Raw genomic sequence first — 57671 nt, forward strand, 5'->3', positions numbered from 1 at the left:
GCTCCTGATTTCATCACCAAACGATAGTTTCCGGGTCGTGGCCAACGCCTCGCTCCCCTTTGAATGACGAAATCATAGGCAGGCATACCCTTCGCCCAATGCTCCCGTTGGGCGAAGGGATCTCGAAATTCCATGCCGCGGTGGCCGCGCCTGCCTGGCGCTGCCACAGACGAGCGAGACCCAAGCGAGAGGGCGATGTATCGCATTCTGCAAACCCTGTTGATCACCCTTTGCCTGCTGGTTTCAGCCCATGTCACGGGCTCGCGCGCCGCGGACGATCTCGGCGCGCTCGTCAGTGCGCTCGGAACGGCCAAGCTGGCCGAGCTCGATGATCGCATTGCCGCGCTTGCCAAGAGCGGCGATCCACGTGTCATCCCGGTTCTCGAGGCACTTGGGGAGGGCAATCTCTATGCGCGAAAGACCGACGGCCGGGTCTTCCTCACGACGGAGAAGGGCGCGAGCCTTGTTCTAGTCAATCCGCTTGATGGCTCTGATGTCGGCGAAGTGCCGAAGGGCGAGCTGCAGAAAATCAAGGTCAACAACGCCGTCCGGCGCGCCGTTCGAGGCGCGCTCGGTGGACTGACGCTTTTCAGCGCCGATACGGGCGCAAGGTTGAAGGCGGCGCAATCCATGCGGCAGACGCCGAATGCCGACGCGCTCGAGGCGATCGAGACGGCACTCGCCGCGGAAAAGGACGCAACGGTGCGCAAGGCGCTCGACGAGGCGCGCGCGGTGACGCTTCTGGTTTCCGACCGTTCCGACGACGACAAGCGTGCGGCGATCAAGACGCTGGCAGAAGGCGGTGGCCGCGAGGCGCTTGGCGCGCTGACCTCAGCGCGCTCATCGGCGGATGCCAGCCTGAAACCGGATATCGAGGCCGCGCTGCAGCGCATCGAACAGGCGCAAGCATTCTGGAACGCCGGCCAGAACGTCTGGTACGGGTTGTCGCTCGGTTCGGTGCTGCTGCTCGCGGCAATCGGTCTTGCCATTACCTTCGGCGTGATGGGCATCATCAACATGGCGCATGGCGAGATGGTCATGCTCGGCGCCTATACGACATTCCTGGTCCAGGACGTCATTCGCACCTCCTATCCCGCTCTCTTCGACTGGTCGCTGGCGATCGCCCTGCCGCTCGCCTTTCTCGTCACCGGGATCATCGGCCTTGCCATCGAGCGCAGCGTCATCCGCTTTCTCTATGGTCGGCCGCTCGAAACGCTGCTGGCCACCTGGGGCATCTCGCTGATCCTGCAGCAAGCGGTTCGCTCGATCTTCGGGCCGACCAACCGCGAAGTCGGCAATCCCTCCTGGATGGCCGGCGCCTTTGATCTCGGCGGCTTGACGATCACCTGGAACCGGCTCTGGATCATCGTCTTTGCGCTCGCCGTCTTTGCAGCCCTTCTGTTCCTGCTGAAGCGAACGTCGATGGGGCTGAGGATGCGGGCCGTGACGCAGAACCGCCGCATGGCGTCGTCCATGGGCATCCGCACGCCCCTGGTCGACGCTCTGACCTTTGCTCTCGGGTCCGGCATCGCCGGCATGGCCGGCGTGGCGCTGTCGCAGATCGACAATGTCTCGCCCAATCTCGGCCAGGGCTACATCATCGACAGCTTCATGGTCGTCGTCTTCGGCGGTGTCGGTAATCTCTGGGGAACGCTCGTCGGCGCCTTCTCGCTCGGCATCCTCAACAAGTTCCTCGAGCCCTATGCGGGCGCCGTTCTCGGTAAGATCCTCGTTCTGGTGCTCATCATCCTCTTCATCCAGAAGAAGCCGCGCGGCCTCTTCGCACTCAAGGGAAGGGCGGTGGAGGCATGATCACCTCGTTTCTGCTCAAGTCGCTCGATCGCAGCATCGTCACGGTTGTGGCGCTACTGCTGGCTCTTGCCATCGCCATTCCCGCCCTCAACCTGCTGACGGCGCCGGATCACCCGCTGCACGTGCCGACCTATCTGGTCTCGCTGTTCGGCAAATATCTGACCTACGCGCTTCTGGCGCTGGCGCTCGATCTCGTATGGGGTTTCTGCGGCATCCTCTCGCTCGGTCACGCCGCGTTCTTCGCGCTCGGCGGCTATGCCATGGGCATGTACCTGATGCGCCAGATCGGCGCGCGCGGCTCCTATGGCAATCCTTTGCTGCCGGATTTTATGGTGTTTCTCAACTGGAAGGAGCTGCCCTGGTTCTGGCAGGGCTTCGACATGTTCTGGTTCGCGGCACTGATGGTGGTGGTGGTGCCCGGACTGCTTGCCTTCGTCTTCGGCTGGTTCGCCTTCCGCTCGCGGGTCAACGGCGTCTATCTGTCGATCATCACCCAGGCGATGACCTATGCGCTGCTGCTTGCCTTCTTCCGCAACGACATGGGTTTCGGCGGCAACAACGGCCTCACCGACTTCAAGGATATCCTCGGCTTCAACATCCAGGCTGACGGTACACGCGCCGCACTTTTTGCCGCATCCGCCCTGATGCTTGCCCTATGCCTGGTGCTGACGGCGGCGATCGTCCGCTCGAAATACGGCAAGGTGCTGGTCGCCGTGCGCGACGCCGAAAGCCGTACGCGGTTTCTCGGTTATCGGGTGGAGCATATCAAGCTCTTCGCCTTCACGGTCTCGGCGATGATGGCCGGCATTGCCGGCGCGCTTTACGTGCCGCAGGTCGGCATCATCAATCCCGGCGAGTTCGAGCCCGGCAACTCCATCGAGGTGGTCATCTGGACCGCAGTCGGCGGGCGCGGGACGCTGATCGGGCCGATCGTCGGCGCGATCCTCGTCAATGGCGGCAAGAGCATCTTCACGGCGGCCTTTCCGGAGTTCTGGCTGTTTGCGCTCGGCGGGCTGTTCGTTCTCGTCACCCTGTTCCTGCCGAAGGGCGTGGTCGGGACCGCGAGCGCCTATCTTGCCCGCCGCAAAGCCCACCGCCGGGCGGCAGATGCCCAACGCGCTCGGGACACCCTTGTCGCTGAACCAATGGCTGCGGAGTGATGGGCATGAATCAGACGATCAGCCAGACCAAGCCGAAAAGCCTTCTCTACCTCGACGGCGTCTCTGTCTCCTTCGACGGGTTCAAGGCGCTCAATTCGCTGTCCTTCGTGATCGAGCCGGGCGAGCTTCGCGCCATCATCGGCCCGAACGGCGCCGGCAAGACGACGATGATGGACATCATCACCGGCAAGACGCGTCCGGACGAGGGACAGGTGTTCTTCAAGGGCGACATCGACCTCACCCAACGGGATGAAGCTGAGATCGCCAATCTCGGCATTGGCCGCAAGTTCCAGAAGCCGACGGTGTTCGAAAGCCATACCATCTGGGACAATCTGGAACTGGCGCTCAACAGAAGCCGTGGGGTCTTACCGACGCTGTTCTACAGGCTGACGGCGGACGACAAGGCGCGGATCGAAGAGATCCTGTCGATAGTGCGGCTCAACGCGCGCCGCGATGATCTTGCCGCCAACCTGTCGCATGGCCAGAAACAGTGGCTGGAGATCGGCATGCTGCTGGCGCAGGAGCCGGAGCTGCTGCTGGTCGACGAGCCGGTTGCCGGAATGACCGATGCGGAGACGGCCGAAACGGCGATCCTGATCAAGGAGATCGCAAGGACGCGCTCGGTCGTCGTCGTCGAGCACGACATGGGCTTCATCCGCGAGCTTGGGGTCAAGGTCACGTGCCTTGCCGAAGGCTCGGTGCTGGCTGAAGGCTCGATCGATTTCGTCAGCAGCGATCCGAAGGTGATCGAAAACTATCTCGGCCGCTGATAGCGGCCACTCACCAACGGCCCAAGGGAAAGGACGCCTCCATGCTGAGCGTCGAAAACATCAATCTCCACTATGGTGCCGCACAGGCGCTGCGCAACGTTTCGATCGAAGCACAAATGGGCAAGATCACCTGCGTGCTTGGCCGCAATGGCGTTGGCAAGTCGAGCCTGCTCAGGGCGATCACCGGGCAGCATCCGGTCAGCGCCGGTTCGATCGCCTTCAATGGGGTGACGCTCGGAGGCATGGCGCCCTATCGCCGCGCCAAGGAGGGCATCGGCTACGTGCCGCAGGGGCGCGAGATCTTTCCGCTGCTGACCGTCAAGGAGAACCTCGAAACCGGCTACGCGCCGGTCAAGCGCGCCGATCGTTCGGTACCGGAGGATGTCTTCAACCTCTTCCCCGTGCTTCGCTCGATGCTGGGGCGGCGCGGCGGGGATCTCTCCGGCGGGCAGCAGCAGCAACTGGCGATCGGCCGGGCGCTCGTCACCCGTCCGCGCATTCTCGTGCTCGACGAGCCGACCGAGGGGATCCAGCCGTCGATCATCAAGGATATCGGCCGGGCGATCCGCTATCTGCGCGATTCCACCGGCATGGCGATCCTGCTGGTCGAGCAATATCTCGATTTCTGCCGCGAACTCGCCGACCATGTTTACATCATGGACCGCGGCGCCGTAGTGCATGAGGGGCCGCCGGAGACGCTCGACACCGTCGAGGCGCGGCGTCATCTCACGGTCTGAAGCGGAGACGCTTTTTACGCATTTCCTGACGGAAAACCGCTTCACACTTTTCCTGGAAATGCTCTAGCCGCCATATTCGATGATGGCGAGGCCGGCATTGTAGTCGGTGGCGTAGATGATCCCGGCGGCATCGACGAAGACGTCGGCCGACTGGATGACGCGGGGGCGGCCCGCGCGCCGGTCGGTCATTTCGGTCGGTGCGGCTGGAACCAGCGCGCCGGTTTCGCGCGGACGGTAAGGGTCGCTGATATCGAAGGCGCGGATGCCGGCATTCTGCCAGGTGGCGAAGATCAGCGTTTCCGAAACGAAGGAGCCCGGCCGGTTTTCGTGCAGGTTGTGCGGCCCAAAATGCCCGCCCTTGGCGACGTAGTCGGCTTCCGAGGGGATAGGGAAGGTCGAGATGCTGACCGGGTTGGTGGGCTCGCGGATATCGAAGATCCAGGTATGCTTGCGGCCGTCTTCCTCGTGGTCGAGCACAGCCTCGTCGGCGACCACGAGCAGATCGCGACCGGGCAGCGGCAAGGGCGAGTGCGTTCCGCCGCCAAACGGCGGCGACCAGTTGCGGTGGGCGATCAGCTTCGGGTTGGCATGATCCTTGATGTCGAGGAGCGTCAGGCCGCCGTCACGCCAGCACGCATAGGCGGTGTCGCCAGAGACCAGCGCATGGTGCAGCGCGTAGCGCTTGCCTTCAGGTGCAGTCGGCGCTTCTCCCGCGGCCTTGTTCATGCCCGGCAGCCACCAGCGACCGACGATTTCGGGCCGGGTCGGATCCGCCATGTCGATGGTGACGAAGATATAGTCGGTAAAGCCGTCGAACAGCGCCGAGGCATAGGCGTAGCGGCCGCCGACATACCAGAGGCGGTGGAAGCCGACGCCGTCTATATTCAACTCGCCGATCTTGCGCGGACGGTCGGGAACGGAAATGTCGAAGACCGACATGCCGGCGCTCCAGGCGCGTTTGCGGCCGCTGCCGGCGACGGTGTCGCCGACCGATTTGGTGTAGTAGGTTTTCTCGTCGGCGAAGGTCTCGACGTCGGCGAACAGGTCGAGCGCATTGATGACCAGAAGCAGGTCGTCATGGGTCTGCAGATGAATGTTCCAGGTGTTGGCCGGTGCCGGCGCATAGGTGACCGCGCCCGGCTTCTTCGGATCGCGCACGTCGACGATGGAAAACCCTTGGGACCAGGGATGAGCGACATAGGCGAAACCGCGATGCACCATCAGTTGCAGACCATCGCCGCGCCCGCCGATCGGCGAATGGCCGATCAGTTTCATGTTGTTTGTGAAATCGGGCGTGGGAAGGTCGATGCCGCTCATGGTCTTTCCTGTCTTTGTCATTGAAAAAGCGCCGCGCCGATCAGCGCGGCGCTCTTCCTTCAAATGGAATTAATTGGTGGCCGTGGGGATCCACTCGGCAGTCGCCGCATCGCTCTTGCGGAAGGCCGGAAATTTCTCCTGCAAGTCCTCGATCGTCTTGATCTCGCCCTTGGCGAGATCGTCACGCGTGACGAGCGTCGGCTGCAGCAGCACCGACTGGCCGGGGAACTGACCGGCGATTGCGAGCGAGACCGCGCGCACCGAGACTTCGCCGACGACCGCGGCGTTGGTCGCGGCTGTCGCCTGCCAGGCACTATCCGGCTCGTTCATCAGTTGGATATCCGATGTCGAGATATCGACGCCGTAGATCTTCACCTTGTTCGCAACGCCCAGTTCGTCGATCGCCAGCTTCACACCCTTGGCGAACTCATCCCAGGGGGTGAAGATGACGGAAATGTCCGGATTGGCGGTCAGGACGGCCTTGGTCTGGTCGGCAACGGAGGCCGGCACCGTGTCGTTGACGACGCCCCAGGTAGCCTTCTCCGTCAGGTTGTGCTTGGCGGCGAAATCCTTCCAGACGGCGTAACGACGGTCGAGCGGTGCGAAGCCGGCGACATAGACGGCGCCGCCGACGAAGCCATCGCCCTTGTCCTTGACCGCCTGCTCCAGCACCAGGCGGGCCATGTCCTTGTCGCTCTGCTCGATCTGAGGGATTTTGGGATTGTCGAGGTTGACGTCATAGGCGACGACCTTGATGCCGGCGTCGAGCGCCTTCTGCGCCACATCCTTCAGGACTTCCGGACGGCCATTGTTGATGATGATGCCATCGACGCCGAGATTGATCGCCTGCTCGATGAGGCTGCGCTGGGTGTCGTTGTCGTTGCGCGCCTGCGAGACGGTGAGGTTGACATGAAGCGCATCCGCCTGGCGCTTGACGCCCGCCTCGAAGGCCTGCAGCCAGTCGCCGCCGCCGAGGAAGCTGACCACGGCGATGTCGACGTCGCCCTTGTCGAACGGGGCAGGAGCGCCATCGATGCCGGCGGAAAAAGCAGGAGTCGCCGTCAGCGAAGCGGCGATGAGGCCGCCGAGAAGGCTGCGCGTCAAATGTTTCATGGTCAGTATCCTCACTGTGTTTGAAGGGTTGGCTAGCGCGTCTGGCTGCGGCCAAGGCCGTAGGTGAGCGCAAGCGCGCCGACGAGCACGGCGCCCTTGACGAAGTCCTGGGTGTAATAGGGGGCGTTCAGCATCGTCAGGCCGTTGAGAAGCAGGCCGACGAAGACTGCGCCGACGATAGTGCCGAAGACGTTGGGACGGCGCAGGCCGAGAACGGCAAAGCCGATGAGCGCGGCGGCGACGGAATCCATCAGCAGCGAGGCGCCGGACGAGACGTCACCGCGACCGACGCGGGCAGCGACGATGATGCCGCCGAGCGAGGCGAGCGTGCCGGAAAGCACATAGGCCAGCGTCTTCAGGCGGGGAACCGAAGCGCCGGCAAGCCGGGTTGCCAGTTCGTTGCCGCCGGTGGCAAACAGCAGGCGTCCCAGCCGGGTACGCTCCGTCAGTACGAACAGGACGATGGCGACAAGCACCATGATGACGACAGGCGCGGGGACGATGCCGAAGAAGCTCGACCGCCCGATCAGGAGGAACGACGGATCGTAAGCGCCCTTCGCCGTCGAGCCGTCGGGCAGGATCAGGCCGGCCGAGATCGAGCGCCCGGCCGTCGGAATCAGTTGCAGGCCAGTCAGAAGAAACATCATCGCCAGTGTGGCGAGGAGATCGGGCACGCGCAGGCGCACGATCAGAAAGGCGTTGACGAGGCCGACGAGCGCACCGAACAGGAGGACGAGCGGCACGGTCTCGTAGACGCCGAGGCCCCAGACGATCATCGAATAGCTCGCCGCCATGACGCTCGAGGCGGCGACCGCCCCGATCGACAGATCGAAGCCGCCGACGGCGAGCGTGATCGTGACGCCGGCGCCCAGGATGGCGACGACGGAAACGGCCTGCAGAATGCTCATCAGGTTGCTGACGTTGATATAGGCGGGCTGGGCGATCGCAAAGCCTGCGACCATGACGATGAGCAGGATGAAGACGGCGCTGGCGCGGATGGCGGCGCTGACGCGTTCGCTGACCGGGCTTTGGTTCTCGCTGTTGGTAGTCGTCATCCGGTCAAGCCTCGATTGCTTCCGCCGTTTGCTCCGCGTGCGGGGCCGGCGTCAATGTGTGGTGGTCGATGATCAGAATCCGGTCGGCGACTTCTAGCGCCTCTTCCGGGTCCGACGTGACGATCAGGGTGGCGCGCTCGGTGTTGGCGCGGATCGCGGTGATGATGTCGTGCCGGGCGCCGACATCGACACCCTGGAACGGTTCGTCGAGCAAAAGCACGCGGCTCGGCTCGGCATTCCATCGACCGAGGACCACCTTTTGCTGGTTGCCGCCGGAAAGCGAGTTCATCGGCGCATCTGGCCCGCTTGCCTTGATGCCAAGCGTAACGATGGCGCGCTGCGCCTCCTGCTTCTCGCGGGTGCCGAGGAGGAAACCGAGCGGATACCACTTTGCCAGATGTGGCAGGCTGATCGTTGCCGCAAGATTGCTGCCCGGCCAATCGGATGGCATCAGCGAAGAGCGGTGGCGGTCTTCGCCGGCCATGAAGATACCGGCGTTGATCGCATCGGCGGGTGTTGCCGGTCGGTAGGCCTCACCGTCGAGCCGCATCGTGCCAGCGGCAAGTGTTCGCGTACCGAAGATCGCCTGAAGCAAGCGGCTCTTGCCCGCACCCAGCACGCCTGTGACCGCCACAACCTCGCCCGGATGAAGATTGAGGTCGAACGGGGTACCGCCGGAAACGAGCTGGATACCGGCCATCTCCAGCACCGGTGCGCCGCGCAAGGCGCGGGCGTCCGGTCGGGCGGCGCGCAAGGGGCGGCCGATCATCGTTTCGACAGCACGATCGAAGTCGATCGGTCGTGCGAATTCTCCCACGACAGCGCCGCCGCGCATGACGACAGCGCGGTCAGCAAGCGCATTGAGGTCGGCGATCCGGTGGGAAATGAACAGGATCGCCAGGCCCTCATCACGAAGGCGGCGCAGGATTGCATAGAGCCGCTCGGATTCCCGTCCGGAAATGCTCGCGGTCGGCTCGTCGAGGATCAGCAGAGACGCCTGGCGCGACAGGGCGCGGGCAATGGCGACGAGCTGACGATCGGCGGCCGTCAGTTCGGCAAAATCCCGGTCGAGCGGCAGCGCGAACCCGGCGTTCTCAAGCATGGCCGCCGCCTTGCGACGAACAGCGGAGCGGCTGAGGAAGAAGGGGGCCGAGCCATCGGCATAGGCATGCAGCAGCAGCGCGTCGGCGACGGATAGCCCCGGCGCGCCGACGCGCTCTGTCGACTGATGGACGGTGACCACGCCGGCATCCGTTGCCTCGGCCGGTGAACGGGGGGCGTAGGCGCGACCCGCGAGCGTCATCGTTCCGTGGTCGGGTGCCAGCGTTCCCGCAAGCGCATTGACGAGGGTTGATTTTCCGGCGCCGTTTGCGCCCATGAGAGCGACGATTTCGCCGGAGCTAATCGCAAGGGAGGCTCCGGCAAGCGCCTTCGTTGGCCCGAAAGCATGGGCAAGTCCGTCGATGCGGAGGAGGGGCATTGCTAAACCAATTCGTCACTGCGCGGCAATCAAGGTCGAAAAATATGCATTTCCGGTAGAGAAAGACAGCGCAACAAACGAAAGCCGGTGCCAAACATCCGCTAATATGTCGCAAAAGTATCCCTAGATTTCCCAATAATCGGAATATTCATCCGAGGGCGTTCCTCAGCCATTTCGTCTTCGGTGGCCCGCCGCGCAACTTCTGCCGCCAGACCGGCCGTTGTGAGCAAGGCGTTCCTCTGGCGGCTTAGGGATTGGAATGTCTTTATTGTACATAGAAATTGTAGATTATACCATGGCGTCGACGGCTGATGGTCAGCTGCAAGGGTTGAGATCAACAGGAGATCGACAATGCGGTACGGTTTGAAACGCGCGACGACCGCGCTCGTGGCTTTTGGGTTTGCAGGTGGTGCTTCGGCCGCAGGGCTGGAGGGCGCGCCGGCGCCGTTCGACAAGGGCGGGGTGAAAGTGGCGCTCATTTCCTATATTTCATCAGGTGATTTCTTCCAGGCCTATCAGGCCGGAGCAGAGGCGCAGGCCAAGGCGCTCGGCATCGATCTGCGCGTCTTTCCCGGTAAGCAAAATGCTGCGGAACAGCGCGAGCAGGTCCAGCAGGCGATCAATCTCGGCGTCCAAGGCATCGTCGTCGACCACGGCCTGCCGGAATCGCTAGGCGATGTCGTGCAGCAGGCGGTCGATGCGGGTGTGAAGGTAGTGGCCTTCGACGTCAATCTGAACAATCCTGCCGTGCCGCAGGTGGAGCAGAGCGACCATGAACTGGCGCGGCTGGCGCTGGAGCAGGCCGTCAAGGATAACGGCACGAGCTTCAAGGCCGGTTACGTCTATGTCGCCGGCTTCGCGCCGCTCGACCGCCGCAACGAAGTCTGGGACAAGTTCAAGACGGACAATCCTGATGTGGTCGAGAAAGCCCGCTTCGGCAATGTCAGCGACACCACGGCAACCAGTACGGCCGACCAGGCGAAGGCCGCCTTTGCCGCCAACCCGGACATATCGGTCGTCTTCGCGCCCTATGACGAGTTCGCCCGCGGTGTGAAGCTCGCAGCCGCGGATCTCGGCATCGCCGAAAAGTTGAAGATCTACTCCGCCGATGTTTCGACCGCCGATATCCAGGAGATCGTCGAGGAGGGTAGTCCCTGGGTGGCGACCGTTGCCACCAACCCGGCGGTTGTCGGCGCGGTCTCTGTCCGTGCCGTCGCGCTCAAGATCGCGGGTCAGGATGTGCCGAAACAGATCCTGGTCAAGCCGGCCTTGCTAACCCAGGAGGCGTTGCGTCAGGCCGGCGTGAAGACGATCGAGGAGCTGGCGGTGAAAGTCCCGGCTTTCAGCGCCAGTGACGCCGTCACCGCCGATTGGATCCCTGCGAAGCTTTTTTGACGGCTTTGCATCTGCGGGTTTTGAAGAAGCAGCTGGCCTTGGAGCAAATCTTTGCTGCGTTGCCTTGAATTCGACAATAAAATTCACAAAATCTATGCAGAAACTTACGTAATTTCTTGAGAGTGACCCGGTTTGGGTGTATGGCATCTTAAGTGAAACAGTGCGGCCGTCACAACCTGTTGGCTCCGGTGATACCAACGTCGGTGCGGAACGGACTCGTGGCGGCCTTTGTGTTCAGGAAAGCGAAGTGCAATGTTGACCAAGAAGGGTAAATACGGGCTGAAGGCTCTTGTCGACCTGGCTCAACTGGAGCCCGGCGAGACCGCCTTCATCACCGAAATCGCCACCCGCAACAATATTCCGAAGAAGTTCCTCGACGCGATCCTGCTTGAGCTTCGCAACGCCGGAATCCTGCGCTCGAAAAAGGGCCCTGGCGGCGGCTATTCGCTTTCGAGGCCAGCATCCGATATCCGCATCGGCCAGGTCATCCGCACGCTGGACGGGCCGCTGGCCCCGATCCGCTGCGCCAGCCGCACCGCGTTCGAAGCCTGCGATGACTGTTCCGATCCGGTCAACTGTCACGTGCGCAAATCGATGAGTGACGTCCGCGATGCGGTGGCGTCTATCCTCGACAACATGACACTCGAACAGTTTGCCGCCAACGACAACGGCACCGAGATCGTCGCGCTCAGAGACGCCGAAGTCGGCTGATCCTTGCCGAGGTCAGCTGCCGTCGTAAAGGTTTTCAGGGGTAGGACTTTCCCGTTCGCCGGCCTGAGTTGAAAATCATTTGCTGTTATTGTCTATAGAATGAATGCACTATTCCGCCTTAATCAATGGAGTGAGGCGAATGAGCAACGTGCATTTCCTCCGGGAACCCGAACCGGCCAATACCGAACAGGAAGAAAAGCGCCAGCATCTGTTTGCGCAGGCGACCGAGCTTTCGAGCCAGTTTGCGCAACGCGGCGCCGAGCTTGATCGCTTGGGCTTGCCGCCACGCGACGAAATCGAAGCGCTGCGCCAGGCGGGTCTGCTGACGGCGCTGCACGCCCAGGAAATCGGCGGAGCGGGCTTGAGCTGGCTTGATGGGTTGCGTCTCGTCCGGATCATCTCGCGTGGCGAAAGCTCTATCGGCCAGCTGCTCGGCTATCACTATGTCAACAGCCAGTATGTCTACTGGGCGACTGCCGATGGGAGGCAGGCCTGGGTGCTCGGTGCCGAGACCGTCGAACGCCAGCTCTACTGGGGTGCTGCCGTCAACCCGCGGGATCCGGGGCTCGTGCTCGAACGGCGCGGCGGCCACTATGTGCTCAACGGCCGCAAGACGTTCTCGACCGGCGCGCATGTTTCCGATCGCATCAACGTCAACGCGACGCTTGAGGGCAAGATCGCCAATTTCGTCGTTCCGACGGATCGTCCGGGTTATGTCGCCCATGACGATTGGGACAATATCGGCCAGCGCCTGTCCGATAGCGGCAGCGTCGAGTTTCGCGATTTTCCTGTCTACGAGCGCGATTTCATTCTGCCGCTTGCCGAACCGTTCGATCCGCCTCAGGTGCAGGCGACGTTCAACACGCCGCTGATCCAGCTGGTGTTTGTCAATTTCTATCTCGGAACGGCGGAAGGCGCACTCGCCGCCGCAATCGACTATGTCAGAACCACCACGCGACCCTGGATCACATCAGGCGTGGCTCGTGCCAGCGACGACCCCTACATTCTCGAACGCGTCGGCGAGTTGCAGGCTGCCTTGAAAGCATCCGTCGCTTTGGCCGACGTTGCGGCGGGCGTTGTCGAGGCCGCGTTGTCGAAAGGGCGGTCGGTGACGGAGCGCGAGCGCGGGGAAGCAGCACTTGAAGCCTATGCTGCCAAGATCAACGCCACCCACGTGGCGCTCGATGTGACGACGAAGGTGTTTGAACTAATGGGAGCGCGTGCCACGGCAGCGCATCATGGCTTCGATCGCTACTGGCGCAACGTCCGGACCCACACGCTGCACGACCCGGTCTTCTACAAGGCCCGCGAGGTCGGCGACTTTGCTTTGAATGGCCGAATCCCGCCTGTGAGCCTATACAGCTGACCTCGAGAGGTCAGGGCCCGGTGGACGAACCATCGGGCACTGGCACCGATGGAACGCGCTCGGATCCTTCCGGGCGCTTGGGCTGCTGACAGGGGCCGGCCGGCTGACGAGCGAGGCGCTGGCTTTGATCGGCGTCTGTTCTGTTCTTTCCGCCATGCTCGGGCTTGACCGAGCATCCCCGCGTTTCTCGCGATGGACGCATCGCGCCTGGATTCTCGGGTGAAGCCCGTGGATCGCGACGCGGCATACGACTGCCACGTATGCATAGTCATACTCTTGCGCGGCCCGAGGATCCGAGCGCCCCCAGCCATCGAGCAATTAATGCCGAGTGTGCTCCTATGCGGAAGCCGCGATCGCCTGCGCGTTTCCGGCGAGTTCCCGATAGCCTGCGCCGGGATGGGGTGCTGCGAGCCGTGGGCCGGCGCCGAACAGCTTTTCGCGGAGCGTGCCTTCGCGATAGCTGGTCTTGTAGACGCCGCGCTTCTGCAACTCCGGGACCAGCAGATCGACCGCATCCTCGAAGGTTTCGGGTGTGACGGCATAGGCAAGGTTGAAGCCATCGACATCCGTGTCTTCGACCCACTCCTGCAGCAGATCTGCGACCGTTTGCGGTGAGCCGACGAAGACGGGGCCGAAGCCGCCGATACCGACCCAGTCGGCCATTTCGCGTACGGTCCAGACCTTATCGGGATCGATCGTCGTAAAGGTCTCGACCGCAGATTGGACCGCATTGGTATAGCGGTGGCGCAACGGTTCGTCCGGCGCGAACTGGCCGAAATCGATGCCGGTCCATCCGGAGATCAGCGCCAGCGCGCCTTCATAGGAAACATGGCTGCGATACTCATCGAACTTCCTCTTCGCGTCCGCATCGGTTTCGCCGAGGATCACGGTTTGGAGATTGAATGTGAGGAGGTCGCGCGGATTGCGCCCCGCACGCTCGGCCGCCTCGCGCACATTCGCGACGTATCGCTTCAGAACGGTTTTCGAGGGGGCTGCGACGAAGACGCACTCGGCATGGGTGCCGGCAAAATCCTTGCCGCGGCTGGAGGCGCCTGCCTGGTAGAGGACAGGTGTGCGTTGCGGCGACGGTTCGCTGAGATGGATGCCCGGCACGGTGAAATGCCGCCCTTGGTGGTTGATCGCATGCACCTTGTCCGGATCGGTGAAGATGCCCCCTATCCGGTCGCGCACGACCGCGTCGTCTTCCCAACTGCCTTCCCAGAGCTTGTAGCAGACCTCGAGATATTCTTCCGCGATGTCGTAGCGATCATCGTGCCGTGTCTGCTGCGCCTGGCCGATATTGAGCGCACCGCTGTTAAGATAGGAGGTGACGATGTTCCAGCCGACGCGGCCCTTCGTCAGATGGTCGAGCGTCGAGATTCGCCGCGCGAAAGTGTAGGGGTGCTCGAACGAAAGCGAGGCCGTCAGCCCGAAACCCAGATGTTGCGTCGCGTGCGCCATGGTCGGCACCAGCTGCAGCGGGTCGTTGACGGGAACCTGGGCGGAATGCCGGAGCGCCGCCTCTACATTGCCGTTCAGCACGTCATAGACGCCGAGCACATCGGCAATGAACAACCCGTCGAACTTGCCGCGTTCAAGCGTCGTTGCCAGATGCACCCAGTAGTCGAGATCCTTGTAACGCGACGACTGGTCGCGCGGATGCGTCCAAAGCCCTGGCGATTGATGGCCGACACAGTTCATGTCGAAGGCATTCAGCCGGATTTCGCGGCTCATATCCGTCTCCTCGTAGAAAGCTGCATACGTCCCCGGCAGATCGGTGCCGATTTTCCAGGGTAAGGCGGCGTCAGGGCAGGGTCAGAGCGCGCCGTTCTTCGGTGGCGCGACGCCGTTCAGGTGGTAGTTGCCGACGACGTGATACTTCCAGCGCACCGGATCATGCAGCGTGTGGGTGCGGGCGTTGCGCCAGTGGCGGTCGAGGTTGAGGCCGATGCGGGTGGACGACGTGCCGGCGAGTTCGAAGAGCGTGTTGGTGGCTTCGAGCGCGATTTCTGTTGTCAGTACCTTGGCGGCGGCGACCGCCAGCGTCGCCTCGATGACGCTTTCCTCGGTGCCGTTGATCTGGGCGATGTCGACCTTCTTGCCGGCACGCTCGACGATGGCGGTCGCCGCCTCAAGGCGGATCGCGAGTTGTCCGATGCGGGCGATTGTCAGTGGATCGTCCGCTGCCCGTTCGACGCCGCTATCCATCCAGGGCCGTGCCCGGTTGCGCACGAAGTCGAGCGTCTCGGCGAAGGCGGCGCGCGCGATGCCGAGATCGATGCCGGCGTGGATGATCTGGCCGACCGAGCCGATCGTCGTCGGACGTTCGAAGCCGCGATGATGGCGCACCACCGCGTCGGCCGTGACGTATACATTCTGCAGCACCGTCGTGCCGCTGCCGGTGGTGCGCTGCCCGAAGCCGTCCCAGTCGTCGATGACCTGCAGGCCATCGGCACCGCGCGGCAGGAAAGACATGGTGAGTTTTTCGTCCGGATCGAGCGCGAACACGACAATCCATTCGGCAAAGAGCACGCCGGTCGAATAAAACTTGCGGCCGTTGAGGCGGTAGCCAAGACCATCAGGCGTCAGGCGCGTTGCGTAGTCGCCGACGGTTTTTGTGTCCTTTTCGGAAAGCGCATTGCCGAAGCGGTCGCCAGCGAGCGCGCGTGCGAAGAAGAATTTCTTCTGTTCCTCCGTGCCGTCGGTGCGCAGCGCTTCGAGAATATAGAAATGGTTCTGGGGGATCTGGCCGATCGAACTGTCGGCTTCGGACAGGATGGCGGTGATTTCCGCCAGCACCGCGTTGGAAACGTCGATGCCGTCATAGTCGGAGGGCACGGTGATTGCGAGGAGACCGGATTGGGCAAGGGTGTCGAGCTCATCGAATGGCAGGATCCGGTCGGTATCCCGCTCGTTTGATCGATTGGCAAAATCGCCCGCGAGTTCGCGCGCAATTTCCAGCGCCTCCTCCTCGCTTCCGATCCGGTGTGCCGGGAGCTTCGTCTTCTCGGAAAGCTGCGAGATCGTTCCCATATGATCGCTCCATTTCGATAGTGGCGCATATCTGTGAATTATCTGGCGTCTTCAGGTAAGATCGTATATTCTATGGAATATATGGATATTAGTTTTTCGTTCCTGATGTTCTGACGAATGGTCGGCCCTTTCAAGCCGATACAGCGATATGGAGCACGAATTGGCTGTCGACCGGGCGTGGCGGGTGCAGTTCCAAAACCGCCGTCCTCAAAAAATTTCAAAAAAAGTTGCCGGTCGCTTGGAACCATTGTCGCGCTTCTGCATTTCGCCATGGCCTGCAGTCTACCGATTGTGTGGTCGTCAAAGTACCGGCCACACGGCACGATGACAAATACATGCTGACAGTATTGGCCATTCGCGTTTCCCGGCCTTAACCACTGAAGGAGACACAAATGACGAATTTGCTGCCCGCTCTTCATGAAGGGCATGCCTCCATCATCCTGCAAAATCTCTTTCGAGATGCCCTTGAGGCCTATGATGATTGGGGCGAGGGGATGCCTGAACCCGTGGTTTCGTTTGAAGGCAAATTGCTGCCGATCAGGGTCGTCTTCGACTGGATGAAACCTTGCACGGATATCATGCCTGCAAACATGATCGGCATCGTCACCGATCGATTAAGCAAACCCTGGATTGGCGACGGTCCGCTCGATAAAATGACGTTTTCGACGGCGGCGCGCGTCATGTCCGTTCTGACCAAACGTCAGTTGCGTCGTTATGGCAGCGGCTCGATCGAGGTCTTTGCCGAGCGCTTCAAACCATCGCTACGCGTCGACGTCTGATCGACGACGAGACAGCCTGAACAAGCCGGAGAGCGCACGCGTGCTCTTCGGCACCCACCATCTCCATATCCTAACGGTCCATCCTGGCCTTGCGCATCAGTTGTTCTGCCCACGCGGAGTAATCGCACGCCTGACGCTGCCGTCGAATACGGCTTCCTAGATTGTCCGCCTTTTCGTAAACACGGAGAAGATGGCAATGGGATGGATGCGGAGCCGGCATGAATTTTCGACAATTGGAAGTGCTGCGCACCCTGCTTGCCACCGGCTCGACGATCGCGGCGGCGAAAACCATGGGGCTCAGCCAGTCCGGTGTCAGCCGTCTGCTGCAGCAACTGGAAGAGGACCTGTCGCTGACGCTGTTTGCGCGCGACAAGGGCCGGCTGATCCCGACGCCCGAGGCGCTGAAGCTGTCCGAGGATGCCGAGCATATTCTGCTCGGGATCGATCGCTTCACCAATCTCGCCCAGGATCTTCGCAGCGGCGCCGTCGGCCCGGAAGTCGTGCGCATCGGCCTGCCGAACAGCATGTCCGAAAGCTTCGCCCCGGCGATGCTGGCGGATTATGCCAAGGATTTCCCCGGTGTGCGGGTCGAAACCTTCTTCGATACGACCGTGGCGATTGCCCGCCTTGTCGAACAGCGCATCATCGATTTCGGCTTCCTGCGCTACGAGGGGCAACTGAGCGCCAGCCTCGAAATGCAGCCGGTGGCGGGCGGCGTCAGCGTCTGCGTCATGGCGAAGAGCCATCCGCTGACGGCGCTCGACCACGTCACCCCGAAGGAACTCAGGGGCATACCGCTGATCCTGATCGGTCGCCGGCGGCCGACCCGGGTCATGCTGGACGAGATCTTTCGAAAGGCGGGCGTGCCGCAAAAGGTCAAGATCGAGACGCACAGCAACAGCTCGGCCTGCGCCTATGCCGCCCATGATCTTGGCGTTGCAATCATCAGCAGTTTTTTCGCCAACCTGCATCGGCATCTCCCGATTGAAATCAGGAGCTTTACGCCGCACCTGACGCAGGATTTCGGCGTCGCAACCGCCGCCGGCGTGCCGCTGTCGATTGCGGCTCAGGCGATGATCGATTGCCTGAAGCGACAGGTCGCCACTTCACAAGAGCCGTGAGGGTCTGAATCCGGACATCGGCGTCGGGTCGCGTTTGTCGAACCGTTTTCCGCCAGCGCTCCGTTTCGCTGCCGGCGCGGACGCGCTGCAATTGGCAAATGTCGGGCGCGGCACTACATTGCCAGTCCGTATGATGAGAGAGTGAAAGAGATCATGTTCCAGGCGGCGGTAATCGACACAGGCGACAAGACCGAATTCTATCGGGAGTTGGCGCAGCAACTCGAAGCGCTGCTGCATGGCGAGCCCAATATGATCGCGAACGCCGCAAACACCTCGGCGCTGATGTACCAGACGATGCCCGACCTGAATTGGGCCGGCTTCTACTTTCTCGATTCTGATGACGAATTGGTGCTCGGGCCATTTCAGGGCAAGCCCGCCTGCGTGCGCATTCCTGTCGGCCGTGGCGTCTGCGGCACGGCCGTAAGGGAAGGGCAGTCGATCCTGGTCGAAGACGTGCACGCCTTTCCCGGTCATATCGCCTGCGATGCGGCGTCCCGCTCCGAACTCGTGGTTCCCGTCCGACGCCAAGGCCGGGTGATCGGTGTCATCGACCTCGATAGTCCTAAACCGGCACGTTTCGACCGGGACGATCAGGCCGGCATCGAAAAACTGGCCGCGATCTTTGCCGCGGCGATTGGCTGAAAGTCGCCGCCGTGGATGATCTGATGAGCAGTGATCAGCCTTCGGTCTTGGCTGCGTGATGATGGACATCCAGAACGCCTTTGCCCCCGCCAGCGAGGCCGAGACGCATGCGCGCGTCGCCCGCAAGATCGACATCGTCGTCATCGGTGCCGGACAGGCGGGTCTGTCTTCGGCTTATCATCTGAGCCGGTTCGGGCTATCGCCTCAGATGCAATATGTCGTTGTCGACCGATCGCCACAGCCGGGCGGCGCCTGGCAGTTTCGCTGGCCGTCGCTGACGCTGAGCACCGTCAATGGCATTCACGATCTTCCCGGCATGAAATTCGCCGACGCCGTCGATACCAGCATGGGCGAAGTCCACGCTTCCGTCGCCGTCCCGCAATATTACGGCGCCTATGAGAAGGCATTCGACCTTCCCGTGCACCGACCGGTTGCCGTCAAGGTCGTTTGCGAGCGGGGCGAGCGTTTCAGGGTCGAGACCGACGCCGGCGTCTATGCCGCCCGCGGCATCATCAACGCCACCGGCACCTGGGAGTCTCCCTACATTCCACCCTATCCGGGATCGGATCTCTTCAGGGGGCGTCAGCTGCACACCAAGGACTACCAGACCGCCGGGCAGTTTGCCGGGCAGCACGTGCTGGTCGTCGGCGGCGGCATCTCCGCGATCCAGCTGCTCGATGAAATATCCAAGGTGACATCGACCACGTGGGTCACGCGCGAGGAGCCGGCCTTCCGTGAAGAGCCGTTTACCCCCGAGGTCGGACGCGCTGCCGTTGCCATCGTCGAGGAACGCGTACGCCGCGGTCTGCCGCCGGGCTCGGTCGTCTCCGTGACCGGTATTCCGGTGACGCCGGCGATCCTTGCCGCACGCGCACGCGGCGCACTCGAGCGCCAGCCAATGTTTGCCGAAATCACCGAGCATGGCGTGCGCTGGCCGGATGGTCGCGAGCAGCAAGTCGACGTCATTCTCTGGAGTACCGGCTTTCGAAGCGCGCTCGATCACCTGGCGCCGCTGCAACTGCGCAATGCCGATGGCGGCATCCTGATGACCGGCCGGCTTGCGACACAGGTGGCAAAAGACCCGAGGATCCATCTCGTCGGTTACGGCCCGTCGGCTTCCACCATCGGTGCGAACCGGGCAGGCGGTGCCGCGGCCCGCGAGCTCGCCGATCACCTTCAGCTGCTCTAATCGCCGGCCGACGCGATCTCTTCGGCGTTGACGTCGGTGTCCCGCAGAGATTGTGCCCGGCACATCCATCGGCCCGTCACGGCACCGACCCTCGGGCAATGCGTCCAAAGGATGCGACCCTCGATATCAGCCCAAAACTCCGCTTGAGCCGGACGTTGCGTCATACCTTAAACGTGATTCCCGAAGGCGCTTTGAAGAGCCAAGCGTCGAGCCAAAGCGACCCCAGCTTGCGGGAATTACTCCCGTAAATGCCGGCCGATGCGCGTGGCGTTTCACGTCATCGGGCAATGACACCAGTGATTTCGTCTGGTCGTGCTCGAAAGTGATGCAAGGATACGGTCGCGGATGATGTTGCAGGCAACGCAGAAGAAGCGCCAACCGGCCGCCATGACAGTTCGGTTTGTGTTTGCCGGCATCGTCTTCGGCGTGCTCATGGTCGGCATCGCCTCAGCCATCAGCGCCACGGGCAAGCGCGGCGGCCACCTGTTTCCCGATCTCAAGATCGGTTTCAACATCCGTTGGTGATTTAAAGTCCATCGCTGACTGTCTTTTTGCGTCGGCATCGCAGGGCAATGCTCCCCGACTGCAAGCGCGACTTCCGCCCAGCGCATGATGCCGCACGTTATCGGCCCCTTTGGCAGCTCCCATGTCATCCCTTCGTCATAGAGCTATGACGATTCCTCATAATATTGCGCGGTTTTTTCCATTCGATCATAGTCGTGTCAAGAAAAGCCGGCAGGAGGGCCGAATCGCGATGTCGCGCCAGGCTGTTCTCAGTACGGGGAACCCATGATCAAGTTCATACTCAATCGTCTCGTGATGGCGATACCGACGATCGTCATTGTCTCGGTTGCCGTCTTCACGCTCATCCGTCTCATTCCCGGCGATCCGGCCGCGCTGATGCTCGGCGATATGGCCGAGCCGCAGCAGATTGCCGAAATGCGCAGCGTGCTCGGCCTTGACCGAAGCATTCCCGAGCAGTTCGTCATCTGGGCCGGCAACATCCTGTCCGGCGACTTCGGCCGCTCGATCGTCACCGACGAGCCGGTGCTTCATCTGGTGCTGAGCCGCTTCATGGTGAGCGCCGAGATCGTCGTCATCGCCGTGTTCCTCGCGAGCCTGATCGCCGTTCCCGCCGGCGTCATCGCCGCCTGGCGGCAGAACAGCCTGACGGACCTGGCGCTGGTCGGCACGGCCACCGTGCTTCTGTCCATCCCGACCTTCTGGCTCGGCCTGCTATTGCTGCTTGCCTTCGGCCTGAAGCTCGGCTGGCTGCCGGTGCTCGGTTACGTGCCGATCTCGGAAAACTGGACGGCGGGCCTTCTCTACCTCGTCCTGCCCGTCATGACGCTGGTCATCCACGAAATGGGCGTGATCATCCGCATGGCGCGCGCCTCGACGCTCGAGGTTCTCCGGCTTGATTACATCACCCATGCACGGGCCAAGGGACTGTCGGAAAGCGCCGTCCTCTGGAAGCATGCGTTCAAGAATGCGTTCGGCCCAACCTGGACGATGATCGGCCTGATCCTCGGCAATCTGCTCGGCGGTATCGCGGTCATCGAGACAGTCTTTACCATCCCCGGCCTCGGCCGTCTGATGGTCGATAGCATCTTCCAGCGCGACTACCCGGTGATCCAGGGCTGCCTGCTGATCGTCGCCTTCTCCTATGTCGTCGTCAACCTCGTGGTCGACCTCCTCTATCCTCTCTTCGATCCGCGGGTGGTGGCAGAATGAGAAAGCTCACTTTCAACGGCGTCATCGGCGGCGGACTGATCGCCGCTCTGGTCATCACCGCGCTGATCGGCGTGTTCTGGACGCCCTACGATCCCAGCGCGCTGGGCTTCACTTCGCGTCTGGCCGCCCCCGGTGCCGCCCATTGGCTCGGCACCGACGAGTTCGGACGCGACGTTGCCAGCCGGTTGATGATCGGTGCCCGCGCCAGCGTCTGGATCGGATGTCTGACGGTCGCCTTCGCGGTCGTCTGCGGCACCCTGATCGGCCTCATCAGCGGCTATGCCCGCGGCTGGGTCGATGGCGTCATCATGGCCGTCAACAACGCACTGCTCGCCTTTCCGGGCATCCTGCTGGCGCTCGGGCTGCTCGCGGTCTTCGGGGCTAACCAGTACGGCATCATTTTCGCGCTTGGCATCGCCTACACGCCGTCGATGGCGCGTGTGGTGCGCGGCGCCGTCTTGTCGCTGCGCGAACGCGAATTCATCGAAGCCTCGCGTGTCATGGGCAATGGCGAAATCTACACCATGCTGCGCCACATCCTGCCGAACTGCCTGGCACCGATTACCGTGCTGGCGACCTCGATGTTCGGCTGGGCAATCCTGTCGGAAAGCGCGTTGTCGTTTCTCGGCCTTGGCGTGCCGCCACCGGCGCCGACCTGGGGCAACATGCTGGCTGCGGGCCGCCCGTTCATCGAACAGGCCGTCTGGCTCGGTTTCTTCCCCGGCCTTTGCATCGCGCTGACGCTACTCGGCATCAACCTTCTCGGCGACGCGCTCCGCGACAAGCTCGACCCCCGCATGCGAGGCCTGAAATGATCGGCAGTTCCCTACTCAGCGTTCGCGACCTGTCGCTGGCCGTTACCCATAATGGCAACCAGGTGGTCAAGGATGTCAGCTTCGACGTCGGCCCTGGCGAAATCGTCGGCATCGTCGGCGAATCCGGTTCCGGCAAGACGCTCGCGACCCGCGCCATCATCGGGTTGATCCCGCCTGCCGTGCGCCATGCCGGCGGCACGATCAGTTACCGCGGACGGGATGTCCTGTCGATGAAAGATCGCGACCTCCGGCAGTTGCGCGGCGGCGAGATCGGCGTCGTGTTCCAGGAGCCGATGACCTCGCTCAACCCGTCGATGACCATCGGCAGGCAGCTTGAAGAAGGCCTGATCCTGCATACGAAGAAGAGTGCCGACGAGCGTCGGGCTGCGATACTCGACATGCTGAAGCGCGTCGGTCTGCGCGAGCCGGAGCGGGCGCTTGCCGCCTATCCGCACGAATTTTCCGGCGGCATGCGCCAGCGCATCATGCTTGCCTCGGTGATGCTGCTGAAGCCGGCCCTGCTGATTGCCGACGAGCCGACGACCGCGCTCGACGCCGTGGTGCAACGTGACGTCATGGAGCTGATGGTCGAACTGACCAAGGCGGAAGGCACGGCCGTTCTCCTGATCAGCCACGACCTGCCGATGGTGGCGCGCTACACCAATCGCTTCGTCGTCATGGAAAAAGGCGTGATCGTCGAACAGGGCACGACCAAGGACATTCTGAGCGCACCGGAGCATCCCTATACCCGCAAGCTCCTGTCTTCGCTGCCGTTTCGGGCGGCACCGCGCGAACTCGACATGTCGCGGACACCGATGGTGTCGGCGCGCAATATCGTGGTCGAATATCCCGGCCGCAAAGGGCTCTTCCGCAAGCAGGCGCCGAAGCGCGCGCTTCACGGCGTCAGCGTCGACATCCATGTCGGCGAAGTCGTCGCCCTTGTCGGCGGCTCCGGCTCGGGCAAGACGACGCTTGGCCGCACGATCGCCGGTCTCGTCCAGCAGACCGAAGGCGAGATCCTCTTCCAGGGGCGCGAGCGCAGCGCTGACTGGCGTGATTATCGGCTGAACTGCCAGATGGTCTTCCAGGATCCCTACTCTTCGCTCGACCCGCGCATGACCATCCAGGCGCTGGTCGAAGAAGCGCTCCGGCTGGTGCCCGATCTCGACGGTGCGGCCAAGCGCAAGCGCGCGCTCGAAACGCTCGAAGAAGTTGGTCTTAGCGGCGATTTCGCCAGCCGCTATCCGCATGAGCTTTCCGGTGGTCAGCGCCAGCGCGTCGCCATTGCCCGGGCGATTGCCCGGCGGCCGAAGTTCCTCATCGCCGACGAACCGGTCTCGGCGCTCGACGTGACGGTGCGTGCGCAGGTGCTCGAACTCTTCTCCGATCTGCAGAAGCGCTACGGGTTTTCCTGCCTGTTCATCAGCCATGACCTCGGCGTCGTCGAGCAGGTCGCCGACCGGGTGATCGTCATGCAGGACGGCCGCATCGTCGAGCAGGGCGATCGCGACCGGATCTTCGACCAGCCACAGGAAGCCTATACGCGCAAACTGCTTTCGGCGATCCCCGCGCTCGATCTCAATCACACGGGTGGCGTCACCCTCAAATGGCGCCTGGAGGCCTGACATGACCGTAGCGATCAAAACCGCCACGACAGCCGAACGGCTTAATGCCATCGCCGACGCCCAGCCATTCATCACCCGCTTCCTCGTTCGCAACCTTCAGACCGGCGAGACGATCGGACGGGGCGAAAACGAGGAGACGCCTTCGGCCAGCACCCGCAAGACGTCGATCATGATGGCGGCGCTGAAGGCAGCGCACGAGGGCCGGCTCGATCTCGACACGCCCATCACCTACGAGGAGCGGCTGAAGCATGAGGTTGCGAGCGGCATGTTCCGCTACATGACGCCTGGCATCGTCATCCCGCTGCGCGACGCCATCGTCGGGATGATGGTCTTGAGCGACAATGTCTGCACCAAGATGGTGCTGGAGCGGGTGACGCTGGAAGAGGTCGACAGCTACTGCAAGGCGATCGGCATGGCCGGCACTCACCACCGCTTTCTGATCCCGCCGCTTGGCCTGAAGCCGGACCATTCGCTCGGCGAGGTGACGACGACGACGGCTGGTGACCAGATATTGCTGCTCGAACTGATCCTGGCGGCACAGGACGATGGGGCCGCGGCTGCGCGTCTCGGCACATCGGTCGAGCTCTGCCGCTTTGCGCTGCAGACGCTGAAGAACCAGGTGCTGCGCTACGGCATCCGCTCGCGCCTGCCTTTCGAGACCGTCGTCGCCAGCAAATCCGGGCGCGGTAAGCGCGGTCGCATGGACGCAGGTCTCGTCTATCGCAACAGTCAGCCGCTCTACGGCATCGCCGTCTTCACCGACGCCGTGCCGCAAGTGATGGCCGATGGCACGCCTGGCTACACAATTGCGCTCGAAACCATCGGCCAGCTGTCGCAGGCCTGCTGGGACGCGTTTTGAGCCGAAATCAACCGCAACAAACCAACAAGAAACAACTGGAGAAGAGTGGAACCATGAAAAAAATCTTCCTTGCCGGCACCATCCTGATGAGCGCCGTCGGCTTTGCCGAAGCGCGTGACCTTGTGGTCGCGCAGAGCTCTGATATCCGCAGCAACGTCCCGGGCGTCAACCGCGACGGCAACACCGATTCCGTAATCTTTCACATCGTCGAAGGTCTCGTCGGGTACGCCGAGAACGGCGAGGTAAAGCCGCTCGTCGCCAAGAACTTCGAAGTGTCTCCCGATGGCCTGACCTATACGTTCAAGCTGCGCGACGACGTGAAATTCCACAATGGCAACGCGGTCACGGCCGACGACGTCGTGTGGAACTGGAACCGCTACATGGCCGCGGACACCAAGTGGACCTGCGCCGGCGATTTCGACGGCAGCAAAACGATCAAGGTGTCGGCCGTCACGGCTGTCGATCCGACCACGGTAACGATGACGATCGAAAGGCCTTCGGCGGTCTTTCTCGGCCTGATGGCGCGTCCAGAATGCGGCTATACCGGCATCATCGCCAAGGAGTCTGTCGGCGCCGACGGCGCCTTCGTTGCCCCCATCGGTACCGGGCCGTTCAAGTGGGCCGAGTGGAAGAAGGGCGAGTATGTCCGTCTCGAAAAGAACGAAGCCTACGTCTCGCCTGCCAATGACGGCAAGCCGGATGGTATGGTCGGCTCCAAACGGCCGCTGGTCGACGGCATCAAGTTCATGGTCATCCCCGATGCATCGACGGTGAAAACCGGTCTGCTGTCGGGCGCACTGGATACGGCCGAAGTCTCCGCCGACCTGATTTCGGAGTTCAAGGACAGCGAGACGATGCAGCTGATCGTCAAGCGCAACAACGGCAAGAACCTGCTTTACTTCCAGACCCGCGACAAGGTTCTGAGCAACGTTGCCGTGCGCCGCGCCATGGCCGAAGCGCTCGATCTCGACCAACTGGTTGCTGCGGTCTCGAACGGTACGGGCGAAACCAATGCCTCGATGGTGTCGGCAGACTCGATCTTCTATTCGGACGCGCAGAAGACGAAGTTTCCGATGGACCTGGAAAAGGCCAAGAAGGACCTGGCGGACGCCGGCTACAACGGCGAGCCGATCACCATCATCGCCAACAAGCGCGGCAATGTGCCGAGCTTCCCGGCCGCCGTCGTCGCCCAGGCGATGATGCAACAGGTCGGTCTCAATGTGCAGATCGAAGTGCTCGACTATGCGACCCAGGTCGATCGCCGCCGCTCGGGCAACTACCAGGTGATCTCGCAGTCGGTGGCACCGCGCCTCGATCCGGCACTGATGTACAGCTTCTACGTCGGCAACAAAGACAAGAACGCCTCGCTGATGTGGGATAATCCCAAAGCGATCGAGTTGATGAAGTCCGCCTATGTCGAGGCCGACCAGGCAAAGCGTCAGGCGATCTTCGACGAATTCCACAAGCTGATGCTTGAGGAAGTTCCCGGCATCTTCATGTACGACATGGTCGACATCTGGGGTGCGACGAAGAAGCTGCACGGCGAGCCCGTCTGGCAGTCGAACACCCGGCTCTGGGAAGTCACGCTCGACGACTAAGTCGCGGCCCGACCGCGTATCGTATCCGGTGGCGGCATCCGTGCCGCCACCTTCCATCTGAAGACAGAAATGCCAATGCGGCCGGCCCACATGTCGCCCGCAAGAGGAATACCCATGCCCCAGCCATCCGTCGTCGCCGCTCTTGCAGATATAGTCGAAGAGTTGAAGCCTGAATTCGCAGCGATGAGCGACGCGATCTGGGACTATGCCGAACTGAGCTTTCGCGAGCACCAGTCGGCGGCGACGCAAATAGCGATGCTGGAAAAGCACGGGTTTCGCATCACGCGGGGAACGGCCGATATCGAAACCGCCTTTACCGGTGAAGCCGGCGCGGGTGGCCCGGTCATTGCCCTTCTCGGTGAATTCGACGCGCTTGCGGGCTTGAGCCAGATCGCCGGCGTCGTCGAGGCAAAGGCGCTTGAAGACGGCGGCACCGGACACGGCTGCGGGCATAATCTGCTCGGCACCGGCTCGCTGCTGGCTGCAGTCGCCCTTGCCCGTTATCTCCGCGAGAACGATCTGCCAGGCACCGTTCGTTACTATGGTTGCCCCGGCGAAGAGGGCGGCTCGGGCAAGACTTTCATGGCGCGCGCCTGCGCCTTTGCCGATGTCGATACCGCACTCACCTGGCACCCAGCACCCTTCAATGGCGTGCGCTCGACCAACAATCTCGCCGTCCTCGAAATCTACTATCGTTTCAAGGGGGTCGCCGCCCATGCCTCGAACGGCGCCCATCTTGGACGGAGCGCCCTCGATGCGCTGGAGCTGATGAATATCGGTGTCAACTTCCTGCGCGAGCACATGCCGCAGGATTGCCGCGTGCACTATGCGATCACCGACGCCGGCGGCAAGGCGGCCAACGTCGTCCAGGCCCGCGCCGAAGCGCTCTACCTTGTGCGTGCACCGCAAATGCCTGAGGCGCTTGCGCTGGCTGCCCGCATCGACAAGGTCGCCAGGGGCGCTGCGATGATGACCGAGACGGAGGTCGAGATCGTCTTCGATCGCGCCGCCACCAATCTTTTGCCGAACATCACGCTCGAGACGGCGATCCACCAGAACATGGTCGCGCTCGGACCGGTTCCCTTCGACGAGGCAGACCTCGAATTTGCCCGTGAGATCCAGAAGACGATGACGCCGGAGGCGATCGCCAGCAGCATCCGGCTTTACCAGATCAAGGGCGACGTCTTCTCCAACAGCCGCATGGACGGATCGAGTGGTCTCCACCTCGGCCTTCGCGATTTCGAGGGCCAATCGCATTTCCGCGCCGGCTCGACCGATGTCGGCGATGTCAGCTGGGTGACGCCGACGGCGCAATGCTGGGCGCCCGCCTGGGCGATCGGCACCGCGCCGCACACCTGGCAGGTGGTAGCGCAAGGCAAGAGCCCCGCGGCACACAAGGCTTTCGCCCACGCGGCCAAGTCGTTGGCGGCGACCGGTCTCGATCTCATCCTCGATCCGGAACTGCTGGCGCAGGCAAAGGCCGAGTGGCGGGAAAAGACCGAAGGCAAGCCCTACCAGTGCCCGATCCCCGATCATATCGGTCCCAAGCTCTGATCCTTCGACGGCAATCGCGTTCACGCGACGTCACGACGAGCCGCCGCCCTTGGGCCGGCGGCCTTTTTGTCTCTTCCGTCTCGCAAGCGTGCAGGATCTTGCCGGCCGGGATGTTCGAATTCGGCTCGATGCCTTGACGCGAATCATTGTCTGCGGCATCTCTGTTACGGAATTTTGTGAATATGTGCCGTTTAGGCGTATCTGAATTAAATCTCTGTTAGTGCATCCCGGTGTCAATGGTGCGGGAAAGCGCGCAAGGAGCATGGCGGGAATGGACATGACGGTAACACAGACGCGATCCGGGACGGACCCTTCCCACGCCCGCCAGCCAGCCGACGAAGCGATCGCGGCCGATGCGCGCGCCCTTTCCGAACAGCTGAAGGCGATGCGCGAGCGGCTGTTTCCGCCAACGGCGATGAAGACGCTTCGCAGCTTCACCTCAGGCGAGGCGGCCAAGCTGATCGGCGTTTCCGACGGTTACCTGCGCCAGCTGTCGCTTGCGGGCGAGGGGCCTCAACCCGATACCGGCACCGGCGGTCGCCGCTCCTATTCGCTGTCCGACATCAACGCGCTTCGCCGCCACCTTGCCGAGCAGGCACTTGCCAAGGGCAATGCCGCCAAGGCGCGCAGCTACCTGAAGTGGCGCGACCGCGAGCGCGGCGAGCACCTGCAGGTCATTTCCGTCACCAACTTCAAGGGCGGTTCCGGCAAGACCACATCGTCGGTCCATATCGCGCAATATCTCGCCATGACCGGCCACCGGGTTCTCGCCGTCGACCTTGACCCGCAGGCGTCGCTTTCGGCGCTCTTCGGCTACCAGCCAGAGCTGGACCTCACCGGCAACGACACGCTCTACGGCGCCATCCGCTACGACGCCGAAGCGCGGCCGCTGAAAGACATCATCCGTCCGACATATTTTGACGGGCTCGACCTGGTGCCCGGCAATCTGGAACTGCAGGAATTCGAGCATACGACGCCGCAGGCACTCAGCGCCCGCCATAGCGGCTCCGATGCCGGCCCGCTGTTCTTCGCGCGGGTGCAGTCGGCACTGGCAAGCGTTGCCGACGATTACGATGTCGTCGTCATCGACTGCCCGCCGCAGCTCGGTTATCTCACGCTGTCGGCGCTTTGCGCCTCGACGTCGGTTCTCGTCACCGTGCATCCGCAGATGCTCGACGTCGCGTCGATGAACCAGTTTCTCTACATGACCTCGGACCTCCTGAGCGTCGTGCGCGAGGCGGGCGGCGAACTCAACTTCGACTTCCTGCGCTATCTCGTCACCCGCTTCGAGCCGAACGACGGGCCGCAGGCGCAGATCGTCGGTTTCATGCGCTCGCTGTTCGGAGACCGTGTCCTGACCTCTGCGATGGTCAAGTCGACCGCCGTTTCCGATGCCGGTCTGACGAAGCAGACGCTCTACGAAGTGGGTCGCGAGAATTTCACCCGCGCGACCTACGACCGCGCGATCGAATCCTTGAATTCCGTCAACGGCGAGATCGAAGCTCTCATTCATGCGGCCTGGGGGCGCTAAAATACATGGCTGGCAACCGCAAGAACGAACTGCGCGCACTCTTTTCCGGAAACGTAGCGCCTGCGCCTGGCGCCGAACCCAATGCGACGAGCTCCGCTGAGATAACGACGCTGACGCCTGCCGCACCTGCTGCCGATACGCCGCGTGCGGCCTCGGGCGCCATCAAGGCCATGGGCCTTTCGCTTGGCAGCATCACCCGCGAGGCAGAAGAGGCGCGATCGCTGCGCGAGGCGCTGCATCAGGGCGAGCGCGTTGTCGAACTTGATCCGGATCTGGTCGACGCCTCGTTCGTCGGCGACCGCCTGACCGATGGTGAGCTCGACGATCCGGACTTCCTGGCGCTTGGCGACAGCATCCGCGAAAACGGCCAGCAGTCGCCGATCCTCGTGCGCCCGCACCCGGAAAAGCAGGGCCGCTATCAAACTGCCTATGGCCACCGCCGGCTGAACGCCGTCCGCAGCCTCGGCATCAAGGTCAAGGCCATCGTCCGGTCCCTGACCGACGACGAACTTGTACTGGCGCAGGGCAAGGAAAACGCCGAACGCCGCAACCTGTCTTTTATCGAGCGGGCGCTGTTTGCCTCGGCCCTGGCCGAGCGCGGCTTTGATCGAAAGGTGATCGGCGATGCGCTCGCCGTCCAGAAGAGCGAGTTGTCGCGGCTGATCCAGGTCGCCGAAAGCGTTCCAATGGCAATCGCACGGGCAATCGGTCCGGCGCCCAAGGTCGGTCGCGAGCGCTGGATGGCGATCGGCGGCCTGCTTGAGGGCGAGCAGGCGCTGCGGAAGGCGCAGGAAGAGATTGGTCTGAGGCGTTTCCTCGAGGCTGACAGCGACCAGCGCTTCCAGTTCGTCTTTGCGCGTCTGTCGCGTACCGAAAGGCAGGATCCGGCCAAACCCGAGGTTCTCACCGACGAGAACGGCCAGGCCTTTGCCAAGCTGAGACGAGACGGAAAGAGTGCACGGATCGAGTTTTCGGCCAATGTCAGCCCGGCGTTTGTCGATGAAGCGATCGAGCTTCTGGCCAGGCATCACGCGGCTTTCGTCGCTGCGCGCCGGAGCTGATCGCTCGGGAATTTGCCGAGCCTATGGCGGTCATTCTCGGGCCGGCGTGACAAGGTCACGGCGGCCCGATTCGTTATGGTCCGTATCTCCGACCGAAGCGGTTGCCCCTGCTGCGCCGCGACGTGCCAAAATGACAATCCGGAAGAAATATTTTCGGCCAGGTTCTGCCAGCGACAGAATGGCGCGATGCCCTTGAGCGGGATGGGGATTGCGGCCGTTTCATCGGTCGTTTTGCCGGGTTGAACGGCGCGCCTGATGTCTTTCAAGCGGCCTTTGGAAGGGACTTGTTAACCTTCATTTTCTATCGCTTAGCAGGCCCCTCGGCGATGTCTCTAGCTCTTCCAGGACCCATGCGTATTCCCAGGACAAACTTCTCTCAGGCAGCTTTGCATGATGCAAACCAGGCGGATTACTATGACGATCCGCAGGACGGTGCGTTGAGCGATATGCCCACCCATGACGTGGATCCAGTCGATCCCTACCAGTTGTACGAGGCGCCTGCCGCGCCTCGCAAACCAGCCAACCAGCAATCGGACGCGACGGCGCATGTCGGCCGCGCTGCCCGGCTCTATGGCCAGGGCACGGCCTATGCGCCGGCCCAGGTGACGACGTCGACCGACGAGCCGCTGCCGACCCTGTCGGAGATCGCTGGCCACTACGGCGATTCAACGTGGGAGAGCCACTTCTTCCTGGCGCCGAACGTGCGGTTCACCCGCACGCCGGAACGGGAGTTTACCAAGCGCCGCGCGCCTTCGGACAGCGACAGCGATGTCGCATCTGAGGAACAGATTGCCTCAAGCGAAAATGTCGTCGCCGCGGCAGAGCCCGTGGAAGCAGCGTCTGCGGCCATCGAAGCCGTCGCCCCCGTCGAATCGCCGGACATGGTCGATGTCGTTCCCGTGCGTATGCCCGCACCCGTGCCTGAGCAGGCCCTGCCTTCCTACAGCCCCTCCGAGCTGCTGCGCGTTCTCACGAGCCAGCTGCCGCATTGGTCGTCGGCGCCAAAGGCAGGCGCGGCCAACCTGGCGCCCAACGCTACCGTTGCTGGCTCTGCAATCGGCCCGAGCCTGCCGGCCCAGTCCGCGAACGAGGCGCCTGTGGCGATCGCAATGCTGGCTGCACCCGTTGAACCGACGCAGATAGTCGAGCCAGCGGCGGCAGTAGAAGCCCCGGCCGACACGCGTCTGTCGTTTCTGTCGGACTTCGCCTTCTTCGAGTTTGGCCCCTCCACCCTGGATGACGGCCCGGCAGAGGCAGCCATTGTGCAGCCGAAGCCATTCGTCGACACAGCGGTGCCCGCTTCCTTCACGCCCGCCGCTGTCGTGTCGATGCCGGCACCGGCCCCGGCCCCAATTCCCGTCAAGGCAGTCGAAATCAAGCGCATGCCGCCGACGGCGATCACGTCGCTGTTCCGCGTTGTCGAATGCCGCCCGGCAGCTGAGGTGCCATCGGTGCCTGCCGCCGTTGTGCCCGCACTGGCAGAACCCGTATCGATCGACCCCGCGCGCGATGCGCCGGAGCCGATGATCGTGCCGTCGGAAATCGCATCCGTTCCACCTGTTGCGGTCGAACCGGCCGAGATCACATCACTTATGGCCGAGGAAGAGCCTGTTCGCACCGTTGCGACAGTCTCAAAGGCGGCTATCACCATGCCCGCCCAGGTCTCGCGCGCACCTTCGCTTCTGCCGCCGATCGGCGCGACCGAGCGTTTCGCGCACGCCGACGGCTATGAATTTCCGGCCGAAGACCTGTTGCAGGAACCGCCGGAAGGCCGCGGCTTCTTCATGTCGCAGGAGCAGCTCGAACAGAATGCCGGGCTGCTCGAAAGCGTGCTCGAAGATTTCGGCGTGCGTGGCGAGATCATCCATGTCCGGCCAGGGCCGGTTGTCACGCTTTACGAATTTGAACCGGCGCCCGGCGTCAAATCCTCGCGGGTGATCAACCTGGCCGACGACATCGCCCGCTCGATGTCGGCACTATCAGCCCGTGTCGCTGTTGTGCCCGGCCGCAACGTCATCGGCATCGAACTGCCGAATGCGACGCGCGAGACGGTCTATTTCCGCGAGCTGATCGAATCCGTCGATTTCCGCAAGACGAACTGCAAGCTGGCGCTTTGCCTCGGCAAGACGATCGGTGGCGAGCCCGTCATCGCCGAACTGGCCAAGATGCCGCATCTGCTCGTTGCCGGCACCACCGGTTCGGGCAAGTCGGTGGCGATCAATACCATGATCCTGTCGCTGCTCTATCGGTTGAAGCCGGAAGAGTGCCGCCTGATCATGGTCGATCCGAAGATGCTCGAACTCTCCGTCTATGACGGCATCCCGCATCTGCTGACCCCCGTCGTCACCGATCCGAAGAAGGCCGTCATGGCGCTGAAATGGGCGGTGCGCGAGATGGAGGACCGCTATCGCAAGATGTCGCGCCTCGGCGTTCGCAATATCGACGGCTATAACCAGCGTGCTGCCGCTGCCCGCGAAAAGGGCGAGCCGGTGATGTGCACGGTCCAGGCCGGCTTCGAGAAGGGCACCGGCGAGGCGCTGTTCGAGCAGCAGGAAATGGATCTGGCGCCGATGCCCTATATCGTCGTCATCGTCGACGAGATGGCCGACCTGATGATGGTCGCCGGCAAGGAGATCGAAGGTGCTATCCAGCGGCTTGCGCAGATGGCGCGTGCTGCCGGTATCCACCTGATCATGGCGACGCAGCGCCCCTCGGTCGACGTCATCACCGGCACGATCAAGGCCAACTTCCCGACCCGTATCTCCTTCCAGGTGACGTCGAAGATCGACAGCCGCACCATCCTTGGCGAACAGGGGGCCGAACAGCTGCTCGGCCAGGGCGACATGCTGCACATGCAGGGCGGCGGGCGGATCGCCCGTGTCCACGGACCGTTCGTTTCGGACCAGGAAGTGGAGCACGTCGTCGCCCACCTGAAGACGCAAGGCAGGCCCGAATACCTCGAGACCGTTACCGCGGACGAAGAGGAAGAGGAGCCCGCGGAAGAGCAGGGCGCTGTCTTCGACAAGACGGCGATGGCCTCGGAGGACGGCAACGAACTCTACGACCAGGCCGTCAAGGTGGTGCTGCGCGACAAGAAGTGCTCGACCTCCTACATCCAGCGCCGGCTGGGTATCGGCTATAATCGTGCGGCTTCGCTCGTCGAGCGCATGGAGAAGGAGGGCCTTGTCGGCGCTGCCAACCATGTCGGCAAGCGTGAGATCATCCATGGCAATCGTGACCATGCGATTGCGCCTGATAACGACGACATGGATTGAGAAGGCGCCCGCACGGCGCAGTGTGATGTGCCGTGCGTCTCTACTCTGAATATCGATGAAGAAGGCCGCGAAGGGAATGCTTCGCGGCCATTTTTCATTCGTGGGATTTTACCTGGCTGCAAAGGTCTACTGCCGGTTCCCTTAAATCCTATTCGATTTAAGGACAAAACATGCAGCCATTCAAAGTGCTACAGCGACCTTTGCGCGTCCAATGAGACGCGCGGCGCTGTAGTCTTCGGCAGGTGTTGATCCGCAAGTCCTTTGGGTTCCGCTCCGGCGCAAAGCACACCTTCCTGGCCCATTAGGCAGTCTTGGTAGTAATTTCTTTGACGTCGAACTTCTCCCCATATGATAATAAAAACGTTTTTATTTTTCTTGAAAACGTTTTTATTGACTGTTACGCATATGTTCAGAGTGAGCCAACGGCCTGGGAGGGTGCATGGCGGCGCATATGCACAGAACCCGGCGTACACCGGTGCCGACGATCAAGACACTGGCCGAGATCACCGGCTATTCCATCGCGACGATCTCGAAAGCGCTCAGGGATTCGCCCGTCGTTGCGCCTGTTACCCGCGATCTCATCTTCAAGGCGGCGCGCGAAGTCGGCTATCAGGCCAATGCGCGCGGCATGGCGCTTCGCACCGGAAAGAGCTTTCAGGCGGCAGTGCTGATGCCGGTTACCGCGGCACGCGATTACGAGTGGGACGGCGTCGAATATACCCAGATTTTGAGCGGCGTCAGCCAGGCGCTGGATGGTACGGACTACCGCATGTCCGTGCATGTCATCCGCGATGCTGCCGACGGCGCGGAAACGGCGCGCCGCATCGTCGATCAGGGTCTGGCCGACGGCTTGATCTTTTCCGGCATTCTTGCCGACGACCCGCGCATCGATCTGCTGGTCGACCACCATTTCCCATTTGTCTCGATGGGGCGTTGCCGCAAGGATCTGGATTACGCCCATGTCGATATCGACAACGAGTGGGCAGCCCACGCTGCCACCGCCCGCTTGCTTGCCGGCGGCCATCGCCGCATCGCGCTCGTCAACCCGGAGCGGCGGCTCTCCTATGCGTTGGACAGGCTGGACGGGTTTGCCCGCGCCTTCCGCGAAGCCGGTGTTACCGCCTCTGCCGATCTCGTTGTCGAAGGCGATCTTTCGACCCATTTTGGCCGGCAGAGCGTGATCGACCTTTTGCAGGTGGCGGAGCCGCCGACTGCCTTCGTCTGCATCAACGAATCGACGACGCTCGGCGTCCTTTCCGGTCTCGGCAGTCTCGGGCGGCAGGTTGGCGTCGATGTCGACGTGATCGCCTATGACGACATCAACGTCAGCGCCTATTTCACGCCGCCGATCACCACCTTCTATCAACCGATCGAGGTCCTCGGACGGACGCTCGGGCAGTTCCTGCTGAAGCGCATGGAGGGTGAGGACCCGAAGGCGCTCCGGCAGGTCTTCAGGCCAACCCTGATCGAAAGGCAGCCGGACAATCTCGGCGGCAGGCTGGCATGAACATTCATCATCCAAGGAGGAGAATCATGAAAAAACTGATTATTGCCCTGACATTTGCGGCTCTTTCCGCAAGTGTGTCCCACGCTGCCGATCTCGGCGGAAAATTGCTCAAGGTTGGATCCGACACCACCTCGCCGCCGATGGAAAGCGTCGATCCGGCCAGCGGCCAGATCGTTGGCTTCGACGTCGATGTGGTCAATGCGGTCTGTGCCAAGATCAACTGCCAGGCCGAGTTCATCACCACCGGTTGGGACGGCATCTTTGCCGCACTCGATCAGGGCAATTTCGATCTCGTCGCCTCCGGCGTCTCGATCACCGATGAACGCAAGAAGGCGATGGACTTCTCCGACCCCTATATCGTCAACAGCCAGGCGGTGCTGATGCGCGTTGAAGACCAGGACATCACGCTCGATCGCTTCAAGGAGGCCGGCAGAAAGCTCTCCGCCCAGGCCAATACCACCGACGCTCAGGTTGCCGAAGGTGTGGTCGGTAAGGAGAACGTTGCCGCCTATGACACCTTCAGCGCCGCCATCATCGCGCTCAAGAACAAGGACGTCGACGGCGTCGTCATCAATGGCGCGAATGCGGCGGCTTACGAGCGCGAATTTGCCGGCGAACTGGTGGTGGCGATCAAGGATCTGGAATCCGATCCGCTCGGCCTCGTCTTCCGCAAGGGCGACGAGAATGTCGCGGCCTTCAACGAGGGCCTGAAGATGATCAAGGACGATGGCACGCTCGACCAGCTGGTCAACAAATACTGGGGCCTGAAATAAGCCTTCCGCAATTTCCCCGGAGCGCCGAGGCGGCCGCTCCGGGGGCTAGCCTTTTCAACAGCAATACCCCGGAGGAATGAATGTCGTTCCTGAGAAGCGTGCGTCCGAGCAATCTCATCATCCTGACCGCGCTGCCCTTCATCATCTATCTTTTCGTATCCTCCGGAGACTACCAGCGGTCGCTTCGCGCCATTCTCGGCGTCGAGAACGGCTCGTCTGCCTTCGTGCCCGGCTTTCTCGCGCTGGCGATCGCTTTTTCGGCGGGCCTTTGCGTGCTCCTGTTCTCGCGGGCCAAGGCGAGCCGTCCGAAGTGGGCGGTGGCCGCGGCCGTACTGAACCTCGGCGCCGCCGTCGTCCTGCTGCTCGGGCATAACATTCACCCCTTCATCGCCTCGGTCGTGGCAAACGGCGTCGATGCGTTCAAATCGGACCTGATCGTCAAGGGCGTGACGCCGCGCCAATTGACTGAGGCCGCCGATCTCTGGCTTCGTGGTGTCGAGTCCTGGCTGTTCCCGGGATATCTGGTGTCGAGCACCCTCGGTCTCGGGCTGTTTTTTGCAGGCGCACGTGGCGGCGAGCCTCTGGACAGTCCGTTCAGACGTGTCGGGCGCTGGATCCTCGGCGTCGTCAACGGCGCCGGGCTGGTTTTCGTTCTCTTCTTCGCGCACATCGCCTTTGCGGCGGGGGTGGCGACCACCATTCGCGCCGCGATTGCCGCCTACATCCTGGCGGCAGTGCTTGGTCTCGTCTGGGTCGGCCTCCTGCAATTGCGCTCGACGGTGCGCACCAGCCTCTATTTTGCGGTCGCGACCCTGGTTCTGGCGCTCGTCGCCGCCTGGTTCCTGCTGCAGCCGCGTGACACCTACGTGCTTGCCGGTTCGCTCGAGGGCAAGGTCGGCATCGTCACCAACACGCCGGCGGGTCTGATCGGTGCGGTGCGGTTCGGCCAGTATGACGGCGCGCCGCAGACGGAAACGCCGGTTCGCACCTTTGTCGGCCCGACCGAAGCACTCGCTTCCATGGCCAAGAACGAAGGGGTCAGCGCCGCCCTGCTGCCGGCCGCCTCGGCGCCTGCCGATCTGCCGGTGCTCTGGAAGACCGAAGCGCTCAACGACCGCGATCGCGCAACCGGCATTACGGTTGCGGTGCTGGCGATTATCCTCGGGCTTCTGACCTTCGGCGGCTACCTGCACCAGCGCCACCCGCTGGCGGTCGGCTCCGAATTCATCGTCGATACCATTCGCGGCATTCCGATGCTGGTCATCGTGCTCTATGTCGGGTTGCCGCTCAGCGGCGCGTTGAAGGACGCGACGCAAGGCGTGCTCGACCCACCCAATCTGGTGCGCGGCATCGTCGCCATGGCGCTTGCCTATTCGGCCTACCTCGCGGAAATCTTCCGTTCCGGCATCAACGCCATACCGGTCGGCCAGGTCGAGGCGGCGCGCAGCATCGGCCTCAATCGCTGGCAGACAGCGCGCCTCGTCATCCTGCCGCAGGCCTTCAGGATCATCATTCCGCCGCTCGGCAACGAACTGATCGCGATCCTCAAAGACACCTCGCTGCTGTCGATCCTGTCGATCCGCGACATCACCCAGCGCATGCGCGAGTTCCAGTCGGCAAGCTTCCTGCCTTTCGCGCCCTATAACTCCGCCGCGATCTTCTACATCTTCCTGACGCTTGCTGCAGCCAGCCTCGTGAACATGGTCGAGAGAAAATATGACATCAAGCATCGATAAAACGGAGGTACGACGCACCGTGCTGATCACCGGTGCCTCGCGAGGTCTCGGGCGCGAGCTCGCGGCACTCTATGCGGCCGACGGCTGGCGGGTCATTGCCTGCGTCCGAGGGGAAGCGTCTTTCGAAGGTGCCATTGAAGCGCAATCGCTTGATGTCTCCGACCCCGCTTCGATCATGGCCCTTGGCAGAGCGCTCGAAGGTGTGGCCATCGACGTTCTGATCAACAATGCCGGCATCCGCGGCGACACGGGTGGGCTTGCGACGCTGGACAGCGATGATTTCCTCGAGGTGATGCGCGTCAACGCGCTCGCACCTTTGCTCCTGGCACGTGCGCTGCATGCGAACCTTCTGGCCGGTGAACGCTGTGTTATCGCCAACATCAGCAGTCGTGCCGGCTCGCTTGCCGAAGGCACGCTGGACGATGATGACGGCGACTATGCCTATCGCTGCTCGAAGGCGGCGTTGAACATGGCGACGGTGAAGCTGGCACAGGATTTTCGCAAGGACGGCATCACCGTCCTGTCGCTGCATCCCGGCTGGGTCAGGACCGACATGGGTGGCGGCGAGGCAAATGTTCCGGTGGCAACAAGTGCCGCTGGGCTGAAAGCGATTATCGACGAAGCGGACATGGCCGACAGCGGCGGCTTCTGCAGCTACGACGGACGACGGATTTCATGGTGACGGGACAAGCAGCAGGCATGGCACAGGAAGACTTGAAGGCTGAGCAGGAACTGGCGGCAATCCGGGCGCTGCTCATCGAGACCTATGGCATTGAAGGGGATATCTCGCCGCTGCCGGGCGAGCACGACCTCAACTATCGCGTTCGCGCGCAGGACGGCGAGCAATATCTCCTGAAGCTGCACGCGCCAGGCGATGCCGATGACCTCGACATGCAAGTCGCGGTGCTCGACCACCTCGCGAAAACGGCAGTCGATCTGCCGGTCTCGCGGCCAGTGCCCGGTCGCGCCGGCGCGTCAACCGTGAAAGCGATGGTGCGCGGCGAGCGCACCGCGCGGCTCCTGACCTGGCTACCCGGCGATATCTGGGCGAAATCCGCGTCCCGCGGTCTGACGAGCGCGGAAACGCTCGGGCACCTGCTCGGCCAGCTCGACCAAAGCCTCAAGGGCTTTGCCCATGCCGGCACGAAACGCGTCTATGCCTGGGATATCGGCCGTGCCGATATGCATCTGAACCACGTGATTCTGATCGACGGCGACGACAAGCGGGAAGCGGTTCGCGCCATCCTCGAACGGTTCGCGTCGTCCGTCCGGCCAAGCCTCGAAAGCTGCCTGCGACAGGTCATCCATAACGACGCCAACGACTACAATGTGCTTTTGGACCACGAGGGACGCGTCAGCGGATTGCTGGATTTCGGCGATATGGTCGAAACGTGGCGCGTCGTCGAGATCGCTGTCGCTGCCGCCTATGCGCTGATCGGCACGGCGGATGCGGTCGGCACCATCGCAGCGCTCGCGGGCGCCTATCACCGAGCGAACCCGATCAGCGAGGCCGAGACGGCTTTGATCTTCGATCTCGTTCGCACCCGCTATGCCGTCAGCATGTGCATGGCGGCCAAGCAGATCCGCGACAACCCTGAAAACACCTACCTGCTTGTCAGCCAGGAAGACGTCTGGCGTGAGCTTCAACGGCTCGAACGCGAGAACCGCGCGATTGCGATCGCCCGCATCCGCGACGCCTGCGGCTTTGCGCCGATCGCGCATGCGGCGTCCGTCGTGCGCTGGCTGGAGCAGAACGCCCATGACTTTTCCGCCATCGTCAAGCCGTCCGTCGCCAAGCCCAAGGTCGCCGTCTTCGATTTCTCCGCCTCCAGTCCCGAAGCGGCACAGTGGGCGGCACTGGATGCCACGGCGGCAGAGGCGCTGATCGCCGCGCGTATTCGCGAGCAGAATGCCGACTATGGCATCGGCCTTTACGGCGAGGATCGCGCGATCTATCAGGGCGACGCCTACGAAACGGCAACCGCCGGTGAGCGCCGTTCAGTCCATCTTGGCGTCGATATCTTCGCGCCGGCATTGGAACCGGTGCATGCACCGTTCGCTGGCAAGGTCGCTTTCCTTCATGACGATGCCGTCGCCTTCGGCTTCGGCCCGACCGTCCTGCTGGAACATGTCACCGATGCCGGGGTCTTCTGGACGCTTTACGGCCATCTGTCGCGCGAGACGATGGCGAAGTTGACGGTCGGCCAACCGATCGTCACGGGCGAAAGCTTTGCGAGCCTTGGTGCCACCCAAGAAAACGGCAACTGGGCGCCGCATCTGCATTTCCAGCTGGTGACCGACCATCTGGGGCTGGAGGGCCGCATGTTCGGCGTCGGCGTGCGTGATCAATGGCAGGTCTGGCGCGAGGTCAGCCCCGATCCGAGCGTTGTGCTTGGGCTGCCTGTGCCGGCTTCGGTGATCGTCGCCCGCGACAAGGATTTTCTGGTGCGTGAACGTCACCGGCGCATCGGGCGTTCGCTCAGTATCGCCTATAGCATAGCGCCGCTGAAGATCGTCGGCGGCGAGGGCGCTCATCTGATCGACGAGGACGGCACGCGCTGGCTCGATATGGTAAACAATGTCTGCCACGTCGGCCATTGCCATCCGCGCGTCGTCAAGGCGGCGCAGATGCAGATGGAGAAGCTCAACACCAATTCGCGCTATCTGCACGATTCGCTGGTCGAATATTCGCGGCGGCTGGCCGCGCAGTTCCCCGACCCACTCAACGTCTGCTTCTTCGTCAATTCCGGCAGCGAGGCCAACGACCTGGCGCTCAGGCTGGCGCGTGCCTACACCGGAAACCGCGACGTCATCACCGTCGATCATGCCTATCACGGCCATCTGTCGAGCATGATCGACGTCAGCCCCTACAAGTTTGCCGGCAAGGGCGGAGAGGGCCGCCCCGCCCATGTCCAGGTCGCGGAAATGCCCGATCTCTATCGCGGCCGCTATCGCTATGGCGACGTCGATGCAGGCCGCAAATATGCCGAGGATGTGCGCAACCAGGTGCTGGCGCTTGCCGCAAACGGCCGCCGCCCGGCGCTGTTCTTCAGCGAGGGTATTCTCGGAACGGGCGGGCAGCTGACATTGCCGGAAGGCTATCTGCATGAGGCCTATGCCCATGTGCGTGCCGCCGGCGGCCTGTGCCTGGCCGACGAAGTGCAGGTCGGCTTCGGCCGCGTTGGCAGCCATATGTGGGCGCACCAGACGCAAGGTGTGATCCCGGATATCGCCACGATGGGCAAGCCGATCGGCAACGGACACCCGATGGCCGCCGTCGTCACCACCGAGGCGATCGCCGCCTCCTTTGCCAACGGCATGGAGTACTTCAACACCTTCGGCGGCAATCCGGTTTCGGCCGAGATCGGCCTTGCGGTGCTGGACGTCATTCGCGACGAACGGTTGATGCACCACTGCCGTGTTGTCGGCGACCGGTTGATGGACGGCGCCCGTGCGCTGGCCAAGCGCCATGCCATCATCGGTGACGTGCGCGGCTACGGTCTCTTCAACGGCATCGAATTGGTGCGCAGCCGCGAGACCCAGGAACCGGCCGCAAGCGAGCTCGACTTCGTCATCGCTGAAATGAAACGCAAGCATCGGATATTGCTCAGCAGCGAGGGGCCGCACCACAACGTGCTGAAGGTGAAGCCGCCGGCGCCGTTCAGCGCCGAGGATTGCGACCATTTCCTCAATGCGCTCGACGAGACGCTCGGACGCCTAAACCATTGATCAAGAAACGATACGGCCGGTCATGAACCGGCCGTATCGGTTTTGTGCCCTTTATCGCCCACAGCAATTTCTCAAGCACCGATTTTTTCGCTTTACAACAAAGTTAAACGTTTTTATCGTGCATATAAACGTTTAACACGAACATGTGGTAAGGTAAGCGTTAAGCCGGCTGCCACAATGTTCGCCATCAGGGGAGGGCCCGTTGGCAGCTATCCGTATTGAAAATCTGCGCAAAGGCTTTGGTTCGCTCGAAGTCTTGAAGGGCATCAATCTCGATATCGCCGATGGCGAGTTCGTGTGCTTTCTCGGGCCGTCCGGTTGCGGTAAGAGCACGCTCCTGCGTTCGATCGCCGGTCTTGAGGAGCTCGATTCCGGTTCGATCCGCCTCGGCGATCGCGATATCACCGATCTGCGCTCGGCCAAGCGCGATATCGCCATGGTCTTCCAGAATTACGCGCTCTATCCACACATGAACGTGCGCAAGAACCTGTCCTTCGGCCTGGCGCTGAACGGCATGAAGCGCGACGAGATCGATCGCCGCGTCAACGACGCTGCCGACATCCTGCGCATCTCCGAACTGTTGCACCGCAAGCCCCGCCAACTCTCCGGCGGCCAGCGCCAGCGTGTTGCCATCGGCCGCGCGATTGTTCGCGAGCCGAAGCTGTTCCTGCTCGATGAGCCGCTGTCGAACCTTGATGCCGGCCTGCGTGTGACCATGCGCGTCGAGCTTGCAGCACTCCACGAGCGCCTTGGCGTCACGATGATCTATGTCACCCATGATCAGGTCGAGGCGATGACGCTTTCCGATCGCGTCGTCGTGCTCGACAAAGGCAAGGTCAGCCAGTTCGGCACGCCACTCGAACTCTTCTATCAGCCGGCGAACCTCTTCGTTGCCGGCTTTATCGGCTCGCCGCGGATGAATTTCGTCACCGCGAACCTGGTCCGTCAGGACCGTTCCGAATTGACGCTTTCCGGCGGTGGTCTGGTTCGGGACCTGACGCTCGGAACGCTGTCGTCCACCGTCGTCGCCAAGGACAAGCCGGTGACGATCGGCATCCGCCCGGACAAGCTTGAGCTGGTTTCGCCTGAGGAAGCGCACCTGATCGGCGACGTCCGCCTGGTCGAGCGGCTCGGCACCGAAAGCCATGTTCACATCGGCCTTGAGAATGGCTCCGACATGACCGCCGTCGTGCGCGGCACGCATCCGGTTGCCAACCGCGAGCGCATCCATCTGCGCATCCCCGCTGAGCATTGCCATCTGTTCGATGCCGACGGCAAGGCGATCGCGCGGGCGCTCGATCCCGAGACGCAGATGCTGATCAATCAGGAAAAAAGCAAAAGGGTCGCGTGACCCGAATGAGGAGGAGAAGCATGCAGAACAGGACGAAATCGCTCATCGGCTCGCTCATGGTATTGGCGATGGCCGGAGCCGCCACGGCCCGCGCGGAAGAGACCTTGCGCTTTGCCACCTGGGACACGGATGAGAGCCTGGCGATCCAGCAGGCAATTGCCAAGAAGTTCGAGGAAAAGCACCCGGGCGTGAAGGTGCAAGTCGAGCCCTATGCCGATGGTTACGACCAGAAGCTGATCGCCGCCTTCGGCGCCGGCAGCCCACCCGACGTCATGTATATGTGGAATTTCCCGCAGTACTACACCTCGCTGATGCCGCTCGACGATCTGATCGCGCGCGACGCAGCCGAAGTGAAGCCGGACGATTTCCCTAAGGGCCTGATGAACACCACGCGCGTCGAAGGCAAGACCTACGGCATGCCGTCGGGCTTCACGACCCAGGTCGTCTTCTACAACAAGGACATGTTCGCCAAGGCCGGCGTCGAAGAGCCGAAGGATGGCTGGACCTGGGACGATCTGCGCGCCAAGGCCGCCAAGTTCCGTGACGAGAAGAACAAGGTCTACGGCTTTGCCGTCGACGCCAAGCCCGACCCTTACGACTTCGAGCAGTTCCTCTGGTCGAACGGCACCAAGTACATCTCCGACGATGGCAAGCAGATCGACGGCTACATGAACAGCGATGCGGCGGCCCAAGTGCTCGACATGTTCGGCGATATGGCCAAGACGCAGGAAGCGATCACGCTCAACCTCGGCGACGACACCTCGGGCAGCACGCTGTTCAAGGGCGGCAAGATCGCCATGTTCCAGAGCGCAATGTGGTCGAAGGCAGGCATCGACGCCTCGGGCATCAAGTATGGCGTGGCGCCGTTGCCGAAGTTCGGCGACAAGACCGCCCATTCGGCGCTCGGCGTCTCGGCGATCTCGATCGCCAAGGACGCAGCACACGCTGACCTCGCCTGGGAGTTCGTCAAGTTCTTCTCCTCGCCGGAAGCCGTTGCCATGCGGATCAACGACCTGCCGGTCCGCACCAGCGTTGCCGAAGAAAAGGGCATGACCACCGATCCGATCTACAAGCCGTTCTTCGACATTCTCGCGACCTCGAACACCGAAACCCACGCGTTCCTGAAGAACGCCAACTGGGGCAAGGTGCAGGACAATCTCGCGCGCGCCATCGAAGCAACCATGATCGACCAGGGCAACGCCAAGCAGCATCTGGACGATGCCGTCAGCCGTTCCAAGCGGTTGATCAAGTAAGCAAAGGGAGTACGGTGGATGGATATGACCTATACCGGGGCAGAGCCCAAGGTGGCAAGGCGCAAGCGCTCAGCCATCGCGCGCTACGCAGCGCCCTATCTGTTCATCTCCCCGTGGATCCTCGGGTTCCTGTTCTTCACGCTCGGGCCGCTCGTCTTCTCCCTGACGATGAGCTTCTATGACTGGCCGGTGGTCGGTGAGCGGGCCTTTGTCGGTCTCGACAACTATAAATCGATGCTGTTCGACGATCCGCAGTTCTGGGAGAGCCTCTGGATCACGGTGAAGTTCGCGGCGATCTACGTGCCGTTCAACATCGTCATGTCGTTCCTCTTGGCGATGATGCTGCACAACATCACCTTTGCCAGCGGCTTCTTCCGCACCGCCTTCTATCTGCCGAGCGTCATTTCCGGCGTCGCGCTGGTGACGATCTGGAGCTGGATCTACAGCAAGGAATACGGCCTTTTGAACTTCATGCTGTCGCTCGTCGGCATCCACGGGCCGAACTGGCTCGGCGATCCGAATCTCGCGATCGTCGCGATTATCATCGCCAGCCTCTGGGGTCTCGGCGGCACCATGCTGATCCTTCTGACCGGCCTCAAAGCCATTCCGAAGGAGCTTTACGAGGCGGCCACCGTCTCGGGCGTTCCCGGCTGGGCACAGATGCTGTTCATCACCCTGCCGATGCTCGGCCCGATGCTGCTTTTTACCTTCATCACCTCGATCATCTCGGCCTTCCAGCAGTTGACCATCGCGCTCCTCCTGACCAAGGGCGGCCCGCTCGGCTCCACCTATTTCTTTGCCATGTATATCTACGACAACGCCTTCAAATATTTCGACATGGGTTATGCCGCCGCCGGCTCCTGGGTGATGTTCATCATCGTTCTGGCGCTCAGCCTCGGCGTGATGCGCTGGTCGGCCGCCTGGGTCTACTACGAAGGCGAAGTCCGCCAGAACGATGGAGAAGGCCATGCGTAAGACGCTGCTCTATTCCGCGCTGATCCTGCTCTCGGCCCTGTTTATCGCGCCGTTCTACTGGACCTTCATGACGGCGATCAAAAGCACCGCCGATCTCTACCAGTTCCCGCCGGTCTTCTGGCCGTCGGAATGGCACTGGGAGAATTTTGCCGCCGCCTGGAACAAGCAGCCCTTCGGCACCTACCTGACCAACTCGGTCATCGTCGTCGTGTTTTCGACCATCGGGCAGCTGATCTCGAGCTCGCTGGTTGCCTATGGCTTTGCCCGCTTCCGCTTCCCTGGCCGCGACCCGCTGTTCATCGTGCTGCTCGCCACCATGATGATCCCGTGGGACGTGAAGATGATTCCGCTCTACATGGAATTCAACATGCTGGGCTGGATCAACACGCTGAAGCCGCTGATCGTGCCGGCCTATTTCGCCGACGCCTTCTTCGTCTTCCTGCTTCGCCAGTACATCATGACCGTGCCTATGGAGATCGACGAAGCGGCGCGCATGGATGGTGCGAATGCCTTCGACATCTATTGGCGCATCCATTTGCCACTGATGATGCCGGCCCTGGTGCTGGTCGGTACCTTCCACTTCATGAACGCGTGGAACGACTATCTCGGCCCGCTGATTTTCTTGAACGACCAGTCGAAATACACGCTGACGCTCGGGCTCTCGATGTTCAAGGGCCTGCATGAAGTCGACGTCACCTCGATTGCCGCGATCACGGTGATCCTCTGCCTGCCGCCGCTGGCACTGTTCTTCGTCGCCCAGCGCTACATCATGGATGGTGCGGTCGGCTCGTCGGTGAAGGGGTAAACGATGCTGTTCGATATCGATCATATCCCCTTCAGCCGAAAAGGACGGTTTCTGACGCTGTCGATGATGAAGGTGCCGGGTGGCGACGGCGCGCGTGCTCTCTATCTGCGCTTTGTTGCCGGCGGTGACGAACGGCCCTCGCTCGGTCGCCTTTGCCGCGTCGAGTTCCTCGATGCAATGGGCAAGCCGGCGCAGGCGACCTTTGAGTTGACGCCGGAGCGGCTGGTTGCCCGCATCAATGCCGGATCGCTGACTTTTGTTATCGGCGAGGGCGAGCGGCTACATGTCCGCGGCGAGAATGCCGGCGTGCGCTTTCACCTGGAAGGATCGCGCTACGATTACGTCTATCGCACGCCCACCGGCGTCGATTGCCTCGTGGCAGCCGTCGAGAACGTGAAATTCATCCCGCGGGCTGTGTCTGGCACCCTTGACGTGTCGGGCGCCTGGCAGCGCGACCACTCGGCCGACGTTTCCTTCGCATTCACGGGCACCGGCATTTTCGAGGGCAATGTCGACTTCTTCCGCACCGTGCCGCCGACAGCGCCGCTTGAGAGCTTCGCGGACGCCCTTTCCGACGTCACTGTCGAGTTCGAAAAGTGGTACGGCAAGGTGCCGAGGGGCGCGCACGGTCAGGACGCGGCGCATCGGCTGGCAAGCTATCTGCTGTGGGCAAACGGCGTGCCGGTTGGCGGGCAGCTGACACGGCCGGCGATCTACATGTCCAAGAACCACATGATCAACATCTGGAGTTGGGACAACGCCTTTTCGGCACTGGGTGTGGCGGCCGTCGATGCGGACCTCGCCTTTGACCAGCTCGCAGCGATCTTCGACCATCAGGACGGCTCCGGTCTCCTGCCCGATTACATCAATGATCGTGACGTGCTCTTCGCCTTCACCAAGCCGCCGGTCCATGGCTGGGCGGTGTCGCTTATCGCGGCTAGGCACCCGGATTTCCTGACGGCGGAGCGCAAGAGCTATCTGCGCGACGCAATCGGCCGGCAGGTCGACTACTGGCTGACCTATGCGCGCACGGACGCAACGTCGCTGCCGAGCTATTTCCATGGCAACGATAGTGGCTGGGACAATGCGACCTTCTTTGCCGAAGGTGGCCCGGTCATCTCGCCTGATCTGCCGGTATTCCTCATTCTCGCTTGCGAGACGCTTGCGACTTTGCTCGAGAGCGATCCTGCGCGTGCTGCGGAATGGAACGCCAAGGCGGATGCCTTGCAGGCGTTGCTGTTCGTGCGCCTCTGGACCGGCGCAACGTTTGGCGCCCGGCTTGCGGGCGCACCGGACCGCATCTTGCCGGGCGAAAACCTGATCCAGTTCATGCCGCTGTTGCTCGGCACGCGTCTGCCCGCGGAAATGCGCGAAAAGCTTGTTGCCCGTCTCGTCGCTGGCGGCTTCATCACCGCCTGGGGGCCGGCAACCGAAAGCCCCAAAAGTTCGTTCTATGAGGATGACGGCTACTGGCGCGGCCCGATCTGGGCACCGACGACGTTGCTCCTTTGGGATGGCCTGCGTCGGCAAGGGGAGATTGAACTGGCGCGCGAAATCGCGGAAAAGTTCTGTTCACTTGCCAGCAAAAGCGGTATGGCCGAAAACTTCGATGCGCGGTCGGGGAGGGGACTTCGCGATCGCGCATTCGCCTGGACATCCGCAGTCTATCTCCTGCTGGCGGCATCGCTCAGCGACGACAATCCATGACGAGCCGAGACGCCATGCAAAGACCAACGATCAAGACCATTGCGCAGGAAACGGGGCTGTCGATTGCCACCGTTTCGAAGGCCCTGAAGCATTCGCCTCAGGTTCGCCCGGAGACGCGCGCGATCGTGATCGAGGCGGCCGAGCGCGTCGGCTACGAACTGAACATGCACGGCGTGCAGTTGCGCACTGGCAAGACCTATCAGGTCGCGGCGATCATGACGGCGCCCGGCCCGAAGCAGAACGAGTGGGAAGGCGTGGAATACGCCCAGCTCTTGAGCGGCATTTCCTGGGCGCTGGAAGACAGCCCGTACCGGGTCTCGCTCTATGCGGTCAGGAATTTCGAGGAAAGCCAGGCCGTCATCCAGCAGATCGTGTCGCTGAAGAAGGCCGACGGCATCATCATCTCGGGCACGCGCGCCGACGATCCGCGCATCCGCACGATGCAGGCGGCCGACTTTCCCTTCGTCACCTATGGCACCAGCGTGCACAACGCGCCGCATGCCTATGTCGATGCCGACAACGAGCAGATGATCCGGGTTTCGATGGCGAGACTGGTCGACCGCGGCCATCGCCGCATCGCGCTGCTCAACCCACTGTCGGATCTGAGCTACGGCATAACCCGGTTTGAAAGCTACAGGCGCGCGCTCGAGGTTGCCGGCTTGCCGTTCGACCCGGCTCTGGTCGCACATGGGCGGTTGACGCCGGCCTTCGGGCGGGAGAACGTGCTGACGATGGCGGATCTCTCCAATCCGCCGACCGCCTATATCTGCGCCAACGAAGCCTCGGCGCTCGGCGCCTTCTCCGGTTTCCATGAGCGCGGCCTCGTGCATGGCCGCGACGCCGTCATCAATGCCACTGACGACCTGAACGTCAGTCAGTATTTCGCGCCACCGATCACCACCTATTACCTGCCGATCAGCGAGCCGAGCAGCCTGCTCGGCGCCTACATCCTTCGCCGGATGGAGGGCGAGCCGCCGGAGGCGCTGCAGACGCTTTTGATGCCGAAGCTGATCGAGCGCTGCGACGACCGTTTGACCCCAAACCGCTGAAGACGAACAACGACCCGACGACCACACGACTGCGCCTGATGATATAAACGTTTATATCTCGGAGAGCGCTCGCATCGAAGACGAAGTGCCGGGTGAAGCCGGCCGAGAGCATGACGAAGGACCCGATCTTGCATATGCCCCTGACGAGACCGAACCGTTTCAACGCCGACCAGCAGGAGACCGACATGCTCGAACTCGGCGTCTGCTACTATCCGGAGCAATGGCCGCGCGAGAAATGGGAAGAGGACGCCCGCCGCATGGTCGAACTGGGGCTTGCCTGGGTGCGCATCGGCGAATTCGCCTGGGCCAAGATCGAACCCAGATCGGGTGAATTTCATTGGGAGTGGCTTGATGACGCGATCGACGTGCTCGGCCGCGCCGGTCTCAAGGTCATCTTGGGCACGCCGACCGCCGCACCGCCGAAGTGGCTGATCGATCGTCACCCGGATATCCTGCCGGTCGACGTGAACGGCGTGGTGCGCAAGTTCGGTGCCCGGCGCCACTATTGCTTCTCCAGTCGCAGCTACCGCATCGAGGCCGCACGCATCTCGGAGGCCATGGCCGAACGTTACGGCAAGAACGCCTTCGTCCATGCCTGGCAGACGGACAACGAATATGGCGACCATGACACGATCTACAGCTATTCCGGCGAGGCCGAGCGGGCGTTTCGGCTTTGGCTCGCCGAGCGCTACGGCACGACCGACGAACTGAACCGCGCCTGGGGCACGGCGTTCTGGGCGATGAACTATAACAGCTTCGACGAAGTCGACCTGCCGAACAATCTTGTCGAGGAGCCGAGCCCGACCCATATCGTCGACTTCATCCGCTTCTCGTCCGACCAGGTGAAGAGCTTCAACAAGGCGCAAGTCGACATCATCCGCAAGCACTCGCCGGGTCGTCCGGTGACGCACAATTTCATGTCGCAGAACACCGACTTCGACCACTACAAGGTCGGCGAAGACATCGATATCGCGTCCTGGGACGTTTACCCGATGGGTGGGCTGTTGAACGGTCGTCTTTCACCGGAGGACAAGGGACGCTACCTGCGTGTCGGCGATCCGGACCAGCCTGCCTTCAACCACGATCTCTACCGGGCCGTCGGCCGTGGACGCGTCTGGGTGATGGAACAGCAGCCCGGTCCGGTCAATTGGGCGGCGCACAACCAGTCGCCGGCCGATGGCATGGTTCGGCTCTGGACCTGGCTTGCCTATGCGCATGGCGTCGACATGGTTTCCTATTTCCGCTGGCGGCAGGTGCCGTTTGCGCAGGAGCAGTTCCATGCCGGCCTCTTGCTTCCCAACAGCGAGCCCGACCAAGGCTATCTCGAGGTGGCTCAGGTCGCAGAAGAGATGAAGCGGCTGCCGAAAGGCGAGGCACGCGGCAAGGCCAAGGTCGCGATCCTGCTCGACTACAATTCGCGCTGGGCGACCCGCGCCCTGCCGCAGGGTCGGACCTATTCGGCCTCGGCGACGGCGCTCGACTGGTATTCGACCGTCTCTCGCCTGGGCGTCGACGTCGATTTCATCGGCCAGCATTCCGATCTCGACGGCTACCAGCTGGTGCTGGCGCCAGACCTTGTCATCGCCAATCAGGCCTTTGTCGAGAAGCTGGTCGCGTCGCAAGCCAGGGTCTTGTTCGGACCGCGCAGCGGCAGCAAGACTGAGGACATGCACATTCCCGAGGGATTGCCGCCGGGACCGCTCGCAGCACTTGTCGACGTCAGTGTCGCTCGCGTTGAATCCCTGCCGGAATTTCATAGCGAGACCGTGCTTTACGGCAACGAGACCTATCCGGCCGGCATCTGGCGCGAGACCGTGCGCACCAGCGAGGCGGTGCTGGCGACCTTCGAAGGGGAATACCGCAATGGCGCGCCGGCACTCGTCGGCAACGACAAGGCGCGTTACATGGCGGCGGCCGCCCGTGGCGACCTGCTGAAAAAGGTGATCAATGACGCCCTTGGCTGGGCTTCGGTCGAAGCGCTCGCCGATCTCGGCGATTTGCGCATCACCCGTCGCGGCAAGCTCAACTTCGCCTTCAACTACGGCAAGGAAGCGGCGGACGTGCCGGCTGGCGCTGGCGCTACCTTCCATGTCGGTGCCCGCAAGCTCGGTCCCGTCGACGTCGCCATCTGGACGGAATGAGAATTGGACCGTGGGCGGATCGCTCCGCCCACGGTCATTCCATGACTATTTGGCCGGTTCGGAGGCCAGGATTCCTTCGAGGCGGTCATAGCCGATGGCAATGCCGCTCTCCATCGGCGACTTGAGGACGGCATCGCGGGTCTCCGTCGAAGAGTAGATAACAGCCGTCGTCACCGTGGTGCGCCCACCCTCCTCGACGAAGTGGGTCGTCACTTGGGTTTGGCCGCCGGTCCAGTCCTCGTCAAAGAGTTCCTCGTGCACGATCCGGTCCGGCGCTTGGATCTCGCGATAGGTTCCGCCCATGCCCATCTCGACACCTTCGGCGCTTTTCCAGACGTAACGGAAGGTCCCGCCAGGTCTCAAATCAATCTCGCAAACGGGCAGCGACCAGCCGTCCGGGCCGGTCAGCCAGCGCTTGACGAGCGCCGGTTTGGTGAAGGCGTCGAAGACCAGCCGGCGCGGCGCGTCAAAGCTGCGGACGATGCGGATTTCCCGGTCGCCATGCGCCGTGACAACAAGTTTGTTGGATGCAGCATTCATGTCATTCCTCCTTCGTGGTGAAATTGGTGGGGAGTGCGGCCGACGCCTGTGATGCAGCGTCGGCTTTCAGCTCCTCAAGCAGGGTGTCGAGGCGGGCAAAATTCGCTTGCCAAAGCTTGCGATATTCCTCCAGCCAGTCGGCTGCCTCAGTGAGCGGATCGATCTCGATGCGGCAGGGACGGCGCTGTGCATCGCGGCTGCGCGAAACCAGCCCGGCGCGCTCCAGCACCTTCAGGTGCTTCGACACGGCCGGCTGGCTCATGGCGAAGGGCTCTGCAAGTTCGAGGACGGATGCTTCGCCCAGGGCCAGACGGGCAAGGATCGCCCGCCGTGTCGGGTCAGCAAGGGCGGAAAAGGTAGCGTCGAGGCGTTCGGATGGGGTCATTTGTATAACCAAATAGTTTTAGAACTATTCGGTTATGTTGCAACTCGGCGCGAGAGTCAAGACTGCCCATGGGCAGGGAGCGCGCGACGCGTTTGCCGGCACCTTTTGCGAAGTGCATATTCGTCACACTGCAAGTTGTGGAAGAGACGCCTCGCGGCCTCGATCAACTTTGCCGGTGGGCTATGGCTGGACTGATGCCGGTAAGATTCGGCCCGGATCTTGGGCGTGCCGGCAGTGGACAGGAGTACCAGACCATGAAGATCATTCGGATTGCCAAAACCGCAGCCGTTGCTGCAATCGCCTTGTTTTCAACGCTCGTCGCCTTCGGCAACATCACCGACTACGCAACGAACTTCGCCTTCGTTCAGCATGTGATGATGATGGATACGATCTTTCCCGACGCGGCGATCAAATATCGCGCCATCACCAGTCCGGTGCTTCACAACCTGTTCTATGTCGTGATCATCGCGGCGGAAACGTTGACGGCGCTGCTTTGCTGGCTCGGTGCCTACAGGCTCGCCACTAACCTCAACGGTGGCGCCCGCGAATTCAACCGGGCGAAGACGGTGGCGATCGCCGGCCTGACGCTCGGCTTCCTCGTCTGGCAGGTCGGCTTCATGTCGGTCGGCGGTGAATGGTTCGGCATGTGGATGTCGAAACAATGGAACGGCGTTCCCGACGCCTTCCGCTTCTTCATCACCATCCTGCTGGTGCTGATCTTCGTGGCGCAGCGCGACGAAGAAACCGTGTGAATGAAAAAGGGGAGCCGTCAATGAACGGCTCCCTATCTGGCTTTCAGATGCGCTTACCGAGCATGCGTTACCGCAAAACCGCGGAGTGCTTTAGACGCGCTCGAGCGCTACGGCGATGCCCTGGCCGACGCCGATGCACATGGTCGACAGTGCATAACGTCCGCCGGTTTCCGCGAGCTCAAGCGCGGCCGTCCCTGTAATGCGGGCGCCGGACATGCCGAGCGGATGGCCAAGGGCAATGGCGCCGCCATTGCGGTTGACGCGGCCGTCGTCGTCGGCAATGCCGAGATCGCGCAGCGTCGCTAGTCCCTGAGAGGCAAAGGCTTCGTTGAGCTCGATGACATCGAACTGTTCCTGCGCCAGGCGAAGACGCGCCATCAATTTCTTCGAGGCCGGGGCCGGGCCGAAACCCATGATGCGCGGTTCAACGCCGGCGGTGGCCCCGCCCAGGATACGGGCGATAGGTCTGAGGCCGTATCTCCTGACCGCCGCCTCGGAGGCAATGATCAACGCCGCCGCGCCATCATTGACGCCCGACGCATTGCCGGCGGTGACCGTGCCTCCTTCTCGTCTGAAGGGTGTGCCGAGCTTGGCAAGCGCCTCCATCGTCGTGGCGCGGGGATGTTCGTCTCTTTCGACGACAGTCGGGTCGCCCTTGCGCTGCGGGATGGTGACGGCGACGATTTCCTTCGCCAGGCGACCGTTGGCTTGCGCGGCTGCCGCCTTCGCCTGGCTGCGCAGCGCAAAGGCGTCCTGATCTTCTCGACTTACCTTGAAATCTTCGGCGACGTTTTCGCCGGTCTCCGGCATGGAATCGACGCCATATTGCTTCTTCATCAGCGGGTTGACGAACCGCCAGCCGATGGTGGTGTCATAGATCTCGGCATTGCGCGAAAATGCGCTCTCCGCTTTCGGCATCACGAAGGGAGCCCGCGACATGCTCTCGACGCCGCCGGCAATCATCAATTCGGCTTCGCCCGCTTTGATGGCACGTGCGGCAGCGATGACGGCATCCATGCCCGAACCGCAGAGCCGGTTGATCGTGGTGCCGGTCACGCTCGCCGGCAACCCGGCCAGAAGCAGCGACATGCGCGCGACGTTGCGGTTGTCTTCACCTGCCTGATTGGCGCAGCCGAAGATGACGTCATCGACCGCTTCCCAATCGAGCGAAGGGTTGCGCTCGATCAGCGCCTTCAGCGGTATCGCGCCGAGGTCGTCTGCCCTGACTGATGAGAGCGCGCCGCCGAAGCGGCCGATCGGCGTGCGGATGTAATCGCAGATATAAGCATCGGCCATTTACGCGGCCTCCTTGTTGCCCTGGTGGGCCTTCTTCGTGCGTGCGTTGATGTCGCGAAGCGTCGCCAGTTCGATCTCAGTCGGCACCGGCGTCTCGATGACCTCTCCGGCGAATTTGATCGGCCAGCCGCAATTGTCGACGATCTGGTCACGCGTGACGCCGTGATGGATCGAAACAACAGTTAGTTCCTTGGTCACCGGATCGGGCTCCAGAATGCAGAGATCGGTGATGATGCGAGTGGGTCCCTTGGTCTTCATGCCGAGCCGTTCGCGATGATCGCCACCTTCGCCATGACCCATCGAGGTGATGAAGGGCAGCTTTTCGACGAATCCACGCTTGGAGAGCGCCATGGTGATGAAGATGCGGCCGCAATTCGACGCGATCTCCGGAGCGCCGCCGCCGCCCGGCAGCCGGACCTTCGGATGGTCATAGGGACCGACGACCGTGGTGTTAAGGTTGGCGAACTTGTCGATCTGCGCGCCGCCGAGAAACCCGGTGGTAATGCGGCCGCCCTGCAGCCAGTAGCGAAACATCTCCGGCACCGAGACGGTGAAGAGGGCGGTATCGCAAAGCTCGCCGTCGCCGATCGACAAGGGGAGAACATCCGGCTTGGTGCCGACGGTTCCGCTTTCGTAGATGAGCGTAATGTCGGGGGCGTGGGTCAACCGCGCCACGTTGCAGGCGGCCGATGGCGCACCGATGCCGACGAAGCAGACGTCGTCGTTGGAAAGCTCGCGTGAGGCTGCGATGGTCATCATCTCGTTGGGGGTGAAATCCGTCATCGTCGCCTCCTCAAGCGGCCTTCGCCGGCTTCCTGCCGGCGTGTCGTGCAAAATCTTCAGGCCCTGCGTCGAGCACGTTCTCCTTGATCCATGCGGTAAAACTCTCGCGGTCGCGGGCGATCTCGTCCCAGCCGATGTAGAAGGCGTTCGAGCGCGGATAGTAGCCGTGGGCGTAGGAGGGGAAGGCGCCGCCCGGCACCTGGCTGACCGCCGTTACTGCCCAGGTGGGGAGCACGACGGAGTTGGGCGACGGTGGCGCAAGCTCGTCGACGATTTCCTCGACCGTGATGATCGAGCGCTTGGCTGCAAGCACCGCCTCTTTCTGCACGCCGACGATGCCTTCGATGAGCACGTTGCCCTTCCTATCGGCGCGTTGGGCGTGGATGATCGTCACGTCCGGCCGGATCGCCGGAACGGCGGCCAGGACTTCGGACGTGAAGGGGCAGGTGATCTGCTTGATACTCGCGTTCACCTTCGGAAGGTCGGCGCCGATGTAGCCACGCAGCATCGCAAACGGCAGGTTCGCCGCACCCGCCTCATAAGCGTTGGCCATGGCCGCATGGGAATGTTCTTCGATTTCGAGCGGCCGCGGCCACTGGTTTTCGACTGCGTCGCGGAAGCGGTGAAGCGAGCCGACGCCGGGATTGCCGCCCCAGGAGAATTTCATGCCGCGGGCGGCACCCACGCCGATCAGCTGATCATAGAGGATATCCGGCGTCATGCGCACGAGAAACAGGTCCTTGCGACCCTGGCGGATCACTTCATGTCCGGCAGCATAGGGGATCAGATGGGTGAAACCCTCCATGGCAACGGTGTCGCCATCCCTGACATTGTCGCCGATGGCCTCGGCGAGCGAAACGATCTTCGCCATGTTTCCTCTCTTCTGATTTGAGCGTTGCCGCCAATCGGCGGGCGCATGATTGTCTGCAGGCGGTGGGAAGAGCTGACGCGTCGTCTTTCGCGGTCCATGGAGTGCGGGCCGACAAGCTCCCCTTGCCTGTATTGGCCCGAAATAGGCTCTCAAAAACAGTGTGCGTCAAACATTTTGTGCGATATTTGACATTTGTTCGTATATCGCACAGATTAATTGCCGGTAGAACGAGGATGAGCCATGAGAGAAACCGATTTCGTCAGCGGTTTTGCCCGCGGGCTGACCGTCATCGAGGCTTTTGGTGAGACACAGCAGAAGCTGACGATCACCGAGGCGGCGAAGATTACCGGTCTGGACCGGGCGACCGTGCGCCGCTCGCTGCTGACGCTCTCGGAGCTCGGCTACGCCGACTATGACGGGAAGTTCTTTTCTCTGACGCCGAAAATCCTGCGGCTCGGCCACGCCTACCTCTCGGCGACACCTCTGCCGACGATCGTCCAGCCCTATCTCGACCAGCTCTCGGAGCGGGCAGGTCAAAGCGCTTCCGCCTCGGTTCTCGACGGCACTGAGATTGTCTATATCGCGCGCGCCTCGCAAAGGCGGGTGATGTCGATCAGCCTGATGCCGGGCTCCAGGCTTCCTGCCTATTGCGCATCAATGGGGCGCGTGTGGCTCGCCGCCTTGCCGGAACAGCAGGCGAGGGACGTGCTCGCCCGCTCGGATCTCAAGGCAAACACACCTCATACGAGAACCGACACGGAAGAACTGATGGCCGAAATCGGCCGCGTGCGTCACCAAGGCTATGCGATCATCGACCAGGAGCTGGAAATCGGTCTTTGCTCCATCGCCGTTCCGCTTCAAAACGATCGCAACCAGATCGTCGCGGCACTCAACATCGGCGCGCCGGCCGCCCATGTGCCGGCTGCTGAAATGGTCGAACGTTATCTGCCGCTCCTGAGGGAGACGCAGGCTGCCTTGCGGATCGTGCTGCGCTAGAGACAGCTCCCGTCTCTGATGCTTGACGGAAACCGCGACGGGTCTTCTAATCCGCGCGGACCGGAGGAGCACCCGATGACCGACGAAGAACCCCCAACGGAAACCAAGCTGACGACGACGAAGCGGCGTTGGGCGGCGGCCGGCAAGTTCCTCACCGGGCGCGCAGCCCGGCCTGAGGACGAACGATTGCCGCCGGGCCAGCACCTTGTTCGGGATTGGCCGGTGCTGGACCTCGGGCAGCAGCCCGCGATCGGCGTGGAGCGCTGGCGGCTGGATGTGACCGGCCTCGTCGAACAGCGCCTGTCGCTGGATTGGATAGCGTTCAAGGCATTGCCGCAGAGCGACAGCCTCTCCGACATCCATTGCGTCACCACCTGGTCGCGCTACGACAATCGCTGGCAAGGGGTCTTGACGCACGACCTGCTCGACCTGGTCATGCCGAAGCCTGAAGCGTCTCATGTGATGCTGACGAGCTACGATGGTTATACGACCAATCTGCCGCTCGCCGATTTTGCCTCGGAACACGCGATCCTTGCGACCGATTGGGAGGGCAAGCCGATCAGCCGCACCCATGGCGGGCCGATGCGGCTTGTCGTGCCGCATCTCTATTTCTGGAAGAGCGCAAAGTGGCTGACGCGCATCGATTTTCGAGCCGGCGACGAGGCCGGTTTCTGGGAGCGCAATGGCTACCACATGCGTGGCGACCCTTGGCTTGAGCAGCGTTATTCCGCTGACTGACGGCCGGGCGTGGCTTTGGATATTGCCGGGAAAATGTACTCTGCGTTGCCCGCCGCGATCTGCCGGCGGGCAACGCAGCTGATGCTATTTCATCAGGTCCATATGCTGTTCGGCCCGCGCCTTGATCAAAGGGTCGAGGTCCGACTTGTAAGGCCCGTATTTCGTAAACATTTCGTGGGCTTCGAGCGGCGGAATGCCGGATGCGCGGATGAAATCCTCCAGATCGTACCGGACCTCGCCGTTGGCGACGCCCTCTGTAAACTGAAGTCCCGTCTCGGATGTGGACATTTGAATCTCCGTTATCCCGAGCCCGCAACGACGGTGTTGGTTCCCGTGGCAGCAGGCGTTGATAGGTGGCTTCGGTTGTTCACGAAATGGCGCCAGATGCAGAACGCGGCGCGGTGGTTTTGAACGCGTCATTGTGGCTTTTCAGAACGCGGGGGCATGCTCACAGCACATTTGCGCGGGATTCACGCCGCAGAGGCGCCGAATGCATGTATGGGCTTCAACAGGCTTAAGGGCCAACAACGCCGCCCTCCATGCGCCGGGCAG

49 protein-coding genes (1 of these 49 cut by a window edge) are annotated in these 57671 nt (G+C 62.3%); 37 read left to right on the forward strand and 12 right to left on the reverse strand.

The genetic code is table 11. The annotated features are described in order from the left end of the window. The 5 genes from urtA to urtE form a co-directional block, all read left to right on the forward strand. On the forward strand, nucleotides 1–8 hold the final stretch of the coding sequence (urtA, locus tag IB264_RS08860) for an urea ABC transporter substrate-binding protein (protein WP_025429228.1). 1285 nt of this gene lie to the left of the window's left edge; only the last 8 of its 1293 coding nucleotides appear in the window; its start codon lies off the left edge, out of view; it ends in the stop codon at nucleotides 6–8. Between the two features lie 187 nt (nucleotides 9–195). After that, nucleotides 196–1812 carry an urea ABC transporter permease subunit UrtB gene (urtB, locus tag IB264_RS08865; RefSeq protein WP_192433277.1) on the forward strand — a complete coding sequence of 539 codons (1617 nt, stop codon included), beginning with the start codon at nucleotides 196–198 and terminating at the stop codon, nucleotides 1810–1812. Then, on the forward strand, nucleotides 1809–2972 hold the full coding sequence (urtC, locus tag IB264_RS08870) for an urea ABC transporter permease subunit UrtC (RefSeq protein ID WP_107027467.1): 1164 nt from the start codon (nucleotides 1809–1811) through the stop codon (nucleotides 2970–2972). Before urtB ends, urtC begins: the two co-directional genes overlap by 4 nt. Before the next feature lie 5 nt (nucleotides 2973–2977). Then, a complete protein-coding gene (gene urtD, locus IB264_RS08875) occupies nucleotides 2978–3742 on the forward strand; it encodes an urea ABC transporter ATP-binding protein UrtD (RefSeq protein ID WP_192433279.1) in 765 nt (254 codons plus the stop codon). Between the two features lie 41 nt (nucleotides 3743–3783). Beyond that, a complete protein-coding gene (gene urtE / locus IB264_RS08880; protein ID WP_192433281.1) occupies nucleotides 3784–4479 on the forward strand; it encodes an urea ABC transporter ATP-binding subunit UrtE in 696 nt (231 codons plus the stop codon). 63 nt (nucleotides 4480–4542) lie between these two features. On the opposite strand, the gene IB264_RS08885 is transcribed toward urtE, so the two are convergent. The 4 genes from IB264_RS08885 to IB264_RS08900 form a co-directional block, all read right to left on the reverse strand. Then, the gene (locus IB264_RS08885) at nucleotides 4543–5796 is read right to left on the reverse strand and encodes an LVIVD repeat-containing protein (RefSeq protein WP_113568459.1); all 1254 of its coding nucleotides are present in this window, start codon (nucleotides 5794–5796) and stop codon (nucleotides 4543–4545) included. A 69-nt stretch (nucleotides 5797–5865) separates the two neighbouring features. After that, nucleotides 5866–6909, reverse strand: a complete 1044-nt coding sequence (locus IB264_RS08890) for a substrate-binding domain-containing protein (protein WP_113568457.1) — start codon at nucleotides 6907–6909, stop codon at nucleotides 5866–5868. A gap of 32 nt (nucleotides 6910–6941) precedes the next feature. Then, on the reverse strand, nucleotides 6942–7964 hold the full coding sequence (locus tag IB264_RS08895) for an ABC transporter permease (protein WP_107027471.1): 1023 nt from the start codon (nucleotides 7962–7964) through the stop codon (nucleotides 6942–6944). Nucleotides 7965–7968: 4 nt separating this feature from the next. Beyond that, entirely contained in the window at nucleotides 7969–9444 is a 1476-nt protein-coding gene (locus IB264_RS08900; RefSeq protein ID WP_192433283.1) for a sugar ABC transporter ATP-binding protein, read from the reverse strand. 351 nt (nucleotides 9445–9795) lie between these two features. Here IB264_RS08900 and IB264_RS08905 point away from each other — a divergent pair, with 351 nt between their 5' ends. From IB264_RS08905 to IB264_RS08915, 3 genes are all read left to right on the forward strand, one after another. Next, nucleotides 9796–10839 (forward strand): substrate-binding domain-containing protein, encoded by a 1044-nt coding sequence (locus IB264_RS08905; RefSeq protein ID WP_192433284.1) that lies wholly within the window; start codon nucleotides 9796–9798, stop codon nucleotides 10837–10839. A 252-nt stretch (nucleotides 10840–11091) separates the two neighbouring features. After that, the gene (locus IB264_RS08910) at nucleotides 11092–11550 is read left to right on the forward strand and encodes an Rrf2 family transcriptional regulator (RefSeq protein ID WP_077505311.1); all 459 of its coding nucleotides are present in this window, start codon (nucleotides 11092–11094) and stop codon (nucleotides 11548–11550) included. A gap of 139 nt (nucleotides 11551–11689) precedes the next feature. Continuing rightward, nucleotides 11690–12916, forward strand: a complete 1227-nt coding sequence (locus IB264_RS08915; RefSeq protein ID WP_057222856.1) for an acyl-CoA dehydrogenase family protein — start codon at nucleotides 11690–11692, stop codon at nucleotides 12914–12916. A gap of 336 nt (nucleotides 12917–13252) precedes the next feature. Here IB264_RS08915 and IB264_RS08920 read toward each other — a convergent pair whose 3' ends face one another. Further along, nucleotides 13253–14650, reverse strand: a complete 1398-nt coding sequence (locus tag IB264_RS08920; protein WP_057222857.1) for an LLM class flavin-dependent oxidoreductase — start codon at nucleotides 14648–14650, stop codon at nucleotides 13253–13255. A gap of 81 nt (nucleotides 14651–14731) precedes the next feature. Further along, a complete protein-coding gene (locus IB264_RS08925; protein ID WP_057222858.1) occupies nucleotides 14732–15949 on the reverse strand; it encodes an SfnB family sulfur acquisition oxidoreductase in 1218 nt (405 codons plus the stop codon). Between the two features lie 392 nt (nucleotides 15950–16341). Here IB264_RS08925 and IB264_RS08930 point away from each other — a divergent pair, with 392 nt between their 5' ends. From IB264_RS08930 to IB264_RS09055, 26 genes are all read left to right on the forward strand, one after another. Then, nucleotides 16342–16728, forward strand: coding sequence for a hypothetical protein (locus IB264_RS08930; protein WP_025429219.1), 387 nt, complete (start codon nucleotides 16342–16344; stop codon nucleotides 16726–16728). 218 nt (nucleotides 16729–16946) lie between these two features. Further along, nucleotides 16947–17849: a LysR family transcriptional regulator gene (locus IB264_RS08935; RefSeq protein ID WP_025429218.1), complete on the forward strand. Its 903-nt coding sequence runs from the start codon at nucleotides 16947–16949 to the stop codon at nucleotides 17847–17849. 153 nt (nucleotides 17850–18002) lie between these two features. Continuing rightward, nucleotides 18003–18491: a GAF domain-containing protein gene (locus IB264_RS08940; RefSeq protein ID WP_057222859.1), complete on the forward strand. Its 489-nt coding sequence runs from the start codon at nucleotides 18003–18005 to the stop codon at nucleotides 18489–18491. 58 nt (nucleotides 18492–18549) lie between these two features. Beyond that, a complete protein-coding gene (locus IB264_RS08945; RefSeq protein ID WP_082571703.1) occupies nucleotides 18550–19680 on the forward strand; it encodes an NAD(P)-binding domain-containing protein in 1131 nt (376 codons plus the stop codon). Between the two features lie 345 nt (nucleotides 19681–20025). After that, nucleotides 20026–20205, forward strand: a complete 180-nt coding sequence (locus IB264_RS08950) for a hypothetical protein (protein ID WP_057221051.1) — start codon at nucleotides 20026–20028, stop codon at nucleotides 20203–20205. Nucleotides 20206–20469: 264 nt separating this feature from the next. Beyond that, nucleotides 20470–21414, forward strand: coding sequence for an ABC transporter permease (locus IB264_RS08955; RefSeq protein ID WP_057222860.1), 945 nt, complete (start codon nucleotides 20470–20472; stop codon nucleotides 21412–21414). Then, nucleotides 21411–22229: an ABC transporter permease gene (locus IB264_RS08960; RefSeq protein WP_025429213.1), complete on the forward strand. Its 819-nt coding sequence runs from the start codon at nucleotides 21411–21413 to the stop codon at nucleotides 22227–22229. The genes IB264_RS08955 and IB264_RS08960 overlap by 4 nt, the downstream gene beginning before the upstream one ends. Continuing rightward, on the forward strand, nucleotides 22226–23854 hold the full coding sequence (locus IB264_RS08965; protein WP_057222861.1) for an ABC transporter ATP-binding protein: 1629 nt from the start codon (nucleotides 22226–22228) through the stop codon (nucleotides 23852–23854). Before IB264_RS08960 ends, IB264_RS08965 begins: the two co-directional genes overlap by 4 nt. Nucleotide 23855: 1 nt before the next feature. Then, nucleotides 23856–24713, forward strand: a complete 858-nt coding sequence (locus tag IB264_RS08970) for a serine hydrolase (RefSeq protein ID WP_057222862.1) — start codon at nucleotides 23856–23858, stop codon at nucleotides 24711–24713. A 53-nt stretch (nucleotides 24714–24766) separates the two neighbouring features. Continuing rightward, nucleotides 24767–26311 carry an ABC transporter substrate-binding protein gene (locus IB264_RS08975; RefSeq protein ID WP_192433286.1) on the forward strand — a complete coding sequence of 515 codons (1545 nt, stop codon included), beginning with the start codon at nucleotides 24767–24769 and terminating at the stop codon, nucleotides 26309–26311. Between the two features lie 114 nt (nucleotides 26312–26425). Further along, nucleotides 26426–27865: a M20 family metallopeptidase gene (locus IB264_RS08980; protein WP_057222864.1), complete on the forward strand. Its 1440-nt coding sequence runs from the start codon at nucleotides 26426–26428 to the stop codon at nucleotides 27863–27865. A 271-nt stretch (nucleotides 27866–28136) separates the two neighbouring features. Beyond that, nucleotides 28137–29396: a plasmid partitioning protein RepA gene (repA, locus tag IB264_RS08985; RefSeq protein WP_025429208.1), complete on the forward strand. Its 1260-nt coding sequence runs from the start codon at nucleotides 28137–28139 to the stop codon at nucleotides 29394–29396. 5 nt (nucleotides 29397–29401) lie between these two features. Next, nucleotides 29402–30457, forward strand: coding sequence for a plasmid partitioning protein RepB (gene repB / locus IB264_RS08990; protein ID WP_057222865.1), 1056 nt, complete (start codon nucleotides 29402–29404; stop codon nucleotides 30455–30457). Nucleotides 30458–30807: 350 nt separating this feature from the next. Next, nucleotides 30808–33732 carry a DNA translocase FtsK gene (locus tag IB264_RS08995; RefSeq protein ID WP_057222866.1) on the forward strand — a complete coding sequence of 975 codons (2925 nt, stop codon included), beginning with the start codon at nucleotides 30808–30810 and terminating at the stop codon, nucleotides 33730–33732. 439 nt (nucleotides 33733–34171) lie between these two features. Continuing rightward, complete coding sequence (locus tag IB264_RS09000; RefSeq protein ID WP_038577936.1) at nucleotides 34172–35239, forward strand: LacI family transcriptional regulator; 1068 nt, start codon at nucleotides 34172–34174, stop codon at nucleotides 35237–35239. 26 nt (nucleotides 35240–35265) lie between these two features. Beyond that, nucleotides 35266–36012, forward strand: coding sequence for a transporter substrate-binding domain-containing protein (locus tag IB264_RS09005; protein ID WP_025429204.1), 747 nt, complete (start codon nucleotides 35266–35268; stop codon nucleotides 36010–36012). 80 nt (nucleotides 36013–36092) lie between these two features. Next, entirely contained in the window at nucleotides 36093–37748 is a 1656-nt protein-coding gene (locus IB264_RS09010) for an amino acid ABC transporter permease (protein WP_057209765.1), read from the forward strand. A 19-nt stretch (nucleotides 37749–37767) separates the two neighbouring features. Next, nucleotides 37768–38430 (forward strand): SDR family oxidoreductase, encoded by a 663-nt coding sequence (locus IB264_RS09015; RefSeq protein ID WP_192433314.1) that lies wholly within the window; start codon nucleotides 37768–37770, stop codon nucleotides 38428–38430. 17 nt (nucleotides 38431–38447) lie between these two features. After that, the gene (locus IB264_RS09020; RefSeq protein ID WP_192433288.1) at nucleotides 38448–41477 is read left to right on the forward strand and encodes an aminotransferase class III-fold pyridoxal phosphate-dependent enzyme; all 3030 of its coding nucleotides are present in this window, start codon (nucleotides 38448–38450) and stop codon (nucleotides 41475–41477) included. A gap of 202 nt (nucleotides 41478–41679) precedes the next feature. Then, nucleotides 41680–42828 (forward strand): ABC transporter ATP-binding protein, encoded by a 1149-nt coding sequence (locus tag IB264_RS09025; RefSeq protein ID WP_192433290.1) that lies wholly within the window; start codon nucleotides 41680–41682, stop codon nucleotides 42826–42828. Between the two features lie 20 nt (nucleotides 42829–42848). Further along, a complete protein-coding gene (locus tag IB264_RS09030) occupies nucleotides 42849–44081 on the forward strand; it encodes a sugar ABC transporter substrate-binding protein (protein WP_192433291.1) in 1233 nt (410 codons plus the stop codon). Between the two features lie 18 nt (nucleotides 44082–44099). Next, a complete protein-coding gene (locus tag IB264_RS09035) occupies nucleotides 44100–45056 on the forward strand; it encodes a carbohydrate ABC transporter permease (RefSeq protein ID WP_113568437.1) in 957 nt (318 codons plus the stop codon). Further along, nucleotides 45049–45861 (forward strand): carbohydrate ABC transporter permease, encoded by an 813-nt coding sequence (locus IB264_RS09040; protein ID WP_025429197.1) that lies wholly within the window; start codon nucleotides 45049–45051, stop codon nucleotides 45859–45861. Before IB264_RS09035 ends, IB264_RS09040 begins: the two co-directional genes overlap by 8 nt. 3 nt (nucleotides 45862–45864) lie before the next feature. Next, nucleotides 45865–47568, forward strand: coding sequence for an amylo-alpha-1,6-glucosidase (locus tag IB264_RS09045; protein WP_113568433.1), 1704 nt, complete (start codon nucleotides 45865–45867; stop codon nucleotides 47566–47568). 14 nt (nucleotides 47569–47582) lie between these two features. After that, nucleotides 47583–48617 (forward strand): LacI family DNA-binding transcriptional regulator, encoded by a 1035-nt coding sequence (locus tag IB264_RS09050; RefSeq protein WP_057222873.1) that lies wholly within the window; start codon nucleotides 47583–47585, stop codon nucleotides 48615–48617. Nucleotides 48618–48745: 128 nt separating this feature from the next. Continuing rightward, nucleotides 48746–50758: a beta-galactosidase gene (locus IB264_RS09055; protein ID WP_057223395.1), complete on the forward strand. Its 2013-nt coding sequence runs from the start codon at nucleotides 48746–48748 to the stop codon at nucleotides 50756–50758. Between the two features lie 45 nt (nucleotides 50759–50803). On the opposite strand, the gene IB264_RS09060 is transcribed toward IB264_RS09055, so the two are convergent. Then, on the reverse strand, nucleotides 50804–51298 hold the full coding sequence (locus tag IB264_RS09060; protein WP_025429193.1) for an SRPBCC family protein: 495 nt from the start codon (nucleotides 51296–51298) through the stop codon (nucleotides 50804–50806). A gap of 1 nt (nucleotide 51299) precedes the next feature. Continuing rightward, a complete protein-coding gene (locus IB264_RS09065; protein WP_057222874.1) occupies nucleotides 51300–51683 on the reverse strand; it encodes a helix-turn-helix transcriptional regulator in 384 nt (127 codons plus the stop codon). Nucleotides 51684–51937: 254 nt separating this feature from the next. Here IB264_RS09065 and IB264_RS09070 point away from each other — a divergent pair, with 254 nt between their 5' ends. Beyond that, entirely contained in the window at nucleotides 51938–52435 is a 498-nt protein-coding gene (locus IB264_RS09070) for a DUF2165 family protein (protein ID WP_025429191.1), read from the forward strand. A gap of 90 nt (nucleotides 52436–52525) precedes the next feature. Here IB264_RS09070 and pcaF read toward each other — a convergent pair whose 3' ends face one another. From pcaF to IB264_RS09085, 3 genes are read right to left on the reverse strand one after another with little or no spacing between them, the layout of a single operon-like run. After that, a complete protein-coding gene (pcaF, locus tag IB264_RS09075; RefSeq protein ID WP_057222875.1) occupies nucleotides 52526–53731 on the reverse strand; it encodes a 3-oxoadipyl-CoA thiolase in 1206 nt (401 codons plus the stop codon). After that, entirely contained in the window at nucleotides 53732–54514 is a 783-nt protein-coding gene (locus IB264_RS09080) for a CoA-transferase subunit beta (protein WP_057222876.1), read from the reverse strand. Nucleotides 54515–54524: 10 nt separating this feature from the next. After that, nucleotides 54525–55385 carry a CoA transferase subunit A gene (locus tag IB264_RS09085; RefSeq protein WP_113568427.1) on the reverse strand — a complete coding sequence of 287 codons (861 nt, stop codon included), beginning with the start codon at nucleotides 55383–55385 and terminating at the stop codon, nucleotides 54525–54527. Nucleotides 55386–55625: 240 nt separating this feature from the next. On the opposite strand from IB264_RS09085, the gene IB264_RS09090 reads away from it, so the two are divergent. Beyond that, on the forward strand, nucleotides 55626–56381 hold the full coding sequence (locus IB264_RS09090; protein ID WP_025429187.1) for an IclR family transcriptional regulator: 756 nt from the start codon (nucleotides 55626–55628) through the stop codon (nucleotides 56379–56381). 75 nt (nucleotides 56382–56456) lie between these two features. After that, complete coding sequence (locus IB264_RS09095) at nucleotides 56457–57119, forward strand: sulfite oxidase-like oxidoreductase (RefSeq protein WP_057219044.1); 663 nt, start codon at nucleotides 56457–56459, stop codon at nucleotides 57117–57119. A gap of 84 nt (nucleotides 57120–57203) precedes the next feature. On the opposite strand, the gene IB264_RS09100 is transcribed toward IB264_RS09095, so the two are convergent. Then, nucleotides 57204–57407, reverse strand: a complete 204-nt coding sequence (locus IB264_RS09100; protein WP_025429185.1) for a hypothetical protein — start codon at nucleotides 57405–57407, stop codon at nucleotides 57204–57206. Nucleotides 57408–57671: the final 264 nt, after the last annotated feature.

Origin of the sequence: Ensifer sp. ENS11 (assembly GCF_014851895.1) — a bacterium.
Taxonomy (GTDB): Bacteria; Pseudomonadota; Alphaproteobacteria; order Rhizobiales; family Rhizobiaceae; genus Ensifer; species Ensifer canadensis.

Bases quoted from the DNA above. Each gene is read 5' to 3' on its own strand.
- urtB (WP_192433277.1), top strand. From the start codon at position 196: ATGTATCGCATTCTGCAAACCCTGTTGATCACCCTTTGCCTGCTGGTT.
- IB264_RS08895 (WP_107027471.1), bottom strand. From the start codon at position 7,964: ATGACGACTACCAACAGCGAGAACCAAAGCCCGGTCAGCGAACGCGTC.
- IB264_RS09090 (WP_025429187.1), top strand. From the start codon at position 55,626: ATGAGAGAAACCGATTTCGTCAGCGGTTTTGCCCGCGGGCTGACCGTC.
- IB264_RS08910 (WP_077505311.1), top strand. From the start codon at position 11,092: ATGTTGACCAAGAAGGGTAAATACGGGCTGAAGGCTCTTGTCGACCTG.
- pcaF (WP_057222875.1), bottom strand. From the start codon at position 53,731: ATGGCCGATGCTTATATCTGCGATTACATCCGCACGCCGATCGGCCGC.
- IB264_RS08915 (WP_057222856.1), top strand. From the start codon at position 11,690: ATGAGCAACGTGCATTTCCTCCGGGAACCCGAACCGGCCAATACCGAA.
- IB264_RS09030 (WP_192433291.1), top strand. From the start codon at position 42,849: ATGCAGAACAGGACGAAATCGCTCATCGGCTCGCTCATGGTATTGGCG.
- IB264_RS09000 (WP_038577936.1), top strand. From the start codon at position 34,172: ATGGCGGCGCATATGCACAGAACCCGGCGTACACCGGTGCCGACGATC.
- IB264_RS08995 (WP_057222866.1), top strand. From the start codon at position 30,808: ATGCGTATTCCCAGGACAAACTTCTCTCAGGCAGCTTTGCATGATGCA.
- IB264_RS08950 (WP_057221051.1), top strand. From the start codon at position 20,026: ATGATGTTGCAGGCAACGCAGAAGAAGCGCCAACCGGCCGCCATGACA.
- IB264_RS08920 (WP_057222857.1), bottom strand. From the start codon at position 14,650: ATGAGCCGCGAAATCCGGCTGAATGCCTTCGACATGAACTGTGTCGGC.
- IB264_RS09080 (WP_057222876.1), bottom strand. From the start codon at position 54,514: ATGACGGATTTCACCCCCAACGAGATGATGACCATCGCAGCCTCACGC.
- IB264_RS08890 (WP_113568457.1), bottom strand. From the start codon at position 6,909: ATGAAACATTTGACGCGCAGCCTTCTCGGCGGCCTCATCGCCGCTTCG.
- IB264_RS09070 (WP_025429191.1), top strand. From the start codon at position 51,938: ATGAAGATCATTCGGATTGCCAAAACCGCAGCCGTTGCTGCAATCGCC.
- IB264_RS08935 (WP_025429218.1), top strand. From the start codon at position 16,947: ATGAATTTTCGACAATTGGAAGTGCTGCGCACCCTGCTTGCCACCGGC.
- repB (WP_057222865.1), top strand. From the start codon at position 29,402: ATGGCTGGCAACCGCAAGAACGAACTGCGCGCACTCTTTTCCGGAAAC.
- IB264_RS08885 (WP_113568459.1), bottom strand. From the start codon at position 5,796: ATGAGCGGCATCGACCTTCCCACGCCCGATTTCACAAACAACATGAAA.
- IB264_RS08930 (WP_025429219.1), top strand. From the start codon at position 16,342: ATGACGAATTTGCTGCCCGCTCTTCATGAAGGGCATGCCTCCATCATC.
- IB264_RS09060 (WP_025429193.1), bottom strand. From the start codon at position 51,298: ATGAATGCTGCATCCAACAAACTTGTTGTCACGGCGCATGGCGACCGG.
- IB264_RS08960 (WP_025429213.1), top strand. From the start codon at position 21,411: ATGAGAAAGCTCACTTTCAACGGCGTCATCGGCGGCGGACTGATCGCC.
- IB264_RS08940 (WP_057222859.1), top strand. From the start codon at position 18,003: ATGTTCCAGGCGGCGGTAATCGACACAGGCGACAAGACCGAATTCTAT.
- IB264_RS09010 (WP_057209765.1), top strand. From the start codon at position 36,093: ATGTCGTTCCTGAGAAGCGTGCGTCCGAGCAATCTCATCATCCTGACC.
- IB264_RS08980 (WP_057222864.1), top strand. From the start codon at position 26,426: ATGCCCCAGCCATCCGTCGTCGCCGCTCTTGCAGATATAGTCGAAGAG.
- IB264_RS09005 (WP_025429204.1), top strand. From the start codon at position 35,266: ATGAAAAAACTGATTATTGCCCTGACATTTGCGGCTCTTTCCGCAAGT.
- IB264_RS09035 (WP_113568437.1), top strand. From the start codon at position 44,100: ATGGATATGACCTATACCGGGGCAGAGCCCAAGGTGGCAAGGCGCAAG.
- IB264_RS09085 (WP_113568427.1), bottom strand. From the start codon at position 55,385: ATGGCGAAGATCGTTTCGCTCGCCGAGGCCATCGGCGACAATGTCAGG.
- IB264_RS09045 (WP_113568433.1), top strand. From the start codon at position 45,865: ATGCTGTTCGATATCGATCATATCCCCTTCAGCCGAAAAGGACGGTTT.
- IB264_RS09040 (WP_025429197.1), top strand. From the start codon at position 45,049: ATGCGTAAGACGCTGCTCTATTCCGCGCTGATCCTGCTCTCGGCCCTG.
- IB264_RS08965 (WP_057222861.1), top strand. From the start codon at position 22,226: ATGATCGGCAGTTCCCTACTCAGCGTTCGCGACCTGTCGCTGGCCGTT.
- IB264_RS09100 (WP_025429185.1), bottom strand. From the start codon at position 57,407: ATGTCCACATCCGAGACGGGACTTCAGTTTACAGAGGGCGTCGCCAAC.
- urtD (WP_192433279.1), top strand. From the start codon at position 2,978: ATGAATCAGACGATCAGCCAGACCAAGCCGAAAAGCCTTCTCTACCTC.
- IB264_RS08945 (WP_082571703.1), top strand. From the start codon at position 18,550: ATGATGGACATCCAGAACGCCTTTGCCCCCGCCAGCGAGGCCGAGACG.
- IB264_RS09020 (WP_192433288.1), top strand. From the start codon at position 38,448: ATGGCACAGGAAGACTTGAAGGCTGAGCAGGAACTGGCGGCAATCCGG.
- IB264_RS08955 (WP_057222860.1), top strand. From the start codon at position 20,470: ATGATCAAGTTCATACTCAATCGTCTCGTGATGGCGATACCGACGATC.
- repA (WP_025429208.1), top strand. From the start codon at position 28,137: ATGGACATGACGGTAACACAGACGCGATCCGGGACGGACCCTTCCCAC.
- IB264_RS08925 (WP_057222858.1), bottom strand. From the start codon at position 15,949: ATGGGAACGATCTCGCAGCTTTCCGAGAAGACGAAGCTCCCGGCACAC.
- IB264_RS09095 (WP_057219044.1), top strand. From the start codon at position 56,457: ATGACCGACGAAGAACCCCCAACGGAAACCAAGCTGACGACGACGAAG.
- IB264_RS08900 (WP_192433283.1), bottom strand. From the start codon at position 9,444: ATGCCCCTCCTCCGCATCGACGGACTTGCCCATGCTTTCGGGCCAACG.
- IB264_RS08975 (WP_192433286.1), top strand. From the start codon at position 24,767: ATGAAAAAAATCTTCCTTGCCGGCACCATCCTGATGAGCGCCGTCGGC.
- urtE (WP_192433281.1), top strand. From the start codon at position 3,784: ATGCTGAGCGTCGAAAACATCAATCTCCACTATGGTGCCGCACAGGCG.
- IB264_RS08970 (WP_057222862.1), top strand. From the start codon at position 23,856: ATGACCGTAGCGATCAAAACCGCCACGACAGCCGAACGGCTTAATGCC.
- IB264_RS08905 (WP_192433284.1), top strand. From the start codon at position 9,796: ATGCGGTACGGTTTGAAACGCGCGACGACCGCGCTCGTGGCTTTTGGG.
- IB264_RS09065 (WP_057222874.1), bottom strand. From the start codon at position 51,683: ATGACCCCATCCGAACGCCTCGACGCTACCTTTTCCGCCCTTGCTGAC.
- IB264_RS09050 (WP_057222873.1), top strand. From the start codon at position 47,583: ATGCAAAGACCAACGATCAAGACCATTGCGCAGGAAACGGGGCTGTCG.
- urtC (WP_107027467.1), top strand. From the start codon at position 1,809: ATGATCACCTCGTTTCTGCTCAAGTCGCTCGATCGCAGCATCGTCACG.